We start from the raw sequence: 57,671 nt of genomic DNA, 5'->3' as shown, positions 1-57,671 counted from the left end.
TCTCGCTGGCCGCCTTCACGGGAGGAGTCGTCGGACTCGGGCCCGTTGGGCAGCTCGATCTCGATGATCGGCTTCGGCGCCTGCTCGGCCTCGGGGGTCTTCTCGATCACCGGCAGATCGGGGATGAGCGACTCGACGCCCGTGCCACCGGGGATGTTGAGGTGCTCGCCCGCGGCGACGGTGCCGCTGGACGCGCGACGCGAGCTGCGGCGACGCGGAGCGCGCTCGGCGGGCTCCGCGACCGGCTCCGCGGTGGGGAGCTCGATCTCGACCGGCGCGGCCTCGGCGACGGGCGACGGCGCCTCGTCGACGGTCGGCGCCGCCTGCTCGAGCACGTCGGCCGTGTCGGCCTCGGTGCTCTCGACGGGAACCGGCACCTCGGCCGGGGCCTCGAGCACCGGAGCGGCCTGCTCGGCCACGTCGGCGGGTTCGGCCTCGACGCTGGTCGCGTCGACGATCGGCTCCTCGGACGCCGCGGCGGCGCGGAGGTCCGTGATCGCCTGCACGAGCTCGCCCTTGCGGAGCTTGGAGGCTCCGCCGAGGCCGAGGCTCGTCGCGAGAGCCTGGAGCTCCGCGACGCGGAGTGCCGACAGGTCGGCGTTGAGTTCCACGGTCGAGCCGTGGGTGTTGACATCTGTCACTGGAGAGGGTTCCTTCCCCCCGGGAACGACTGCTCACCGGGAGAGCTCATCGACCGTGCGGTTCCATCACGTGTTCTGATCCACGTGATGCTCTCGGTCGAACGCGCAGTCCCCCTCGGAAAGCGCAGGAGGAGCGCGGACGACCGGACGCCGAACTGCAAGAGAAGCAGTGGACGCCCTTCACACGATGCGATGGCCGTGGTTATCGGGACGATCCTTCGGACAGATTCCGCTCGTTACGCGGTTCCTCAGGATGCGATCCCCACTGTAGCACCCTTGAAGTCGACGGCCAGCATGTGGGCGCGCCACGGCGAGTGCGCCTCCTTCTCGACCAGTTCGGCCGCCGCGAGGCGCTGCGCGGGATCGCTGCAGAGCACCAGGACGCTGGGACCGGCGCCGGAGACGACTGCGGCGTAGCCGTGCGAGCGCAGGAGCGCGATGAGCTCCGACGTCTGCGGCATCGCTGCCGCGCGGTAGTTCTGGTGGAGCTTGTCCTCGGTGGCCGCGAACAGCAGCTCCGGGCTCTGGATGAGCGCCGCGATCAGGAGCGACGAGCGCGAGACGTTGAAGACGGCGTCCTCGTGCGGGACGCTCTGCGGCTGCAGCGAGCGGGCGAGCCGGGTCGACATCTGGTGCTCGGGCACGAAGACGACGGGCGAGACTCCGCGGTGCACCATCAGGCGCTTGGAGCGCGGGCGCAGCGGCGCGTCGTCCGCGCCGGACGGCTCGACCCAGGCGATGGTCAGACCACCGAAGAGGGCGGGCGCCACGTTGTCGGGGTGCCCCTCCATCTCGGTCGCGATGCGCAGCAGGTCGTCGGCGTCGAGCTCGACGATTCCGTCGAGCAGACCCTTGGCGGCCATGATCCCGGACACGATCGCCGCACCGGAGGAGCCCATCCCGCGGCCGTGCGGGATGATGTTGCGCGCCGTCACGTCGATGCCGGGCATCTCCTGGCGCTGGTCCCGGAAGGTGTACGCGATGGCCTGCACGACGAGGTTCGTCTCGTCGGTCGGCACCTCCCCCTCGCCCACGCCGTGCACGGTCACGCGCGCACCGGTCGCCGACACGGCCGTCACGTCGAGCTCGTCGTAGGACGACAGCGCCAGCCCGAGCGTGTCGAAGCCGGGCCCGAGGTTCGCGGAGGTCGCCGGGACCTTCACGTGGACGGTGCGGCCGACGGGAACCGCCGAGGTCATGCGCCGGCCAGCCCCAGCACGTCCGCGATCGCGGCGGTGTCCACCGGCACGACGGTCGGAGTGATGTCGGAGCCGTCGGCGGTGCGGAGGGCCCACTGCGGGTCCTTCAGTCCGTGGCCGGTGACCGTCAGCACGACAGTGGCGTCCTTGGGGATCTGCCCGGCCTCGGCGCGCTCGAGCAGGCCCGCGACGCTGATGGCGGAGGCGGGCTCGACGAACACGCCGACCTCGCCCGCGAGCAGGCGGTAGGCCTCGAGGATCTTCGCGTCGCTGATCGCGCCGAAGTAGCCGTCGCTGACGGTGCGCGCGTTGAGCGCGAGCTCCCATGACGCGGGGTTGCCGATGCGGATGGCGCTGGCGATGGTCTCGGGGTGGCGCACCGGCGCGCCGTGCACGATCGGCGCGGAGCCCTCGGCCTGGAAGCCGAACATGCGCGGCAGCTTCGTCGACTCGCCGCGCTCCAGCTCCTCCGAGTAGCCGCGGAAGTAGGCCGTGTAGTTGCCGGCGTTGCCGACGGGGACGATGTGGAAGTCCGGAGCGTCGCCCAGGACCTCGACGACCTCGAAAGCGGCGGTCTTCTGACCGGCGATGCGGTCGGGGTTCACCGAGTTGACCAGGTGCACCGGGTAGTTCTTCGCCAGGTCTCGGGCGATGTCGAGGCAGTCGTCGAAGTTGCCCTGGACCTGCAGCAGCTGCGCGTTGTGGGCGATCGCCTGGCTGAGCTTGCCCAGCGCGATCTTGCCCTCGGGCACGAGCACTGCGGCGGTGATGCCGGCGTGCGTCGCGTAGGCGGCGGCGGAGGCGGAGGTGTTGCCGGTCGAGGCGCAGATGACGGCCTTGGCGCCGTGCTCGACGGCCTTCGAGATCGCCATGGTCATGCCGCGATCCTTGAAGGAGCCGGTGGGGTTCATCCCCTCGTACTTGACCCAGACCTTCGCACCCGTGCGGGCCGAGAGGGCCGCGGCCGGGATGAGCGGGGTGCCGCCCTCGCCGAGCGTGATGACGGGGGTCGCCTCGGTCACATCGAGGCGGTCCGCGTACTCGTGCAGGACTCCGCGCCACTGCTTCGCCATCTCAGGCTCCTTCAACTCGTAGGACTGACGTCACGGCGCCGACGAACCCGTGGGAGTGCAGCGCGGTGACGGTGGCCGCGAGATCGGACTCTGCCGCCGCGTGCGTGCCGATGACCAGGGTAGCGGTCGGCTCGCGACGCTCCGGACCCGACACCTGCTCCTCGAGCGGGTCGGCCGTCGGCGGGGTCTGCACGAGGGTCTCGACCGAGACCTCGTGGTCGGCGAACACCCCGGCGATCTGAGCGAGCACACCGGGACGGTCCAGGACCTCGAGCGTGACCTGGTACCGCGTGGTGACGTGGCCGATGGGGAGGACGGGGAGCCCCGAGTTCGCGCTCGTGACCAGGCCGGGGCCTCCCACGACGTGCCGACGGGCCGCCGAGACGACGTCGCCGAGGACGGCAGAGGCGGTCTCGATGCCGCCGGCGCCCGCTCCGTAGAACATCAGGCTGCCGGCCGCCTCTGCCTCGACGAAGACCGCGTTGTTGGCGCCGTGCACGGCGGCGAGGGGGTGCGCGCGGTGGACGAGGGCCGGATAGACGCGGGCCGACACGCCCTCCTCACCCGTCTTCGCGTCGACGAGCCGCTCGCAGATCGCGAGCAGCTTGACGACGTAGCCGGAGTCGCGCGCCTGGTCGACCTGCTGCTTCGTGATGCCGGTGATGCCCTCCCTGTGCACCATCGTCACCGGGACGTCGGTGTGGAAGGCGAGGCGGGCGAGGATCGCGGCCTTCTGAGCGGCGTCGTAGCCCTCGATGTCGGCGGTCGGATCGGCCTCGGCGTAGCCGAGCTCGGTCGCGCGGGCCAGCGACTCCTCGAGCGTCGCGTGCTCGGTGTCCATCCGGTCGAGGATGTAGTTGGTCGTGCCGTTGACGATGCCGAGGATGCGGTGGACCCGGTCGCCCGCGAGGCTGTCGCGCAGCGGCCGGATGATCGGGATCGCTCCCCCGACGGCCGCCTCGTAGTTGAGCTGCGCGCCGACCTGGTCGGCGGCCTCGAAGAGCTCGGTGCCGTGGGCCGCGAGCAGCGCCTTGTTCGCGGTGATGACGTCGGCTCCCGACGAGATCGCCTTCAGGATGTAGCTGCGCGCCGGTTCGATGCCGCCCATCAGCTCCACCACGATGTCGGCGCCGAGGATCAGCGCCTCCGCGTCGGTCGTCAGGTACTCGCGGGGGATGTCGGCGGTGCGCGGCGCATCGAGGTCGCGCACGGCGACCCCGGCGAGCTCGAGGGGCGCTCCGACCCGCTGGGCGAGCTCGTCCCCGTGGTCGAGCAGGAGTCGCGCCACCTGGGCACCGACGGACCCGGCGCCCAGGAGGGCGACCCGGAGGCTGCGGTACTCGATCATCGGCTGGTGGCCTTTCGTTCGATGCCGGCATCGCGGCGGAGGAGGTCCTCCTCGGTCTCGCCGCGCACGATGACGCGGGCCTCCCCGTCGCGCACGGCGACGACGGGTGGGCGGCCGAGGTAGTTGTAGTTGCTCGAGAGCGACCAGCAGTAGGCGCCGGTCGCGGCGACGGCGAGCAGATCGCCGGGGTGCACGTCGGCGGGCAGGAACTCGTCGTGCACGACGATGTCGCCCGACTCGCAGTGCTTCCCGGCCACGCGCACGAGCGCGGGCTCGGCGTCCGACACGCGCCCGGCGAGGCGAGCGGAGTAGTCGGCGCCGTAGAGCGCGGGACGGGCGTTGTCGCTCATCCCGCCGTCGACGCTGACGTAGCGGCGGACGCTCGTCGAGCCCGCGCCGCCCACGACGACGTCCTTGATCGTGCCGACCTCGTAGAGAGTGAGGCCCGCGGGACCGATGAGCGAGCGGCCGGGCTCGATCGCGATGTGGGGCACCGGGATCCCGTGGCGCGCGCACTCCGAGGAGACCGCGTCGGCGATGGCCGCAGCGATCTCGTCGATCGGAGTGGGGTCGTCGGAGCTCGTGTAGGCGATGCCGAATCCGCCGCCGAGGTTGAGGTCGGGGACGGGGCCGTCGGCGAGCAGGCCCGCATGGACCTCGAGGAGGCGCGAGGCCGACTCCGCGAACCCGGCGGAGCCGAAGATCTGCGAGCCGATGTGGCAGTGGAGGCCGAGGAAGCGCAGGCTCGCGTGCGAGCGGATGCGCGCGACCGCGGCCGGGCAGTCCGAGAGAGGGAGGCCGAACTTCTGGTCCTCGTGCGCGGTCGCGAGGAACTCGTGGGTGTGCGCGTGCACGCCGCTGTTGACGCGGAGGCGCACGTTCTGCACGCGGCCGTGACGCTCGGCGGCGGAGGCGACGCGCTCGATCTCGATGAGGCTGTCGAGCACGATCGCGCCGATGCCCGCCGCGACGACCCGGTCGATCTCCGCGACCGACTTGTTGTTGCCGTGCAGGCCGACGTGGGCCGGATCGACTCCTGCGGCCTGGGTGACGGCGAACTCGCCGACGCTGCACGCGTCGATGTTGAGGCCCTCCTCGCGCATCCAGCGAGCCACCTCGGTGGAGAGGAACGCCTTGCCCGCGTAGTACACGGTGACGTCGGTGCCGATGCGGCCGAGCTCGCGCTCGAAGGCCTCGCGCGTCTGCACGGCCCGGCGGCGGGCGTCGGCCTCGTCGATCACGTAGACCGGGGTGCCGAACTCCTCGACGAGGCGGGCCACGGGAACGCCCGCAACGGAGAGTGAGCCGTCGGAACCGCGCGCGGCGTTGTCGGACCACACGGCGCGGTCGAGCGCGTTGGCGTCCTCGGGCTGCTCGAGCCAGTCGGGAGCGAGCGGATGACGCGGGGCGCGGGCGTGCGCGTCGTCGTTGTCCACGGGTGAGACCTCACAGGAGAGAGTGGGAGCGTCACTGCGTGGCGAGCGAGTCCGGATTGACCCCTGAAGCCAGCAAGTTCGATGAGTGCTGTCGGTGCCGGGCCCGCCGGTAGCGCGGGCGCAGGCCTCCGATCCTACCGGGCGGGTGCACCCGCCCGAGCGCGCGGGGGTCGCGCGATCAGGGGCAGACGCCGGGCTCCTGCTGCGCGGGGTCGCTGAGGAACGTCGGAGCGAGTGAGAAGGTCGCGTTCAGCGACTCCTCGACGACCTCGACGTCCGTCAGGGTGAGTCCGCGCGCGACAGAGTCCGCGATGCAGAGGGTGCCGGGGCCGAGCAGGCCGTCCGTCAGTCCGCCGAAGCGCTGCTCCGCGTCGTCCGCCGGGAAGGTGGCGCCTGCGACGGTCACCTCGGACGGAGTGAGCTCGATCTGCCCGTCCACGGCGCCGAGCTCGAGTCCGACCCCGGCCGAGAGCGAGAGGCCGAGCACCTCGACCGAGGTGCTGACGCGCACGAGCGGCGGATCGAGCTCCACCGAGTCGATCGGGACGGTGCTGCGCTCCGAGATGAGGTCGGTCACCGAATCGGCGTCGAGCGCCGTCGTCGCGGTGCCCGAGTCGAGGGCGCCGGAGCCGCTCGCGGGGACGCCGCGGAGCACGAGCGAGACGTCGCCGGTCAGCTCGTCGAGGGCGACGTCGTCGGTCCGGATGTCGAGCCGGTCGAACCGTCCGGAGATCAGCTGCGGCAGAACCGCCCACCCCGCGACGTCGACGTCGACGGGGTGGTCCGCCGGCAGGTCGAGCGCCTCGCGGACGCTGGTCGCCGCGGTGTCGGCCACCGCTCGGCGCACGAGCGCGTCGGCGACGACCGCCGCGACGGCGAGCAGCACGAGCACGACGACGAGTACGACCGCGGTTCGGCGCGACCGCGATCGGCGGGGCGCCGGCGCCGACGACGCGCTCACATCCGGTCCGGAGCGGTGACGCCGAGGAGCGAGAGCCCGTTGCGCAGGACCTGACCGGTGGCCTCATTGAGGCGCAGTCGCGTGGAGTGGACCGCCTCGATCGGGTCCTCTCCCTGCGGTACGACGCGGCAGTTGTCGTACCAGCGGTGGTAGAGCCCGGCGATCTCCTCGAGGTAGCGGGCGATGCGGTGCGGCTCGCGCAGCTCGGCGGCGTGCGCGGTGATCCGCGGGAACTCCTGAAGGCCGCCCAGGAGGGCCGACTCGGTCGGGTGGACGAGCGTCTCGGGGGCGAACGGCTCGCGCGGGACGCCCGATGCCTCGGCCTTCGCCGCGACCTGGCGAGTGCGCGCGTGGGCGTACTGCACGTAGTAGACGGGGTTGTCGTTGCTCCGCTTCGTCAGCAGATCGAGGTCGATCTCGAGCGTCGAGTCGGCGGAGGAGCGCACGAGCGAGTAGCGCGCGGCGTCGACGCCGACGGCCTCGACGAGGTCTTCCATGGTGACGACGGTGCCGGCGCGCTTGGACATCCGGACGGCCTGGCCGTCGCGCAGCAGGTTCACCAGCTGACCGATGAGGATCTCGAGGTTGACGCCCGGCGTGTCCCCGAAGGCCGCGCACATCGCCATCATGCGGCCGATGTAGCCGTGGTGGTCGGCGCCCAGCATAATGATCGCCCGGTCGAAGCCGCGCTCGCGCTTGTCGAGGTAGTAGGCGAGGTCGCCCGCGATGTAGGCGGCCTCGCCGTCGCTCTTGATGATGACCCGGTCGCGGTCGTCGCCGAAGTCCGTGGTGCGCAGCCACGTCGCTCCGTCGGCCTCGTAGATGTGGCCGAGGCCGCGCAGCCGCTCGATCGCCCGCTCGACGGCGCGCGACTCGTGCAGGGAGTTCTCGTGGAAGTAGACGTCGAAGTCGACCCCGAACTCGTGCAGGCTCTGCTTGATCTCGCCGAACATGAGCTCGACGCCGATCGAGCGGAACGTCTCGGTCAGCTCCTCCTCGGGCAGGACCGAGAGGTCGCCCGGATACGCGGCGACGACGCGGTCTGCGATGTCGGCGATGTAGGCGCCGCCATAGCCGTCGTCGGGAGTGGGCTGTCCGCGGTGGGCAGCGAGGAGGCTGCGCGTGAAACGGTCGATCTGCGCGCCGTGGTCGTTGAAGTAGTACTCACGGGTGACCTCGGCGCCCTGCGCGAGCAGCACCCGGGCGAGGCTGTCGCCGACGGCCGCCCAGCGGGTGCCGCCGATGTGGATGGGGCCGGTGGGATTGGCGGAGACGAACTCGAGGTTCATCTTCACGCCTGTATAGAGGGAGCCGGAACCGTAGGACTCCCCTGCCTCGACGATCACGCCGGCGAGTGCGCCGGCCGCGGCCGCCTCGAGACGCACGTTGAGGAAGCCGGGACCGGCGACCTCGACGCTGGCGACACCGTCGACCGCCCCGAGCCCCTCGGCGAGCTCGGCCGCGAGCTCGCGCGGGTTCGCTCCGACCTTCTTGGCGAGCTTCATCGCGATGTTGGAGGCCCAGTCGCCGTGGTCGCGGTTCTTGGGCCGCTCGAGCACGACGTCGGCGAGAGCCGGCTCGGCGTCGCTCCCCCGTCGCTGCACGGCGTCGAGGACGAGGGCGTGAAGGGAGGCGGCGAGCTGTTCGGGAGTCACGGGGGACGATTCTACCGGCCGGGTGCGGCTCCGCCGGGGCGCCCTCGACCCCGGACGGGGAGCGCTTGCTAGGGTGCACCGCATGCGACGCCCCGCCGCCCTCCTCCTCGTCGTCGCCCTCAGCGCGCTGACCGGATGCACCGCGGCTCCGGCTCCCGCGCCGACCGCCGCCGGCGCGATCACCGGCACTCCGGTGCCGCTGACCTGCGAGGAACTCGTCCCCGCGTCGGCGCTGACCGGGCTGTGGTCGGCCTTCACTCCCGACGACTCCGTCGAGCGGACGGACGTCTCGGTCGAGATCGCGGGCTACGACGGGCTGGTCTGCGGGTGGTCCGACGACACGGGTGCCGAGTTGCAGATCGCCGTGGCGCACCTCGACACGTCGCTGGTGGAGGCACTCAAGAACGAGTTCTTCCGCACGAGCAACGCCGTTCCGACCTACGGCAAGCCGCCGGCAGTCGAGGGCTACTACGAGGTCGCCTCCGGGCGCGGAGTCGCCGATGTGCTGCTCGACGAGCACTGGATCGAGGCGTCGAGCGCCTCGTTCGTCGAGCCCGGCGATCCCGAGCCGCTCGTGCGCGCCGCCGTCGCCGCGGTCGGCGCCTGACGTCAGCCGAGACGGACGGGCGACACGTGGTCGTCCTCGACGGCCGTGTCGCACTCCGCGTCCACACTCATCCCGGTGAGCGACAGATCGGTGAGGTAGCTGCTGAGGAAGGCCGTGTCCGCGGTGTCGCGTCCCGACGAGATGCGGAGCATCGACCCGCGCGGAGCGAGCCGCGTCGCATCGATCACGTGCCACGCGCCGCCGACCCACGCCTCCGTCACCGCGTGGAAGTCCTTCGGCTCGAGGCCGGGAGCGTAGACGGCACTGACCCGCGCCGGGATGTCGAGCGCGCGCAGCAGCCCTGCGCACGTGTGCGCGAAGTCGCGGCACACTCCTCGACCGCTGTCGATGACCTGCGCCGCTCCCCCGGTGGCGACGGTCGAGCCGTACTCGTAGGAGAGGTGACCGTTGACCCACGCCTCGACGGCGGTGAGCGCATCGAAGCCCCGCGCGCGCCCGAACTCGCGACGGGCGATGCCGCCGAGAACGTCCGCCTCGGCGTACCGGCTCGGTCGGAGGTACTCCACCAGCTCGAGCTCGCTCGGCTCGTCGGGAGCGCCCCGACCCTCGACACGCGCTCGGTACTCGACCCGCATCTCGCCCCGGTTCGCCTCCACGCGGTGGACGCGGGATCCGTGCCGAGCGGGGAACTGCCTGACGGGCAGCACCTCGCCGTCGAGCCGGACCGAGAAGGAGTCCTCGAACGAGTCGCCCGTCTCCGCGGCGGCCACGAGGAAGATCAGGTCGGTCGGCCCGGAGAGACGCAGGTCCAGCGAGGCGGAGACGGTGCGCAGCATGGCTCCATCGTGGCACGCCGCACGGCACGTTCCGGCGTCGGATCGGCCTCCAGCCGGGTGCTAATGTGGTCAGGCACTCCTGGCCCCCATAGCTCAGGGGATAGAGCACTGCCCTCCGGAGGCAGGGGCGTAGGTTCGAATCCTACTGGGGGCACCACGTCGGAAGACTCCGGATTCACGCGGGAACGACGCGTGCCGGGCATGCTCGCCCTCTAATCTCCAGGCCCACCAGAGGTTCCGCTCGAACGTCCACGGTTGTCGAGACCGTCGGCCTGTCGCCATCCCCGCGGCGGGCGCCGATCACCGTCGGAGCTCTGCGGATGACGGCGTGCTCCGCGCGAGGGAAATGAGATCCCGGCCTCGCTCCGGAGCCGAGTCCGTTGAGGCTCGACAAGACGGCCGCCCGGTTTCGACCGGCGGCACATCTCGGCGGCATCGGGAGATCGGATCCCGTCGAGGGTCTCAGGGGTTGAGGTCGAACCGCAGCGCCTGCCTCGCGCATCGGGTCGAGCAGTACGGCTCGAGCGCTTTCGTCGCAACACCGCACTGCTCGCAGGGTCGCCGGACCAGGTAGCCGGCGATCCGAGCGAGGACAGGGCGGTCCTCGGAGATCTTCATGAGCATCGGGGCCTCACATCTTCGCGACATTCGGGTTGTCGCGTTTCGTCGTATCCTATTCCCCCCGTTGGGGGCACCAACAGGTCTCTTCTGCTTCACAACGCCGAACGGGGGGTACCGTCACTCCGCGACAGCGCTCCCACGGTGCAGCTCCTCGCGGAGCCGCCCCGAACATCCCTCGAACGGCTCTCAGGAACGCTCGTTCCTGAGAGCCGCGTCGTAGGGTGATGCCCGTGAAGATCCTTGTCGTGGAAGACGATCCGGCCATGGGCGAAGCTCTCGTGGGGGGCCTCGGTGACGCCGGCTACGAGGCGGTGCTCACCACCAACGGTGTGGACGCGCTGGTCGCGTTCAGCAACGCGGAGTTCTCTGCGGCGATCGTCGACGTGATGCTGCCCGCGATGTCGGGATTCGAGATCTGCCGCCGCATCCGCGAGCTCGGACGCTCCACGCCGATCATGCTCCTCACCGCGCGGGACGCGATCGAGGACCGCGTCTTCGGCCTCGACGCCGGAGCGGACGACTACCTCACCAAGCCGTTCGCCTTCACCGAGCTCAACGCCCGGCTGCGCGCCCTGCTGCGACGCAGCCCCTCGCTCATGTCCACCTCGATCGAGGTCGGACGCATCACGGTCGACGGCTCCAGCATCCGCCGCACCGCCGACGCCAGCCGCATCCACGTCAGCCCGAAGGAGCTCGAGCTCCTGAAGCTCCTCATCACCCCCGTCGGGTCCGTCGTCACCCGGCAGCGGATCCTCTCGGAGATCTGGGGCGGCGGTGAGATCGTCGACAACAACATCGTCGACCAGTACGTCAGCTACCTCCGCAAGAAGCTCCCGACCGACGACACCGGAGTGACCATCGTGACGGTGCGGGGCAAGGGCTACTTCCTCCGCCCGGTCGACTAGCCGTGGCAGCCCCGGCGCAGCCCGAGAGCCGACGGCCCACCGCCCTCTCCATCCGCGCGCGGATCACCATCGGGAGCGTCGCGGTCGCGTCGGTCCTGTTCGCGCTCGCGGCGCTCCTCTTCTACCAGGTCGTCTCCGGGATCGTGGAGCGCAGCGAGCGGACGATCCTCACCTCCATCGAGGACGAGATCCGACGCGACATCTCGGCCGGCAACGTGCCCCGCGCGCCGGCGACCTCGACCGGACAGCTCTACCTCGCACTGGCCCCCGACGGCTCCGTCGGCGCGACGACCATGCCGACGGCCCTCACAGACGTGGTGCTCGAGGACCTCCGGGAGACCGGAGCGGACACCACCGCTCGTTATGAGCAGCTCACCACCGGGAGCACGAGCTACCTGGCACGCGTCGCCGCGATCGACGACGACGGAGCGACGTGGTCGGTCGTGACCGCACGGGACCAGGCCGCGTCGCAGCTGGTCCTCGACGACTTCGCCCACGTGCTGGTCTACGCCGCGATCTTCCTCGTGGTCACGTTCGGGCTGGCGTCGTGGATCCTGACGGGCACCGCGCTCGCTCCGGTCCGGCGGATGCGCGCCAGGGCCGACCAGATCGCCGCCGACCCCGGCCAGGGTGATCAGCTCCCGGTCGTGGGCACCCGCGACGAGATCGACGAGCTCGCCGAGACGCTCAACGCGTTCCTGCAGAAGCAGAGCGCCTCGCTCGCGCGCGAGAAGCAGATGGTGTCGGATGCCAGCCACGAGCTGCGCACTCCCCTGGCCGCGCTGTCGGCGCAGCTCGAGATCGCGCACCACCGGGTGGACGACGCCGCGGCCGTCGACCGCGTGATCCTGGACGCGCGCAAGAGCGTGGACCGCCTGGTGCGCCTCGCCTCCGCGCTGCTGGACATCTCGCGGATCGAGAGCCGGTCGGCGCGCCCCACGTCGCCGTTCGCCGAGCTCGTCGACGAGCTGGTCTCGGCCGTCGACCGCACCCGGCTCCTCGCGGCGGAGTCCGGCGTCGAGATCGACTACGAGATCGACGAGCGCGAGCCCGCGCGCCTCTACGGAGTCGCGGCGCAGGATTTCGGGAGGGTGATCGACAACCTGGTTCGCAACGCGATCCAGGCGCTGGAGCGCGGAGGGACGGTGGTCGCCACGGTCGCCCAGAAGGACGGACGGCTGCTGCTCTCGGTCGCGGACGACGGACCGGGCATGCCGGACGGGTTCATCCCGGTCGCCTTCGACCGCTTCTCGCGGCCGGACGACTCGCGGACCCTCGCCTCGGGCGGGAGCGGTCTCGGACTCGCACTCGTGCACACGACGGTGCTGTCGGCCGGCGGGACGGTCGGGATCGCGAACCGGGAGCCGCACGGGCTCGTGGTCGAGATCGTGCTGCCGCCTGTGGGATCGGCGGCGAAGTAGGGTTCCGCGTCCAAATCGGACGGACTCGCGCAGGCTGGCGTCGAGCGCAGGAGGAGTGGGTCTCGATCCGCCCCTGCGGGGCTACTCGACCAGCAAGCGTGGGGCGCAGACTCCCTCCAGGCGCATGGAAGTTCTCGCAGGCCGTCGGCGGACGACGAACGCCCCCGGCCGGAGCCGGGGGCGTTCGAGGTGGATCAGCGCTGGTCGTCCTCGGGGCGGACGGGCACCGGGTCGCCGACGTTCGCGGGCGGCGGGGCCCAGCTGGTCTGCGGAGCCTCCTCGGTCGCGGACCGCCCGTCGAGGAGGTTCCGCCCGCGGTTCACGACCTCGGGGTCGGCCAGGACGGAGTAGCTCGTGGCGATGACCTGCATCGTCGAGGTGAAGTCGCGTCGACGGCGGTTCACCGCGTACGAGGCGAGTCCGAAGAGCATGCCGAAGCCGGCACCGAGGAGCACGGCCGCCAACAGAAACGAGATCTGCGTGGTCGGCGAGAAGATGATGAGCAGCAGCCCGAGGAAGATCCCGAACCAGGCACCCGACGCGGCTCCGGCCAGGGCGACGCGGCCCCAGGTGAGCTTGCCGGTGACGCGCTCGACGCTCTTCAGCTCGTTCCCGATGATGGCGAGCTGCTTGACCGGGAAATCGGCGCGAGCGAGGACGTCGACGGCGGCCTGCGCCTCCTGGTAGGTGTCGAAGGTCGCGAGGATCTCGCCGCGCGGGATGGTCGGGAAGACCGCCTTGCGGCCGTTGAACGGCGTCTGCTGAGTCACCCGCTCAGAATCGCACGACGGACTTGGAGGTTTCTGGAAGCGGTCGGGGAGCGGGCCGAAGGGCAGCAGGGAACGCTCGGCTCCCGTCCGGGCGCGCGGCACTAGGTTTGTAGCCGTGAGTTCCGCCAGAGTCTTCGTCGCGCGCTTGGTCGGATGCACCGTCTTCGACCCCGCCGGCGACCGCGTCGGCAAGGTCCGCGACGTGCTCCTGGTCTACCGCCAGAACGATCCGCCCCGCGTCGTCGGGCTCGTCGTCGAGATCCCCGGACGCCGCCGCGTGTTCGTCTCGATCGGCCGGGTGACGAGCATCGGCAGCGGCCAGATCATCACCACGGGGCTCATCAACGTGCGGCGCTTCGAGCAGCGCGGCGGCGAGGTCCGCGTGATCGCCGAGCTCCTGGGCCGTCGGATGACCTTCGTCGACGGCTCCGGCGACGCGGTGGTCGAGGATGTCGCCATCGAGGAGGTCGGCCCCGGCGAGTGGCAGCTCGCCCAGCTCTTCGTCCGCCGCCCGAAGACCTCCCCCTCCCCCTTCGCGAAGGGGGCCACGACGTTCGCCGGCTGGCGCGAGGTCCGCGAGACGGGTTCCGGCGAGGCGCAGTCGGCCGAGCAGTACGTCGCGAGCCTCGCCGAGCTGAAGCCGGCCGACCTGGCCAGCACGCTCCTCGACCTGCCGACCCAGCGGATGCTGGAGGTCGCGGGCGAGCTCTCGGACGACCGCCTCGCGGACGTCCTCGAGGAGATGCCCGAGAGCGAGCAGGTCGAGATCCTCGGCCAGCTCGACGACGACCGGGCCGCCGACGTGCTCGACCAGATGCAGCCCGACGACGCCGCCGACCTCATCGCCCAGCTCTCGGACGAGCGCGGCGAGGCACTGCTGGGCCTGATGGAGCCCGAGGAGGCGGACGACGTCCGCATGCTGCTGACCTACGCGCCCGAGTCGGCCGGTGGTCTGATGACGACCGAGCCGATCATCGTGTCGGCGGAGGCCACCGTGGCGGAGGGGCTCGCCCTCATCCGTCGTCACGAGTTGGCACCCGCGCTCGGCGCGGCCGTCTGCGTCACTCTGCCGCCGTACGAGCCTCCGACCGGCCGGTTCCTCGGCATGGTCCACTTCCAGCGGATGCTCCGCTACCCGCCGCACGAGCGCCTCGGCACCCTGCTGGACCAGAGCTTCGACCCGATCACTCCCGACACGTCGGCCGCCGAGGTGGCCCGCATCCTCGCGAGCTACAACCTCGTCTCGGTGCCGGTGGTCGACGAGACGCACCGCCTGGTCGGTGTCGTCACCATCGACGACGTGCTCGACTACCTCCTCCCGGACGACTGGCGCAGCCACGACGGAGACGACGAACCGCGGACACCGGTGAGCACGACCACGCGGGGCATCCCGCTGGTGCCCCCGCCCGCGAAGGCGGCGAGCGGCGGACGACGACGAGGACGGAGGGGCGCGCGTGGCTAAGGACGCGAAGCAGGATCGGCGGCTCGACGCCCCGAAGGGACTGCGCACCCGCGTGCTGCCGTTGCGCAACCGCCAGAGCAGCGATCGATTCGGGCGGCTGACCGAGTCGTTCGCGCGCGGCATGGGAACGCCCTGGTTCCTGTTCGGGATGACGATCTTCTGCGTCTTCTGGCTCGTCTTCAACACCTACGGCCCGCAGGACGCCCGCTTCGACTCGCAGGCGCTCGGCTTCACCGTGCTGACCCTCATCCTGTCCCTGCAGGCCTCGTACGCGGCGCCCCTCCTGCTGCTGGCGCAGAACCGCCAGGACGACCGCGACCGCGTGCAGATCGAGCAGGATCGCCAGCGCGCCGAGCGCAACCTGGCCGACACCGAGTACCTCGCCCGCGAGGTCGTCGCCCTGCGTCTGGCGATCCGCGACATGGCCAGCAAGGACTTCATCCGCTCCGAGCTTCGGAGTCTGGTCGAGGAGCTCGAGAAGGACCGGGCGGAGCGGGACGGCGCCGCCGAGGACGCCGCCGGGCCGCTCGACGGGGCGCGGAACGACGCGGCCCGTGCCGACCGGACCCGCGCGGACACGTTCCGCTTCGAGGAGAGCGGAGCGGAGCCGCTCGGGACCGAGCGCGGCGATGCCTGAGCCGACGCCCCTCGAGTCCGCGGTCCTCGACTCTCTCGCCCGGGTCGTCGACCCCGAGATCCGCAAGCCCATCACGGAGCTCGACATGGTCGAGTCGGTGGTCGCGGCCGCGGACGGCACCGTCGACGTGGCGATCCGCCTCACGATCGTCGGCTGCCCCGCCGCCTCCGCCATCGAGCGCGACGTCACCGAGGCGGTGTCGGGCACGCCCGGTGTCACCGCCGCCCGCGTCTCGGTCGGCGTCATGACTCCCACTCAGCGCACCGCACTGACCGAGCGGCTGCGGGGCGCGAAGCGCACCATGCCCTTCGGCCCGGACTCGCTCACCCGCGTCTACGCGGTGACGAGCGGCAAGGGCGGGGTCGGCAAGTCGACGGTCACCGCGAACCTCGCGGTCGCCCTCGCGCAGCAGGGGCTCTCGGTCGGCCTGGTCGACGCCGATGTGCACGGCTTCTCGATCCCGGGACTCCTCGGGCTCATGCACGAGGGGCGCGTCGCCGGGCCCACCCGGGTGGGCGAGCTGATGCTCCCGCCCGTCGCGCACGGCGTGAAGGTCATCTCGATCGGCATGTTCCTCGAGGGCGACACCCGCGGCGCCGCCGTGTCGTGGCGCGGGCCGATGCTGCACCGCACCATCTCGCAGTTCCTCACGGACGTCTACTTCGGCGATCTCGACGTCCTGCTGCTCGATCTGCCTCCCGGCACAGGAGATGTGGCCATCTCGATCGGGCAGCTGCTGCCGCACGCCGAGGTCCTGATCGTCACGACTCCGCAGCCCGCGGCCGCGGACGTGGCCGAGCGCAGCGGCGCACTGGCTCGCCAGTCGGGCCAGCGGATCGTCGGTGTCGTCGAGAACATGGCGGGGCTGCCTCAGCCCGACGGGACCGTGCTCGACCTCTTCGGGACCGGGGGCGGCGACGAGGTCGCACGACGCCTCAGCGCGTCCGGGGACGAGGTGCAGGTGCTCGCCTCCCTGCCGATCAGCGTCGCGCTGCGCTCCGGTGGTGACGACGGCGTCCCCGTCGTCATCGGATCGCCGGACGACCCGGCTGCACGGGCGATCACCGCTCTCGCTCGGACACTCGCGGCGCGACCGCGCGGTCTGACCGGCCGGCGACTGCCGATGAGCGTGAGCTGAACGATCCCGCCGTCGATCCGTGCTGCCGAGGATCTCGGCGCCGGGCTGCTCGAGAGCTCTGCCGAGCGCGTCAGGTGGCTTCGGAGTCGATCGGAGGAGGGGCGACGGCCGAGAGGCGGCCCTCGCCGGCCGAGCGCTTCATCGTCGTGTAATAGCTGTCCACCGTCGACGTGGACCGGCCGCCCGTCGTGACGGGCGCCGCGACGGCGGTCGGCGGCTTGACGGTGGGGACGGGATCGTCCTCGAGCAGCGCGTCGCGGATGATCCGACGCGGGTCGTACTGGCGCGGATCGAGCTTCCGCCAATCGACCTCGTTGAACTCCTCGCCCATCTCGTCCTTGACCCGTTCGCGCGCCTGAGTGGCGAATCCGCGCACCTTGCGCACGAGCTGACCCAGCTGCGCGGCGTAATGCGGGAGGCGGTCGGGGCCCAGCACGAAGACGGCGATCACTCCGATGATGAGGAGCTTGTCGAACGTCAAACCGAACACGAGACAAGAGTAACCCGCCGCGCCTGCGGCACCGACCCCGCGCGCCACCGTAGCCTTGCCTCGCGCGGACGCGATCCGTCCGCCGCATCGACCAGAGGAGCCCGACCGTGTCCGACAAGGATGCCAACTGGAAGTACGCCGAGGACGCGGTCGTCGAGCCCGAGGCGATCGCCTCCGCCCGCCGGCTCTCGGTCGAGCTGGGCATCGACGCGGTCGCGCCGTCCATCGGAGCGCAGTCCTCGCTCATCGCGGCCGCCGCGCGCGCCTCGCAGATCATCGAGATCGGCACCGGCACCGGAGTGAGCGGTCTGTGGCTCCTCGACGGCGCCCCGGAGGCGATGCTGACGACGATCGACTCCGAGGCGGTGCACCAGCAGCACGCGCGCGCGCAGTTCCACGAGGCCGGCGTCTCGCCGAACCGCCTCCGCCTCATCCCGGGGCGGGCCCTCGAGGTGCTGCCGCGGATGAACGAGAACTCGTACGACATCGTCTTCGTCGACGGCGACCCCCTCCAAGTGATCGAGAACGTCGAGCACGCGCTGCGGCTGGTCCGCCCGGGCGGCACCGTCCTGATCCCCCACGCGCTCTGGCGCGGCCGGGTGTCCAACCCGGCTCAGCGCGACGAGATCGCCTCGGCGTTCCGGACCCTCGTCGCCGAGATCAGCGCGTCGCCGGCGGTGGTGAGCATCCTCTCCCCCATCGGGGACGGACTGCTGCAGGCGAACAAGCGCCGGGCCTGAGCATCGGACGAGCCGGTTCCGGCTCCTGAACGAGGGAACGCCCGCCGCACGGTGTGCGACGGGCGTTCTCGACGAAGCCGGTGGATCCCCGTCAGGCGGGGGTCACCACCGATGCGAGAGCATCGTGCAGCTCTTTCGCCTCTGCATCGTTGACCGAGACGACGAGTCGTCCGCCTCCTTCGAGCGGAACGCGCACGACGATGAGTCGACCCTCCTTAACAGCCTCCATCGGTCCGTCTCCGGTCCTGGGCTTCATGGCCGCCATAGAGTTCCCCTTTCGTGACGTATCCCCCTATTATCGTGCATCCGCGGATTCCGAGAAATCGCGCTCTCCGGCGTGCCCGCGCGGGGTCGATCACGGGGGCGTCCAGTCGTAGCCGTCGACGGCCCAGCAGGCCGAGATCCAGAGGATCTGCCCGCCGATCCCGAGCAGCACCAGCACGACCCGGAAGAGCGGCGAGCGGGGCACGGCCAGCGCTCCGACGAGCGGGAACAGCGGGCCGAGCAGTCGGAACGTGCTCGACTGGGGGAAGAAGAACGCGAAGAGGTAGACGGCGTATCCGGCGATCCACGCACGGCTGAACAGGTCGAGCCTGCGCGTCCACGGCGCGGCCATGATCCCCACGAAGGCGACGACCAGCAGCACCACGAGCACGATCCCGACCGCGGGCGACTCGAACCACCACTGCCCCCACCAGGCGCCGCCCTGGAACCAGGAGGTGAACGGGAGCAGCTCCTGGTAGCCGATGTACGACGAGCGCCACGCCAGCTCGGTGTCGGTGTACGCGGTCATCGAGCCGGTGACGATCCATGCCGCGGCGGGCCAGAGGAAGCCGACCACGAGTCCCCACACGGTCAGCGCCACCGTGGGCAGCCACTCCGCGCGCTCGAAGGGCTCGCGGGAGCGGCGGAGGACGCGGACGAGGACGTAGAGCCCCATCGCCGCGGCGAACGCGAGACCGCTGGGCCGGGTGAGTCCCAGCAGCAGGACGACCGGGAACACGAGCGCGAAGCGGCGGCGGACGAGCAGGAGGAGCACGATCGCGGTCAGCATCATGGCCGCCGACTCGGCGTACGCCAGCTGCAGCAGGGGCGAGGTCGGCGCCACGCAGAAGAGGAGCACGGCGATGAGCGACTGGCTCTCGCTCAGAGAGTTGCGCAGGAGTCGGTACAGGACCAGGCACGCGACGGCTCCGCAGATCACCGAGACGGTGACCGCGGCACTCCCCCAGCCCAGACCCGTGACAAGCATGAGCAGTCGCACCACGGCCGGGTAGAGCGGCATGAACGCCCAGGCGTTCTCTCCGATCTCGCCCTCCGCGGTGACGGGCAGCTCGGAGGGGTAGCCGGCCGTCGCGATGATCTCGTACCAGCGCCCGTCCCAGAGGCTGGCGAACGCGGAGTAGGAGGGCGACGGGCCGGTCCAGGCGTTCGCGGCCTGGTTCGCGGCGAACTGCAGGAGGATCGTCGTGGTGACGAGACGGGTCAGCGCGAAGACGCCCAGGACCCGCGCCCACCAGGGCACGAGGCGGAGGAGGGCCCGTCGGCGGGTGCTCAGCACCGGGGCGACGGCGCTCACGCGGGGGTGCTCAACCAGCGACGCAGGCCCTCGGCGCACGCCGTGATCTCGTGCACGGCGACGCGCTCGTCGTCGGCGTGCGCCTTCAGCGGATCGCCCGGTCCGTAGTTCACCGCGGGGACGCCGAGCGCCGAGAAGCGCGCGACGTCGGTCCAGCCGTACTTCGGCGTGGCCTCGGCGTCGACCGCGGCGAGGAAGGCCCGGGCGAGCGGAGCGTCGAGGCCGGGACGCGCTCCCTCCGCGAGGTCGACCACCTCGACCTCGAAGCCGTCGAAGAGCTCGCGGAGGTGCTGGACGGCCTCCGCCCCGGTGCGGCTCGGGGCGAACCGGTAGTTGACGTGCACCGTGCAGAGGTCGGGGATCACGTTGCCGGCCACGCCTCCGGAGATGCGGACCGCATTGACGCCCTCGCGGTAGAGCAGGCCGTCGACCTCGACGACGCGCGGTTCGTAGGCGGCGAGGCGCTCGAGGATCGGCGCGGCGGCGTGGATCGCGTTCTCGCCGACCCAGCTGCGCGCCGAGTGCGCCCGCCGCCCTCGCGTGACGACGTCGACGCGGAGCGTGCCGTTGCAGCCTCCCTCGACCTCGCTGCTCGTGGGCTCGCCGAGGACGGCGAAGTCGGCGGTGAAGAGATCCGGGCGGTTGCGGGAGAGGCGGCCGAGCCCGTTGAGGTCGGACGCGACCTCCTCGTTGTCGTACCACATCCAGGTGATGTCGACGGCGGGCTCGGTCAGCTCGGCCGCGAGCACCAGCTGGACCGCGACTCCGGCCTTCATGTCGACGGTTCCGCGACCGACCAGGTGGTCGACTCCGTCGATCGTCTCGTCGACGACGGGCAGGTTGTCGTTGATCGGGACGGTGTCGAGGTGGCCCGCGATGACGACCCGCTGAGCCCGGCCGAGCAGGGTCCGCGCGACGACGGTGTCGCCGTCGCGCACGACCTCGAGGTGCGCGAAGTCGGACAGGGCGGACTCGATGGCGTCGGCCAGTGCCGACTCCGACCCGGAGACCGACGGGATGTCGCACAGCACCCGGGTCAGCGCGATCGGATCGGAGCGCAGATCCAGGGGCGCGACGGGCGGAGCGGCGGGGGTCGGAGCGGCCATGGCACCCAGGGTAGCGGCCGGATGCCGCGCGCTACCCTGGGTGCCATGACCCCCGAGCACTCCTCAGACTCCTCCGTGCCCACCTCCGCCTGGGGCTACGGACTCGCCACCATCGCCTCGGACGGCACCGTCCTCGACACCTGGTTCCCGGAGCCGCGCCTGGGCACGATCCCCGCCGGACGCGACCCGTGGATCGTCCCCGCGGAGTTCGAGGCGCTCGCGGGCGAGGACGCGCGGCGCGAGGTCCGGATCGACGTCGTCACGCTGCAGATCGACCTGCAGGCGCCCCCGGCCTCGACATCGGACGCCTACCTCCGTCTGCACCTGCTGTCGCACCTGCTGGTGCAGCCCAACACGATCAACCTCGACGGGATCTTCGCCCACCTGGCGAACGTCGTCTGGACGAACGCGGGCCCGGTCTCTCCGGATGCGTTCACCCGACTGCGTCCCTCGCTCCGCCGCCACGGCATCCAGGCGGCCGGGATCGACAAGTTCCCGCGGCTGACCGACTACGTCACTCCGGCGAAGGTTCGGATCGCCGACACGTCGCGCGTGCGCCTCGGAGCGCACCTCGCTCCCGGCACGACCGTGATGCACGAGGGCTTCGTGAACTTCAACGCCGGGACCCTCGGCAGCTCGATGGTCGAGGGGCGCGTCTCGCAGGGCGTCGTGGTCGGCGACGGCTCGGACATCGGCGGCGGCGCCTCGATCATGGGCACACTCTCGGGCGGAGGGACGCAGCGCGTGTCGATCGGGGCGCGCGCTCTGCTCGGTGCGAACTCGGGGATCGGGATCTCGATCGGGGACGACTCGGTCGTCGAGGCGGGGCTCTACGTGACCGCGGGGACGAAGGTCGTCGTCGTGGGCGGGGCGCCGCGCGCCGACGGGCGTCCGCAGACGGTGAAGGCCGTCGAGCTGTCGGGGGTGCCGAATCTGCTGTTCCGCCGCAACTCGCTCACGGGCGCCGTCGAGGTGCTCCCCCGCACCGGTGCGGGGATCGAGCTCAACACGGCGCTGCACGCCTGAGGGCGGGCTGCGGGGTCTCGACACGCCCGCTCGCGGGCTACTCGACCAGCGAGGGGGCGAACGGACGATGCCGCCTCCGCGGGTGCGGAGACGGCATCGGGACGGCGGGTCAGCTGCCGGTGGGCCAGTGGCGCTCGGGGGCGCCCATGTAGAGCTGCTGAGGGCGGCCGATCTTGGTCTGCTTGTCGATGTTCATCTCGCGCCAGTGCGCGATCCAGCCGGGCAGGCGCCCGATCGCGAAGAGCACAGTGAACATCCGCGTCGGGAAGCCCATCGCCTTGTAGATGACGCCGGTGTAGAAGTCGACGTTCGGGTAGAGGCGGCGCTCCTTGAAGTAGTCGTCCTCGAGCGCGAGGGCCTCGAGCTCCATCGCGATGTCGAGCAGGGGATCCTTCACTCCGAGCGCCTGCAGCACCTCGGAGGCGCTCTCCTTGACGAGCTTGGCGCGCGGGTCGTAGTTCTTGTACACCCGGTGGCCGAAGCCCATCAGGCGCACGCCCTCCTCCTTGTTCTTCACCCGCTCGACGAAGGTCTGGACGCTCTCGCCCGACTCGCGGATGCGGCCGAGCATCGTCAGGACCGCCTCGTTCGCGCCGCCGTGCAGCGGGCCGAAGAGCGCGTTGATGCCGGCGGAGACGGAGGCGTAGAGGTTGGCCTCGGTCGAGCCGACCAGGCGCACGGTCGACGTGGAGGCGTTCTGCTCGTGGTCCTCGTGCAGGATCAGCAGGCGGTCGAGGGCCTTGGAGAGCACCGGGTCGACGTCGTACTTCTCGGCCATGGTGCCGAAGTTGAGGCGGAGGAAGTTGTCGACGAAGCTCAGCGAGTTGTCGGGGTAGAGGAACGCCTGCCCGATGCTCTTCTTGTGCGCGTACGCCGCCATGACGGGCAGCTTCGCGAGCAGGCGGATCGTGGTGAGCTCGACCGCCTCCGGATCCTTCGGGTTCGAGCTGTCCTCGTAGTAGGTCGAGAGCGCCGAGACGCCGGCTGAGAGCACCGACATGGGGTGGGCGCTGTGCGGGAGCGCGTCGAAGAAGCGCTTGAGATCCTCGTGGAGCAGCGTGTGACGGCGGATGCGCTCGTCGAAGCCGGCGAGCTCGTCGGCGGTGGGGAGCTCGCCGTAGATGAGGAGCCACGCGACCTCGAGGTACGTCGCGTTCGTCGCGACCTCCTCGATCGGGTACCCGCGGTAGCGCAGGACGCCCTTGTCGCCGTCGATGTAGGTGATCTGCGACTTGGTCGCCGCGGTGTTCACGAAGCCGTAGTCGAGCGACATGAAGCCGGTCTGCTTCGTCAGCGTCGAGAAGTCGATGCTCGAGGCGCCGTCGACGCTGCGGAGGATCGGGAACTCGGCGGTGCGATCGCCGAAGGTGAGCGTGACCTTCCGGGGCTCGGCCTCGGCCTCGGCCGCCGCCGGCGCGCTCTCCGTGGCGGGCTCCGGTGCCTCCACCGTCGCGGTTCCGTCGCTCTGCGTGCCGGATTCGGTCACAACGCCTCCCAGGTCGTCACGGTCGCTCCCGGCAGCGCGCTCGCACGGAGCGGGCGGCGCCGGGTGTGTGGGCGGTGCAGTCGGCGCCGTTGTGTGGCGACATCGACCGAACCTCCTACAGCCTAAGGGCACAGCAGAGGACCTGCTGCACCGGCCAGTGGTCCCCGGCGCGGGTTGTGGGAGAGCGACAGAAGCGGTCAGCGGCCGCCGCTAGGAGAGGCCCGCGGACAGTCGGGACGCGGCCGCGTCGATCCGCTCGTCGGTCGCAGTCAGCGACAGGCGCACGTGCTCGGTGAAGTGGTCGCCGTAGAAGACCCCGGGGCCGGCGAGCACGCCGATCCGCGCGAGCCGATCGATCGACTCCCACGCGGGCCGCCCCTCGGTGGCCCAGAGGTACAGGCCCGCCTCGCTTCGGTCGATGCGGAAGCCGGCGGATTCGAGGGCGGGGCGCAGCCGGTCGCGGCGCGCTCGGTAGCGCTCCTTCTGCTCCGCCACGTGCGCGTCGTCGCCCAGGGCCGTGATCATCGCCTCCTGGAGCGGGCCCGGCACGATCATGCCGGCGTGCTTGCGGACGGTCACGAGGCGCGCGATGAGGGAGGGGTCTCCCGCGACGAACGCGGCACGGTAGCCGGCGAGGTTCGACTGCTTGCTGAGCGAGTAGACGCCCAGGACGCCCTCGCGGCTCGCTCCGACCACGCGGGGATCGAGGATGCTCGGGATCGGCTCGTCGGCCCAGCGGCCCTCCCAGCCGAGCTCGGCGTAGCACTCGTCACCGGCGATGACGGCGCCCAGCTCGCGGGCCCGCTGCACCGCCCGCGTGAGCGCCGGAACATCGAGGACGGCGCCGTCGGGGTTGCCCGGCGAGTTCAGCCAGACGAGGCGGGTGGAGTCCGGCCACTCGGCCGGATCGTCCGAGGCGAGCACGGAGGCGCCTGCGATCGCCGCGCCCATCGCGTAGGTCGGGTAGGCGGCGCGGGGGTGGACTACCACGTCGCCCTCGCCGAGACCGAGCAGGAAGGGGAGCCAGGCGACGAGCTCCTTCGACCCGATGGTGGGCAGGACCTCGTCGACGCCGATGCCCGGGACTCCGCGGCGGCGGGCGAACCAGGCGGCGATCGCCTCGCGCAGGGCGGGGGTGCCGACCGTCGTTGGGTAGGAGTGCGCGTCCGTCGCCCGCGCGAGCGCCTCGCGGATGAGGGCGGGCGTGGGATCGACGGGAGAGCCGATCGAGAGGTCGACGATGCCGTCGGGATGCGAGGACGCGAGCGCCGTCGCGGGACCCATCAGGTCCCAGGGGTAGTCGGGCAGGGCTCCGAGCGCCACCGGAGGGCCGCTCAGTGGCCCTGGGGCGGCAGCACCGCGATGACCGGGTGGTCCTTCGCGATCACGCCGACCTTGGCGGCTCCGCCCGGGGAGCCGATCTCGTCGAAGAACTCGACGTTCGCCTTGTAGTAGTCGGACCACTCCTCGGGGAGGTCGTCCTCGTAGTAGATCGCCTCGACGGGGCAGACCGGCTCGCAGGCACCGCAGTCGACGCACTCGTCGGGGTGGATGTAGAGCGAGCGCTCGCCTTCGTAGATGCAGTCGACCGGGCATTCGTCGATGCAGGCGCGGTCTTTGACATCGACGCACGGAAGTGCGATCACGTAGGTCACGGTCGTGGCGTCCCTTCGAACAGAGGCTTCTATCGTACGCGGAGCGACGGGGCGTCGAGTCCCGCCGGCTCCGTCGCGCGTGCGGGGACCGGCGGCGCCGTCGGGCGCAGGCGAGGCCAGGCGATCACGACCAGCGCGATCAGGCCGGGGGCGAAGGTCCAGACGACGCCGAGGCCGTTCGCGGGCACGAGGACGGATCCTCCCGCACTCCGCAGCGCCAGCAGGCCGATCACTCCGAGGAGTCCCATCGCCGCGCAGAACGCGACGAAGCGGTCGATCATCACGAGACGGAGGCCCAGGAGCAGGAGGAGCACCGCGGCGAGCGACGCCGCCAGCCCGAGCGGCAGGACGGCGTCGCCGACGACGACCGTGCTCTGGTGGGCGATGGTGGTGATCGCTCCGACGACGGCGCCGACGAGCACCGAGAGCACGCCCGAGACGACGCGGGAACGGAGGTCGGGCCGTTCCTCCGGAACGGGCGTGTGAGGCGACGCGGCGAGGGCGGGCGTCGGACGGAAGCGCTCCACGCGGCCGACGGGGAAGGCCGGGCCGCTGGAGAGCCGGGCCGACTCGCCCTCCACCACGATCTGCGTGGCGTGCGCCTGCAGTGCGGCGCGCTTGCGGGCGTAGTCCTCGTCGCCGAGCTCGATGACGACGTCGCCGTCCTCGGGAGGCGTCCCCTCGGGCAGGACCGCGAGGTAGCGGATCCCGAGCAGTTCGGCGGCTCGGCGCGCGACGCTCGCCGCACGCACGTGATCGGGGTGGCCGTAGCCGCCCCCCGCGTCGTAGGACAGCACGACGCCCGCGCGGGTCTGCTGGAGGACGGCGACGAGATCGGCGATCTCCTCCTCCTCGGGAGCGGCCGTGAAGGCTGCGGGATGCACGGGCTCGAGCGGGACCGGCGCGCGGCCGGGGCCCCACTGCATGCCGGAGTCGCGGTAGACACGCGGAGCGGCGCCCCGCGCGCGGGCGTTCTCGGCTCCGAGGAAGCGGTGATCCGCGACTCCGAGGGCCGTCAGCGCCACGACGAGCTCGGTCGTGCGGTGCGAGGCGAGCTCGTCGGAGCCCTCGAGCGCCGCGAGGTCCTCGGGGATCACCTCGCCGCACTCGCCGCGCGTGGCGGTGACGACGGTGACCGCCGCGCCCTGCGCGACGAGGCGGGCGAGGGTGCCGCCCATGGTCAGGGTCTCGTCGTCGGGGTGCGCGTGGACCGCGACGACCCTCTCGTGCACTCCAGCTGGGCTCGCGTCCACACTCCACCTTCCGTCCGGCACGCGGATGCGCACCCGGCGCGCTTCTGGACAGGCGCTCGGGCGGCGCACTACAGTCGACTCCGGTAAGGCAAGGCTTACCGAAGGATGGGCCCGGGGCGGGGGTCGTCCCACCCCTCCCGCGATCGACCGAGAGAACACGCGTGCTCGCAAATTACCTCATCGGCCTCCGCGAAGGCCTCGAAGCCGGCCTCGTGGTCGGCATCCTCGTCGCGTACCTGACGAAGCTCGGGCGCCGCGACGTGCTGCCGCGACTGTGGACCGGCATGGCCGCGGCCGTCGCGATCTCGCTCGTGATCGGGGCGATCCTGACCTGGGGCCCCTACGGGCTGTCGTTCCAGGCGCAGGAGCTGCTCGGCGGCGGACTGTCGATCCTCGCGGTCGGCCTCGTCACCTGGATGATCTTCTGGATGGGCGCGAACGCCCGGAGCCTCAAGGGCGAGTTGGAGTCGCGGCTCGACGCCGCCGTCGGCGGATCCGCCCTCGGGATCGTCGTGCTCGGCTTCGTGAGCGTCGGCCGCGAGGGGATCGAGACCGCCCTGTTCGTCTGGGCCAGCGTCTCCTCGAGCAGCGCCTCCTCCGGGGCGGAGGCCTGGACCGGCACGATCGGCGCCCTCCTGGGCATCCTCTCGGCGGTCGTCATCGCGTACCTGATCTTCCGCGGCTTCGTCCGGATCGATCTCGGCCGGTTCTTCACCTGGACGGGCGGCTTCCTGATCGTGGTCGCGGCGGGCGTGCTCTCGTACGGCGTGGGAGACCTGCAGGAGGCGTCGCTCCTGCCCGGCTGGAGCGCCCCGCTGTTCAGCCTCGGTGCGGTGCTGCCGGCACCGATCACCGCGATCCTCGGCGGGCTCTTCAACTACACGCCCGAGCCGACCGCGCTGCAGTTCACCGCGTGGCTCGCGTACCTCGTCGTCGTCGGCGCCCTCTTCGTCCGCCAGGTCCGGCTCCGCCGGCCGCGTCGGGGCAGCGCGGCCCCGGTCGCGACTCCCGCTCACACCTCCGTCTGATCCCGGCACCGCCGGCTCCACCCCCTACTCCAGGAGAACCATGCCCTCGCGCGCAGTCCCCCGCCGTTCCCCGCTCCCCCGCCTCGTCTCCGGCCTCGCCGGTGCCGGCGTCCTCGCGTTCGCGCTCGCCGGCTGCGTGCCGAACTCGGCCGCCTCCTCCTCGGCGGCGCTCGACGTCGCCATCAGCGACGAGGCCTGCGACGTCTCGGCCGCGACCGCCTCGGCCGGAGCGGTGACCTTCTCGCTCGCGAACGAGGGCACGGATGTCAACGAGTTCGAGATCCTCGCGGACGACAAGCTGCGGATCGTCGGCGAGAAGGAGAACGTGACGCCCGGGCAGACCGTGTCCTACGTCGCCCAGCTCGAGCCCGGCACGTACTACACGGCCTGCAAGTTCCAGCAGGTCGGCGCTCCCATCGGCCTGTCCGAGTTCACCGTCACCGGTGAGGCCACCGAGCAGTCCGCGGACGAGAAGGCGGCGACGGAGGCGGCCGTGACCAACTACGTCGCCTACGTGAAGTCGCAGGCGGGCGAGCTCCTCCCCGCTGTGCAGGCTTTCAGCGACGCCTACGTGGCCGGCGACGACGAGACGGCGCGCGGCCTCTTCGCGTCGACACGCGTCTTCTACGAGCGCATCGAGCCCACCGCGGAGGCGTTCGGCGACCTCGACCCGAAGATCGACTACCGCGAGGTCGACGCCGTCGCCGAGGGCCTGGACTGGACCGGCTTCCACCGCATCGAGAAGGACCTCTGGGTTCCGGCGCAGGACGCGCTCAACTCCGACGGCACGAGCGCCTACCTCGACTGGGCGCCGTCGACCCCGGAGCAGCGCGCCGAGTTCGGCCAGGGGCTCGTGGACGACGTGCAGAGCCTCTACGACCTCGTGAACGCCGACGACTTCACCGTCTCGGTCGGTGACATCTCGAACGGCGCCATCGGCCTGCTCGACGAGGTCGCCGCGGGCAAGATCACCGGCGAGGAGGACTGGTGGTCGGGCACCGACCTGATGGACTTCGCCGCCAACGTCCAGGGTGCGGAGGTCGCCTTCGGCAACGTCGAGCCGATCGCGACAGCCTCGGGCGACGAGGGCGCCGCCCTGACCGCCGACATCACGGAGCAGTTCACCGCACTCGACACGCTGCTCGCGCAGTACGGCTCGATCGACGCCGGCTTCGCGCCCTACTCCTCGGTCACCGACGAGCAGAAGAAGGAGCTCTCGGACCAGGTGAACGCCCTCTCGGAGCCGCTCTCGCAGCTCACCCACACGGTGCTCGGCGTCGAGGAGCCCGCGGAGTAGATGGACGACGACCAGCAGGACACCGCGGCGGACGTCTCCCCCGACTCCGCCGCCCCCGTCGAGCAGCCCCGCCGCCTCTCGCGGCGCGGGCTGCTCGGCCTCGTCTCGGCGGGCACCGCGGGGATCGCGGCGGGCATCGGAGGGACTGTGGCGGTCGCCTCCGCGACGACCGCCGACGCCTCCGGCGCATCGAACACGGTGCCGTTCTTCGGCACGAACCAGGCCGGGATCACGACCGCGGCGCAGGACCGGCTGCACTTCGCCTCCTTCGACCTCGCGTCGGGCACCACGCGCGAGGACTTGATCGAGCTGCTGCAGGACTGGACGCTCGCCGCGTCGCGACTGACGCGCGGACTCGACGTCAGCGAGGAGGGCGCGGTCGGCGGACCCGACACCGCCCCTCCGGACGACACGGGCGAGGCCCTCGGCCTCGACGCTGCGGCGCTGACCATCACCTTCGGTTTCGGTCCGGGCGTGTTCACCGACGCGGATGGCGCCGACCGCTTCGGGCTCGCGGCCCGTCGTCCGCCCGCGCTCGAGACGCTCCCCCGCTTCCGCGGCGACGCTCTCGTGCCGGCGGCGAGCGGAGGCGACCTCTGCATCCAGGCCTGCGCGAACGACCCGCAGGTCGCGGTGCACGCGATCCGCAACCTCAGCCGCATCGCCTTCGGCCGGGCGTCGCTCCGCTGGTCCCAGCTCGGCTTCGGGCGGACGTCGTCGACGTCGACGGCGCAGGCCACTCCGCGCAACCTCTTCGGCTTCAAGGACGGCACGGCCAACGTGAAGTCGGAGGAGACGGACGCGGTCCAGGAGCACGTCTGGGTGCAGGAGTCGGAGGGCCCGGACTGGCTCGTCGGCGGCAGCTACCTCGTGGCCCGCAAGGTCCGCATGATCATCGAGACCTGGGACCGGAGCCAGCTCGGCGAGCAGGAGCGGGTGATCGGGCGGAGCAAGGGCTCGGGCGCGCCGCTCTCGGGCGGGGACGAGTTCGCCGAGCCGGACTTCACGGCGACCGGAGCGACCGGGGCGCCGCTCGTCGACCAGGCGTCGCACGTGCGGCTCGCGCATCCGTCGGTCAACAACGGCGCGCGGCTGCTGCGCCGCGGATACAACTTCGTCGACGGCAACGACGAGCTCGGGCGCCTGAACGCGGGGCTGTTCTTCCTGTCGTTCCAGCGGTCGCCGGAGCAGTTCATCACGGTGCAGCGCTCGCTCGCGGACGATGCGCTGAACGAGTACATCAAGCACGTGGGGTCGGCGCTGTTCGCGGTGCCGCCCGGAGTGCGGGGCGAGGGCGACTTCGTGGGGTCGGGGCTGTTCGGCTGAGCGGGTCGGTCCGCATCCGAGGCTCCTGGAGGACGGGGGTCTCGATACGCCGCTGCGCGGCTACTCGACCAGCAGGGGGGGGCGCGTCTCCCTGCCTCCCTGCTGATCGGGAAGGGCGCGGAGCGGCCGCATCCGCTGCGCGGCTGCTCGACCAGCAGGGGGAAAGCAGAAGACCGGCCGGAGGCAACCTCCGACCGGTCTCGAGCCGAGCGGGCGCGCGGGGCGCCGGGCGGATCAGCCCTGCTTCTTCAGACGGCTGGTCTGACGAGCGCGCGCGTTGGCGTCGAGCTCGACCTTGCGGATGCGGACGATCTCGGGGGTGACCTCGACGCACTCGTCCTCGCGGGCGAACTCGAGGCACTCCTCGAGCGTCAGCTGACGCGACGGCGTCATCGACTCGAAGGTGTCGGAGGTGGACTGACGCATGTTGGTCAGCTTCTTCTCCTTGGTGATGTTCACGTCCATGTCGTCGTTGCGCGAGTTCTCGCCGATGACCATGCCCTCGTAGACCTCCTCCGTGGGGTTCACGAAGAAGGTCATGCGCTCCTGGAGGGCGATGATGGCGAACGGAGTGACGACACCGGTGCGGTCGGCGACGATCGAGCCGTTGTTGCGGGTGACGATGGCGCCCGCCCACGGCTCGTAGCCGTGCAGGATCGCGTTCGCGATGCCGGTGCCGCGCGTGGTGGTGAGGAACTCGGTGCGGAAGCCGATCAGACCGCGCGAGGGGACGATGAACTCCATGCGGACCCAGCCGGTGCCGTGGTTCGCCATGTTCTCCATGCGGCCCTTGCGCGCGGCGAGGAGCTGGGTGATGGCGCCGAGGTACTCCTCCGGAGCGTCGATGGTCAGGTGCTCGAACGGCTCGTGCGTCTTGCCGTCGACCTGGCGGGTGACCACCTGGGGCTTGCCGACGGTGAGCTCGAAGCCCTCGCGGCGCATCTGCTCGACGAGGATCGCGAGCGCGAGCTCGCCTCGGCCCTGGACCTCCCACGAGTCGGGGCGGCCGATGTCGAGGACCTTGAGCGACACGTTTCCGATGAGCTCGCGGTCGAGGCGGTCCTTGACCATGCGCGCGGTGAGCTTGTGGCCCTTGACCTTGCCGACGAGCGGCGAGGTGTTGGTGCCGATGGTCATCGAGATCGCCGGGTCGTCGACCGTGATGGCCGGCAGCGGACGGATGTCCTCGGGGTCGGCGATGGTCTCGCCGATGGTGATCTCGGGGAAGCCCGCGATCGCGACGATGTCGCCGGGGCCGGCGGACTCGGCCGGGTAGCGGTCGAGCGCCTTGGTGATCAGGAGCTCGGTGATGCGGGCGTTGGTGTGGGTGCCGTCGTGGTGGACCCAGGCGACGGTCTGGCCCTTCTTGATGTTGCCGTTGAAGACGCGCAGCAGCGCGAGGCGGCCGAGGAACGGCGAGGCGTCGAGGTTGGTGACGTGGGCCTGGAGGGGCGCCTCGTCGTCGAAGGTCGGCGCGGGGATGTGCTTGAGGATCGCCTCGAAGAGCGGCTCGAGGTCTTCGGCGTCGGGCAGCGTGCCGTTCTCGGGCTTGTTGGAGGACGCGCGGCCCGCCTTGCCGGACGCGTAGACGACGGGGACGTCGAGGATCGCGTCGAGGTCGAGGTCGGGGACGTCGTCCGCCATGTCGGAGGCGAGGCCGAGGAGGAGGTCCTGGCTCTCGGCGACGACCTCGTCGATGCGCGCATCCGGACGGTCGGTCTTGTTGACCAGGAGGATCACGGGCAGCTTGGCCTCGAGCGCCTTGCGGAGCACGAAGCGGGTCTGCGGGAGGGGGCCCTCGGACGCGTCGACGAGGAGGCAGACGCCGTCCACCATCGAGAGGCCGCGCTCGACCTCGCCGCCGAAGTCGGCGTGGCCCGGGGTGTCGATCACGTTGATCGTGATGGGGCCCTCGGTCGCGTGCTTGCCGCGGTACGAGACCGCGGTGTTCTTCGCGAGGATCGTGATGCCCTTCTCGCGCTCGAGCTCGTTCGAGTCCATCGCGCGCTCGTCCACGTGGGCGTGCGCATCGAAGGAGTTCGTCTGCTTGAGCATGGCGTCGACCAGAGTGGTCTTGCCATGGTCGACGTGGGCGACGATCGCGACGTTGCGCAGGTCGGAGCGGGTGGCACTTGCCATGTGAACGGACTCGTCTCGTGTTCTCGTGCAGTAAGGGGGACCCTCCATCGTACCGCAGGCGCGCTCCGGAACGACGGAGGGCCCCGATCCGGCCCGATCACCCCGCGGTGAGCGGGATTGCCGGGCGCGGAACGGGGCCCTCGCGGCGGCGGATCAGACCGCGAACTCGATCCCGGCGCCGGGGATCGCCGCGAGCAGCTCGCGGGTGTACTCCTGCTCGGGCGAGTCGAACACCGTGTCGGTCGGCGCGTGCTCGACGATGCGGCCCTTCTGCATCACGCAGACGTCGTCCGCGATGACGCGGACCACGGCGAGGTCGTGCGTGATGAACAGGTAGGTCAGTCCGAGTTCGGCCTGCAGATCGGCGAGCAGGCGGAGGATCTGCGCCTGCACGAGCACGTCGAGCGCCGAGACGGCCTCGTCGAGCACGACGATCTCGGGCTTGAGCGCGAGCGCCCGCGCGATGGCGACGCGCTGGCGCTGCCCGCCCGAGAGCTCGTTCGGGTAGCGGCCGGCGATGACGCGCGGGAGCGACACCTGGTCGAGCAGCTCGAAGACGCGCTCGCGCTGCGAGGTGCGATCGCCGACCTTGTGCACCCGGAGGGGCTCCGAGATCGTGTTGCCGATGTTGTGCAGCGGGTCGAGCGAGCCGTACGGGTCCTGGAACACGGGCTGCATCGAGCGGCGCAGCGCCAGCATCTCCTTGCCGCGGAGCTTCTCGGTGCGGCGCCCGTCGATCGAGATGGCGCCCTTGGTGGCGGTCTCGAGGCCGAGCACGAGGCGCGCGATCGTCGACTTGCCGGAGCCCGACTCCCCGACGAGGGCGGTGGTGGTGCCCTTCGGGATCGAGAACGAGACGTCGTCGACGGCCGTGAAGTCCTCGGCCTTCAACCCGCCGCGGCGGATCTTGAAGACCTTGGTGAGGTTCTCGATCTCGATCATCGGCTTCGTCGTCGTGGGGGCTCCCGCATGGGTGCCCGCCGCGCGGACGAGGTCGACCTCGGCGACGGCGGCGGACTCGCCGGGCACCGACTCCTTCGCGGCTCCCGCCGTCGACTGGATGCGGCGCGAGGCGAGGCTCGGGGCCGCGGCGATCAGGCGCTGCGTGTACGGGTGCTGCGGGTTCTGCAGCACCTCGACCGAGGCGCCGGACTCGACGATGCGGCCTTTGTACATCACGATGAGCTTCTCGGCGCGCTCGGCGGCGAGGCCCAGGTCGTGCGTGATGAAGAGCAGCGCGGTTCCGTCGGTCTTCGTCAGCGTCTCGAGGTGGTCGAGGATCCGGCGCTGCACCGTCACGTCGAGGGCCGAGGTCGGCTCGTCGGCGATGAGGAGCTGCGGGGCCGCGGCCAGGCCGATGCCGATCAGCACGCGCTGGCGCATGCCTCCGGAGAACTGGTGCGGGAACTGCTTCAGGCGCTTCTCGGCGTCGGCCAGGCCGGCGTTCTGCAGCACCTCGATCGCCTTGGCGCGCACCTCCTTGCGACCGGTCGCGAGACCGTTCGCGCGGATGGTCTCCTCGACCTGGAAGCCGACCGACCAGACCGGGTTCAGGTTCGACATCGGATCCTGCGGGACGTAGCCGATGCGGCGGCCGCGGATGTCCTCGAGCTCGGGCCGGGTCGCCTTCGCGAGGTCCTTCCCGTCGAAGAGCACGGAGCCGCCGGTCACCTTGCCGGAGCCGGGGAGCAGGCCGATGATCGCCGCGGCGGTCGTCGACTTGCCCGAGCCCGACTCCCCCACGATCGCGACGGTCTGGCCGTGCTCGATCGTGAGGCTGACGCCGCGCAGGGCGGGCACCAGGCCGCTGCCGGTCTGGAAGCCGACCTCGAGGTCGGTGACCTGGAGCAGGGGCCCCTTCGGGGTGGTCGTCGAGTCGGTCATCGGAGGGCCCTCGCCTTCGGGTCGAGCGCGTCGCGCAGGGCCTCGCCCATGAGGATGAAGCTCAGCACCGTGATGGTCAGCGCGGCGGACGGGTAGATCAGCGTCTGCGGGTTGGTCCGCAGGTCGCGCTGGGCCTGGCTGATGTCGTTGCCCCACGACATCACCGAGCCGGGGAGGCCGACGCCGAGGAAGGACAGGGTCGCCTCCGCGGTGATGGCCGCACCGAGCGAGATCGTCGTGACGACGATCACGGGGGCGATGGAGTTGGGCATGACGTGACGGAACAGGATCGCCATGCGGGACAGACCCGTGGCGGTCGCGGCCCCGACGAAGTCCGACTGCTTCACTCTCAGCACTTCGGAGCGGAGGACGCGCGCAGTGGTCGGCCACGCGAACGCGCCGATCGCCAGGGCGATCACGAACACGTTCCGGTGCGCCGAGAAGACCGACATGATGACGACGGCGGCGAGGATGTAGGGGATCGAGAAGAAGATGTCGCCCGCGCGCATGATGACGGTGTCGACCCAGCCGCCGAAGAAGCCGGCGAGCGCTCCTCCGATGACACCCGTGATCGTGGTGATCAGGATGACGATCAGACCGACGGTCAGCGAGGTCGACGTGCCGTGGATGATCCGCGCGTAGACGTCGCAGCCCTGCTTGGTGAAGCCGAGGACGCTGCCGTCGCCGGGGCCCTGGTTGCTGAAGCCGAGATCGCACGCACGCGGGTCGACGGAGGTGAAGAGGTTCGGGAGCAGCGCGACGGCGACGATCAGCACGATCATCGCGCCCGAGATCCAGAACATCGGCCGGCGGCGCAAGTCCTGCCAGGCGTCGGTCCACAGGTTGCTGGGCTTCTCGTCGAGCGAGACGGCGTCGACCGAGGCGATCGGCGTCTCCTCGAGCGGTGCCACGAAGTGATCGATGCGACGGGGGGCGTCGCGGTTCATCTCATTTGGCATAGCGGATCCTCGGGTCGAGTACGGCGTAGAGCAGGTCGACGAGGATGTTCACCACGAGGTAGAACAGCACCATGACCGTGACGAAGGAGACGACGGTCGGCCGCTCCCCTCGGATGATCGCCTGGTAGAGCGTGTTCCCGACTCCGGGAACGTTGAAGATGCCCTCGGTGACCGTCGCGCCGACGATCAGCAGGCCGAAGTCGGCGCCGAACTGGGTCGTCACCGGGATCAGCGAGTTGCGCAGGATGTGCACGGGCACGACGCGCTTGCGCGAGAGGCCCTTGCTGTACGCGGTGCGGACGAAGTCGGAGCCGGCGGTCTCGATGACCGAGCCGCGCGTGAGGCGGATCGCGGAGGCGACCACGAACAGCGCGAGCACGATGGCGGGCAGCAGGAGCCGCTCGAACGTCGGCGACCCGCCGACCGTGGGCGAAAACCAGCCGAGCTGCACGGCGAAGAAGGACTGCGCGATGAAGCACAGGACGAAGATCGGCACCGACACGAGGAGGAGGCTGACGACGAGCGCGCTGGCGTCGAAGAACGAGCCCTTCCGCAGTCCGCTGATGAGGCCGATCGTGAGAGCGACGACGATCTCGATGATGATCGCCATCATGGCGAGGGTGAGCGTGACCGGGAACGTGCGGGCGAGGATGTCGTTCACCGACTGCCCGGAGAAGGAGATGCCGAAGTCGCCGCGGACGACTCCGCCGAGGTAGTAGAGGTACTGCACGATGAACGGCTCGTTCAGGTGGTACTGCTCCTCGAGGCGTGCGAGGAGCGCGGGGTTCGGGGTCTTGTCGCCGAAGAGGGCGAGGAGCGGGTTCCCCGGCATGGCGAAGACCATGAAGTAGATCAGGAAGGTCGTCCCGATCAGGACGGGGACGGCTTGCAGGATGCGTCGGACGATGTAGGCGAGCACGTCAGCCCTGCCTGTTCCGGTGTCGCATGGTGGACCTCATTCGATCGTGACCGAACAAGGCGCTCCGCCCGCGGGAACGGTCGTGCCGTCCCCGCGGGCGAAGCGCCCGTCGTGTCTGATGTCAGCTCTTGGTGATCTGGTAGAACAGCGGAACCGAGTTCCATCCGAACTCTACGTCGGAGACGGTGTCGCTGTAGCCACCGGTCACGTTGGCGTACCAGAGCGGGATCGCGGGCAGGTCCTGGAGCAGGACCTCCTGAGCCTTCTGGTAGTCCTCGTTCGCGGTCGCGAGGTCGGTCTCGGCCGAGCCGTCGGCCAGGAGCTGGTCGAACTCGGGGTTCGAGTAGTCACCGTCGTTCGACGAGGCGTTGGTCGCGTACAGCGGGCCCAGGAAGTTGTACAGACCCGGGTAGTCGGCCTGCCATCCGGTGCGGAACGCGGTCTCGATCGAGCGGTCGACGATCTTGGTGCGCGCCTCGGCGAAGGTCGGGTAGGCCTCGCCCACCGCGTCGATGCCGAGCGTGTTCTTGACCGCGTTCGACACGGCGTCGACCCAGCCCTGGTGGCCGCCGTCGGCGTTGTAGGCGATCGAGAAGGTACCCGTCCACGGGGAGATCGCGTCGGCCTCGGCCCACAGCTTCTTCGCCTCGTCGGGGTTGTACTCGAGCACCTCGGCGCCCTCGAGGGAGTCGCTCCAGCCGTCGATCACCGGGGAGGTGAAGTCGGAGGCGGGGGTGCGGGTGCCCTCGAAGATGACGTCGGTGATCTGCTCGCGGTCGAAGGCCATCGAGATCGCCTGGCGGCGCAGCTTGCCCTCTTCACCGCTGAAGTGCTCGAGGCGCTCCGGGATGGTGAAGGACTGGAAGACGGCGGAGGCCTGGTTGACCGCGCGGTCGCCGAGGTCGCTCTCGAAGGTGCCGAACGCGGAGTCCGGGATCTGGTCGATCACGTCGACGTTGCCCGCGAGCAGGTCGGCGTACGACGCGTCCTGGGTCGCGTAGAACGTGATGGTGATGCCGCCGTTGACCGGGACGCGGGGTCCGTCGTAGTCGGGGTTCACGACCAGGTCGATCTGGACGTCGTGCTGCCACGCGCCCTCGCCGTCGAGCATGTACGGGCCGTTGCCGATCGGGTTCTCACCGAAGGCGTCCATGTCGTCGTAGGCGACGCTGGGCAGCGGGTAGTAGGCCGAGTAGCCCAGGCGCTGCGGGAAGTCCGACTTGGGGGCGGTGAGCGCGACGGTGAACGTCGTGTCGTCGACGACCTTCAGACCGGTCAGCTCGGTGTCCTCGTCGTAGCTGAAGCCCTCGATGTCCTCGAAGAAGTAGCTCTGGAGCTGCTCGTTGGAGTACTTCGCGCCGTAGTTCCACGCGTCCACGAACGACTGGGCCGTGATCTCCTCACCGTTGGTGAAGGTGCGGCCCGACTCGATCGTGATGGTGTAGTTCTGCGCGTCGTCCGACTCGACCGACTCGGCCAGGTCGGGCTGCGCCGCGCCCTCGGCGTCGTAGTAGTAGAGACCGGCGAAGATCTCGTCGAGGATCTTGCCGCCGCCCACCTCGTTGGTGTTGGTCGGAACCAGCGGGTTCTGCGGCTCGGAGCCGTTGGTGAGGATGATCGCGGCGGAGTCTCCGGCCGCATCTCCCCCGCCGTCGTCGTTCGAGCTGCTGCAGCCGGCGAGGACCAGGGTGCTCGCGGCGACGAGCGCCAGAGCTCCGAGGCCGAAACGTCTGATTTTCACTATTCCTCCAGTGGTGTGAGGGCGCACGGGAAGTGATTTCCCGGATGCTGTGGTGGCCGCGCGCGTAGCGACGGCGTCGGCGCACGAGAGACTGTTGGCCCCCGCGCTAGTGCCATCGACGAGACTATGTATCGGCTCGCTATCTGCACAAAAGCATGTGGAAACCGTTACACAGCGGTAACCGGGAGGTGGAATCCTTGCGTCTTTTCGCACGAAACCTGCGTGATGGACCGTCGTCGCGCAACGCATCGATTCAGAGGAGACCCACGCAGTGTCCACTCCGTTGACAGGATCCATGCAGCCACGAGGGCGGATCCAGGCCGAGATCCTGCTCGTCCTGGGGCTGTCGCTCGGCGCCTCCGCGATCTACTCCGTCGTCTCGATCACGAACCGGCTCACGCGCGGCGTCGCGCTGTCGGAGCAGACGGCGACGCTGAACGGAGCGCTCAGCGACCGCCCCGTGTTCGACCTGATCTACCAGCTGCTGGCGCTGTTCTTCGACCTGGTGCCGGTGGCTCTCTGCGCGTTCCTGCTCTGGCAGAGCTCCGGGCGGCCGCTCGGGCGGCTGGGACTGGATCTGCGGCACCCGCTGCGCGACCTCGGCACCGGGAGCGTGCTCGCGATCGCGATCGGCGCCCCGGGCATCGGCCTCTACGCTCTCGGCCGGGCTCTCGGAGTAACGGTGGCGGTCGTCGCGTCTCCCCTGGACGCGCACTGGTGGACCGTTCCCGTGCTGATCCTCTCGGCGATCCGGGCGGGGATCCAGGAGGAGGTGATCGTGGTCGGCTACCTCTTCGCGCGGCTGGGAGACCTCGGCTGGGGGCGGTGGCGGATCCTGTTCGCCAGCGCGCTGCTCCGGGGCAGCTACCACCTGTACCAGGGCATCGGGCCGTTCCTCGGCAACGTGATCATGGGCGTGGTGTTCGGCTTGTTCTACCAGCGATTCGGGCGGACGCTGCCGCTGGTGATCGCGCACTCGATCATCGACATCGTGTCGTTCGTGGGGTACCCGCTCGCGGTGGCGCTCTGGCCGGAGCTGTTCGCGGCGCCGGAGCCCGCTTCCTAGCTGGAGCCAGTACGCAACCGAGGTTCAGAGCGTCGGAGGCAGGGGCCGACCGTCGTCTGCCGCGGATCGACCTCGGTCACCGACGCTCCCCGTGCCGCCGACCGGACCAGAGGTGCTCCTTGCGCCGGACGAGACCCCTGATGACGTTCTCGGTCCGCTCCCACGAAGCGATGATCTGACGGGTCGAGAGCCGGATGCAGAGATACCCCTGAGCCGCCAGCTCGAGGCTCCGCCGGTAGTCCTCCTCGAGCTGATGCGAGCCGGAGTGGAACGCTCGACCGTCGGGCTCGAAAACGAGCCTCTCCCCCAGAACGACGTCGACCCGCCCCACTCTGGGAATGGGCACCTGCGACCTCACGCGGACGCCCAACCGGCGACCGCATCGGCGCACCCTCGTCTCCAGACCGGACTGGGACAAGGGGTCCACCTCGTCGAACACCCACTGCTTGCCGGTGGGCGCGAGACCGCGCAGTGCGAGGAGATCATCGAGAGCGATCGCGCCCGAGTTCACGGCGCTGTCGAACGTCATGAGGGCGTCCTCCCCGTCGACGCAGGCGAGCAGATGGAGAAGGGAGGAGCGGAGGCCGTCGAGCGACGACGTCTCAGGACCGCATCCCTCCCACGCGCGCCAATGCAGCAGCGTGCCGTCGCCTGCTCGGCGCTCTGAGGAGTGGGGCGGGACGGCGACGTGCAGTCGGCTCGTCTCGAGCACCCAGAGGCCGCGAGCGTCCAGGCCCGAAGCGCAGCTGAGAACGCCGCCGGCCGCGACGGCGCGGCGCTGGTCGAGCGGAACGGCGGGAAGCGCGAACCATCCGCGTCTCAGCCGAAGGACGGCTCCGGAGTCGACCGCCGCTCGAAGATCGCGCGCCGTGACTCCGGCGCGCGCGAGCTGCGCCGTCGTCGCGACTCCGTCGAGTCCTGCCAGAACATGCATGAGGCGTTCCACGGCATCACGATCGCCGGATGCGCACTCACTTGAGCACGTTCAGCGACGATCCGTGGACTGCACGCCGCGGCGACCTCGTGGGGAGGACCGTGCGTGTTCGCAACCGAGGGAGGACGAGGCGGAAGACGGGCAGAACGCCCCGCTCCCGCATCTCAGCCTCGGTTGCGAACACGCACCTGCCGGCGGGTCAGGCGAAGGCCTCGATCGGCGGGCAGGCGCAGACCAGGTTGCGGTCGCCGAAGGCCTGGTCGACGCGGCGGACCGGCGGCCAGTACTTGCCGCGCACGAGCGAGCGGACGGGGTAGACCGCCTCCTCGCGCGAGTACGGGTGCGTCCACTCGCCGGTGACGAGGCATTCCGCCGTGTGCGGAGCGTTGCGCAGCGGGTTGTCGTCCACCGGCCACTCCCCCGCACCGACACGGTCGGCCTCGGCCTTGATGCCGATCATCGCGTCGATGAAGCGGTCGATCTCGGCGAGGTCCTCGCTCTCGGTCGGCTCGACCATCAGCGTCCCGGCGACGGGGAAGCTCATGGTCGGGGCGTGGAAGCCGTAGTCGACGAGGCGCTTCGCGACATCGTCCACGGTCACTCCGGTCGCCGCGGTCAGCGGGCGGATGTCGAGGATGCACTCGTGCGCGACGAGGCCGTTCTCGCCCGTGTAGAGCACCGGGAAGTGCTCGCGCAGGCGCGCGGCGACGTAGTTGGCCGAGAGCACGGCCGCACCGGTCGCGGCGCGCAGGCCGTCCTCGCCCATCATCCGGGCGTAGGCCCACGAGATCGGGAGGATGCCCGGGCTGCCGTAGGGCGCGGCCGAGACCGGGACGCCCCCGTGAACGACGGTCTCGCCGTGCTGGCCGATCGCGTGCTCGAGGCGCTGCGCGAGCGGGTGCCCGGGCAGGAACGGAGCGAGGTGCGCCTTTGCCGCGACGGGTCCCACTCCGGGGCCGCCGCCGCCGTGCGGGATGCAGAACGTCTTGTGCAGGTTGAGGTGCGAGACGTCGCCGCCGAAGTCGCCGAACCGGGCGAAGCCCAGCAGTGCGTTGAGGTTGGCCCCGTCGACGTAGACCTGCCCGCCGGCCTCGTGCACGAGTCGGCAGATCTCGGAGACCTCGTGCTCGTAGACGCCGTGCGTCGACGGGTACGTGATCATGAGCGCCGCGAGGTCCGCCGCGTGCAGGGCGATCTTCGCGCGCAGGTCGTCGAGGTCGACGTTGCCCAGCTCGTCGCAGGCGACGACGACGACGCGCATGCCCGCGAGCACCGCGCTGGCGGCGTTCGTGCCGTGCGCGCTCGAGGGGATGAGGCAGACCGTGCGCTCGAGGTCGCCCTGCGCGCGGTGGTAGCCGCGGATCGCGAGCAGGCCCGCGAGCTCGCCCTGCGAGCCCGCGTTGGGCTGCAGCGAGACGGAGTCGTAGCCGGTGAGGTGCGCGAGCCAGCGCTCGAGCTGGTCGATCAGCGCGAGCGAGCCCTGAACGTCGGCCTCTGGGGCGAACGGGTGCAGGTTCGCGAACTCGGGCCAGCTGACCGCCTCCATCTCGGCGGCGGCGTTGAGCTTCATGGTGCACGAGCCGAGCGGGATCATGCCGCGGTCCAGCGCGTAGTCGGCGTCGGCGAGGCGCTTGAGGTAGCGCATCATCGACGTCTCGCTGCGGTGGGTGTTGAAGACCGGGTGCACGAGGAACGGTGTCGCGCGCTCGAGCGCGACGGGGATCGAGCGCGCGGACGCGGCGAGGAACCCGTGCGCCGAGTCGAGGTCGCCGATCGCGACGGCGAGTGCGACGACCTCGGCGGTCGTCACGGTCTCGTCGAGCGCGACGGCCACCGTGTCGGCGTCGACGAGGCGCAGGTCGAAGCCCGCCTCGCGTGCCCGGGCGACCGCCGCCTCCGCGCCCTGCGGCACGACGACCGAGACGGTGTCGAAGAAGTCGGCGTGGCGGAGGGAGTGACCGCGGTCGAGCAGGAGCCGCGCGAGCAGCGCGGCCCGCGCGTGCACCTGCTCCGCGATCCGGGCGAGTCCGTCGGGGCCGTGGTAGACGGCGTACATCGCCGCCATGACGGCCAGGAGGACCTGCGCCGTGCAGATGTTCGAGGTCGCCTTCTCGCGGCGGATGTGCTGCTCGCGAGCCTGCAGGGACAGGCGGTAGGCGGGGTGCCCGTCCGCGTCCTGGCTGACTCCGACGAGACGGCCGGGCAGCTGGCGCTCGAGGCCCTTCCGGACGGCGAGGTAGCCGGCGTGCGGTCCGCCGAAGCCCATCGGGACGCCGAAGCGCTGCGAGGTGCCGACCGCGACGTCCGCCCCGAGCTCGCCCGGCGAGCGGATGAGGGTGAGGGCGAGCAGGTCGGCGGCGACGACTCCGAGGCCGCCGTGGGCCTTCACCGCGGCGAGCACCGCGGAGGGGTCCCAGAGGTGGCCGGAGGCGCCGGGGTACTGCACGAGGGCGCCGAAGCACTCGGGGATGTCGGCGGCCGACGTCCGCGAGAGCGGCAGCTCCACGATGCGGATGCCTACCGCCTCCGCCCGGCCGCGCAGCAGCGCCAGGGTCTGCGGCAGCGCGTCGGAGTCGACGACGAAGACGTCGGAGCGGGCCTTGGAGGCGCGGCGCGTCAGCAGCATCGCCTCGACGACGGCGGTGCCCTCGTCGAGCATCGACGCTCCGGCCGTGTCGAGACCCGTGAGGTCCGAGACCATGGTCTGGAAGTTGATCAGCGCCTCGAGCCGGCCCTGCGAGATCTCGGGCTGGTAGGGCGTGTAGGCCGTGTACCAGCTCGGGTTCTCGAGGACGTTCCGCTTGATGACGGCGGGCGTGAGCGTGCCGTGGTAGCCGAGGCCGATCAACGGGCGGCGCACGGTGTTGCGGGCTGCGAGGGCGCGCAGCTCGGCGAGCGCCTCGGTCTCGGTCGCGGGCTCCGGCAGAACGGGGGCCAGGTCGCGCACGCGGATCGACTCGGGGACGGCGGCGGTGACCAGCGCGTCGACGGAGTCGTAGCCGAGGGCGGCCAGCATCGTGCGCTGGGCGTCGGCGTCGGTCCCGATGTGGCGGGACTCGAACTCGGAGGGGGTGCGGGGGGTCGACATCTACTCTCCGACCAGCTCGCCGTAGGCCGCGGCGTCGAGCAGGCCGTCGGGCAGCGCGTCGAAGCGCACCTTGATCAGCCAGCCCTCGCCGAACGGGTCGGAGTTGACCAGCTCGGGGCTGTCGACGACACCGGAGTTGATCTCGAGGACCTCGCCGTCGACCGGCGCGAACAGCTCGCCCACGGACTTCGTCGACTCGATCTCGCCGACGACGCTGCCGCCCTCGACGCGGGAGCCCGCGTCGGGCAGCTCGACGAAGACGACGTCGCCCAGCTTGTCGGCGGCGTACGCCGTGATGCCCACCGTCGCGACGTCACCGTCGACGGCGATCCACTCGTGATCGGAGGTGTACTGCAGGTCGGAGGGGACGGCCATGTCAGATCTTCTTTCTGGAGTAGAAGGGGAGGGCGGTGACGGTCATGGGGAGGCGGCTGCCGCGGATGTCGACGGAGACGGTGGTCCCGGGCTGCGCCTGCGCGGGGGCGATGTAGGCCATCGCGATGGGGACGCCGAGCGTGGGCGAGAGGACGCCGCTGGTGACGACTCCGATCTCGTCGCCGCTGTCGGAGAAGACGGGGTAGTCGGCGCGGGCGGCCCGGCGGCCCTCGCCGACGAGGCCGACGAGCACGGGAGCGTCCCCGGCGGGGCCCTCCTCGCTGGCGGCGCGGCCGACGAAGTCGATCGGCTTGCCGAAGGCGACGACGCGGCCCAGGCCGGCCTGCGCCGGGAAGATCTCGCGCGAGAGCTCGTGGCCGTAGAGCGGCATGCCCGCCTCGAGGCGCAGCGTGTCGCGTGCGGCGAGTCCGGCCGGCACGAGGCCCGCTCCGGCGCCCGTCTCGGCGAGCGCCTCCCACAGGGCGGGGGCGGTGTCGGGGGCGACGTAGATCTCGAAGCCGTCCTCGCCCGTGTAGCCGGTGCGGGCGATGAGGATCGGATGCGCCTCGAAGGTCGCGGGGACCGCGCGGTAGTAGCGCAGCTCCTCGAGCAGTCGAGCGGCGTCGTCGGTGTCGAGCACCGACTCCGCCCCCCGCTCGGTCTCGACGGCGAGTCCCTGCACGTTCTGCAGGATCTCGAGCGACTTGGGGCCCTGGATGGCGATCAGGGCGACGTCGTCGCTCTCGTCGAACAGCTCGCAGTCGAACATGGCCGTGCGGTCGCGCAGCTGCTCGGCGACCACGTGCCGGTTGGAGGCGTTCGCGACGACCATGAAGCGGTCCTCGCCGGTGCGGTAGACGACGAGGTCGTCGATCACTCCGCCCGTGCGGTCGAGCAGCAGGGTGTACTTCGCGCGGCCGACGGGGACGGCCGACAGGTCGCTCGCGAGCGCGTAGTCCAGCGCGTCCACCGCCTCGGGGCCGACGACCAGGATCTCGCCCATGTGGGAGAGGTCGAAGAGACCGGCGGCGGTGCGCACCGCGTGGTGCTCGGCGAGATCGCCGGAGTAGCGCACCGGCATCCACCAGCCGGCGAAGTCGGTGAAGGAGGCGCCGGCCGCCACGTGCACGTCGTGCAGCGGGGAGCGGCGCGACTCGGGGGTCTCGGCGGGAAGGGTCGTTCGGGTCTCGGACATGAGTTCTCCAGTTCGTCGCAGTGCTGCGCACGCGCCCGCACAGGTCGATGGTGCGAGGCACAGCAGTGCCGTGGGAACTCCCCCTCTGTCGGGATGCCTGAGAGGTTCACGTCGCTCGGAGCGGCGCTTTCACCGTGGGCTGCCTCGTCGGAGTGATCGCACCGCGCAGGCGGCTCGTCGCTCCGCGACGCATTTCCAGAGTGGCCAGTTCGACGCGGTACAAGACCTGAGAGATTGGCGGGGAGGCTTGCTCCTTCGGTGCCGACGGAGTCGGCTCTCCCGCGTCGCGTATGCGGCCCGGTATTCGGTTGTCCGCTCACCCTAGCGGGGCGCCGCGTGCGCTGTCCTCTCCTCCGAGATGCCACTTCGGTACGGCTCCCTCGGCGTGTCCCGTCCCGGAGTGGCATTTCGCGGAGAGCACGAAGGGTTTGGTGTTCTGGTCGGAGTGACACTAAGCTCGCCGCAGCACTTACAGTCAGTGCGACTCTTAGTAGGGATCCGTCATGGACGAAGCACTGCCGCGGCTCGCCGTCTCGACCGTGATCTTCGCGCTGCGCCCGCACCCCGAGACTGGGGCGAGCACGGTCTGGATCCCCGCGGTCCGCCGCATCCGCGAGCCGTTCGAGGGCCTCTGGGCGCTCCCCGGCGGTCCCCTCCGCCCCGAGGAGGACCTCGCCGAGGCCGCCCGTCGCACCCTGCGGGAGACCACCGGACTCGGCCCCCGCTACCTGGAGCAGCTCTACGCCGTGGGCGGGCCCGACCGCTCCCCCGGTGAGCGCCGCGTGGTCTCGATCGTCTACTGGGCGCTCGTGCGCACCTCCGAGGCCGACGAAGCGATCGTGGGCGAGAACGTCACCTGGCTGTGCACCGACCTGCAACTGGACCTGGCCTTCGATCACGGCCTGATCGTCGACTACGCCCTCTGGCGCCTGCGCAACAAGATGGAGTACTCCCGCATCGCGCAGGCCTTCCTCGGCGAGACCTTCACCCTCGCGCAGCTGCGCGAGGTGCACGAGGCCGTCCTGCAGAAGCCCCTCGATCCGGCGAACTTCCGCCGCACGATCGAGGCGTCCAAGACCGTGGTACCCACCGAGCAGCGGCTGGCGGGCACCCGTCACCGCCCTCCGAGGCTGTACCGCTACGACGAGTCCGTGGCACTCGTCGACAACGGGCCGCTGCCGGTCTGAGCGCCTTCCGCGCCCCACCGGCTCCGCCCGTCCGTCCGCACCATCCGAGGAGAGACACGTGACATCCGTCGACAGCACCATCCAGCTCATCGAGCGCGGAGCCCCGGGCGAGACCTGCGCCCCCGAGCTCGCCGACGCGCCCTGGTCGTTCGACCTCGGCTTCCCCGCCTACGGCCCCGGAGCGTCGCAGGCCGATCCGATCCCCGCCGAGGCGCCCGTGCAGGGGCGGCTCCCCGAGGAGTACACCGCGGCGAGCGCCGACGAGCTGCACCGCCGCATCCTGGACGCGAAGCGGACGCTCGGCGACCGGGTCGTCGTGCTCGGCCACTTCTACCAGCGCGACGAGGTGGTGCAGTACGCCGACTTCGTGGGCGACTCCTTCCAGCTCGCGAAGGCGGCGAAGAGTCGTCCGGACGCCGAGGCGATCGTCTTCTGCGGCGTGCACTTCATGGCCGAGACGGCCGACATCCTCTCGCGCCCGGAGCAGGCCGTGATCCTGCCCAACCTCGCCGCCGGCTGCTCGATGGCCGACATGGCCGACATCGACTCGGTCGAGGACGCGTGGGCCGAGCTCACCGAGCTCTACGGCACCGAGCCGGACGCCGACGGCCGCGTGCCGCTGATCCCGGTCACGTACATGAACTCCTCCGCCGCGCTGAAGGCCTTCTGCGGTCGGAACGGCGGAGTGGTCTGCACCTCCTCGAACGCCGCGACCGTCCTCGAGGACGCGTTCGCGCGCGGGCAGCGGGTGCTCTTCTTCCCCGACCAGCACCTGGGGCGCAACACGGCCAAGGCGATGGGTGTGCCGCTGGAGCGCATGCCGATGTGGAACCCGCGGAAGGCGCAGGGCGGCTCCGACGTGCAGACGCTCCTGGACGCGCAGGTGATCCTCTGGCACGGCTTCTGCTCGGTGCACAAGCGCTTCACCGTCGGCCAGATCGAGAAGGCGCGCGCCGAGCACCCCGGCGTCCGCGTGATCGTGCACCCGGAGTGCCCGATGGCGGTCGTCGACGCCGCCGACGAGTACGGATCGACGGACTACATCGTGAAGGCGATCCAGGCCGCCCCGGCGGGCACGACCTTCGCGATCGGCACCGAGATCAACCTGGTGCAGCGCCTCGCCGTGCAGTACCCGCAGCACACGATCTTCTGCCTCGACGACGTCGTCTGCCCGTGCTCGACCATGTACCGCATCCATCCCGGCTACCTCGCCTGGGTGCTCGAGGGCCTGGTCTCCGGCGTCGTCCACAACCGCATCTCGGTGGACGACTCGGTGAAGGCCGAGGCGGAGATCGCGCTCGAGCGTATGCTCGCGGCCGTCCCGCCCACCGGCCCGACGGCTCCGACGGCGGCCTGACGTGTCGCGGGTCGTCGTCGTCGGCAGCGGGATCGCGGGGCTCGTGACCGCGCTGCTCGCCTCGCGCCGCCACGAGGTGGTGCTGGTCACCAAGGGCGCGATCGCCGAGTCGAGCACGCGCTGGGCGCAGGGCGGGATCGCCGCGGTCACGTCCGCGGACGACTCCGTCGCCCTGCACGTCGAGGACACCCTGACCGCCGGAGCCGGGCTCTGCTCGCGCACGGCCGTCGAGGTGCTCTGCTCCGAGGGGCCGGCCGCCGTGGCCGCGCTTCTGGCGTGGGGCGTCGGCTTCGACCGCGACGGCGAGGACCTCGCCCGCGGACTCGAGGCGGCGCACTCGCGCTCGCGCATCCTGCACGCGGGCGGCGACGCGACCGGCTCGGCGATCGAGGAGGCCCTCGTGCGCGCCGTGCGCGCCGCTCCCGTGACCGTGCTCGAGCGCACCGCCCTGGTCGATCTCGTCCGCCCGGGCCTCGCGGTGGTGGGAGTCGACGTCCTCCGGGACGGCTCCGTCGAGCGGATCGACGCCGACGTTGTCGTCCTCGCGACCGGCGGCGCGGGTCGGCTGTTCAGCCACACGACCAACCCCGAGGTCGCCACCGGCGACGGGCTCGCCGCCGCCCTGCGCGCCGGAGCCGAGGCGGCCGACCTGGAGTTCTACCAGTTCCACCCCACGGCGCTCGCGCTGCCCGGCGGGTTCCTCGTCTCGGAGGCGGTCCGCGGCGAGGGAGCGGTGCTCCGCGACGCCGCCGGCGAGCGCTTCATGACCGGCGTCCACCCCGACGCCGAGCTCGCGCCCCGGGACGTCGTCGCCCGGGCGATCGCCGAGCGGATGCGGCGCCAGGGCGGCCTGCCCGTGCACCTCGACGCCCGCCATCTCGACCCCGCGGTGCTCGCGAAACGGTTCCCGAGCATCTCGGCCGCCTGCGGGGCGAACGGCCTCTCGCTCGCCGAGGACCTCGTGCCCGTGACTCCGGCCGCGCACTACTGGATGGGCGGCGTCGCCACCGATCTCGACGGGCGCACCAGCCTCCCCGGACTCTTCGCCGTGGGCGAGGTCGCCTGCACCGGCGTCCACGGCGCGAACAGGCTCGCGTCGAACAGCCTGCTCGAGGGCGTCGTCTTCGCCCGTCGGACGGCGGACGCCCTGGACGCGACCGCCCCGGCGACGGCGCCCGCCGCGGCGGCACGCCCCGTCACTCCGCTCGCCCTCGACCGTTCGACGCTGCAGGCGGCGATGTGGGCGGGAGCCGGGGTGTCGCGCGACGCTCCGGGGCTCGAGAGCGCCCGGGCGGCGCTCCGCGGCGCCGAGGCCCCCCTCTCCCTCCGCACGCTCGAGGACGCGAACCTCGTGGAGTGCGGCCGGGCCCTGATCGACGCGGCCCTCGCCCGATCGGAGTCGCGCGGCGCCCACCACCGCACCGACCACCCCCTCACCGAGGCGACCGCCTACCGCGTCGCCGGAAGAAGAAAGGTCGCCGTGCCGTGCTGACCCGTCAGAGCATCGAACGCCTCGTCACCCTCGCGCTCGAGGAGGACGCCCCCTGGGGCGACATCACCACCGAGACGCTGATCCCGGCCGACGCGACGGCGTCCGCCAGGCTCGTCGCCCGCGAGGCGGGGGTCTTCAGCGGCGGAGCCGTGCTGGTCGGCACGATGCTGCAGGCCGACTCCCGCATCCGCACGAGCGTGCTGATCGAGGACGGCGCATCGTTCACCGCGGGCGCCGTGCTCGCCGAGATCGACGGTCCCGCCGGCGGCGTGCTGCGCGGCGAGCGCGTCGCGCTGAACCTCGTGCAGCGGATGAGCGGCATCGCCACGCTCACCGCCCACTACGTGAAGGCGGTGGAGGGGACGCGCGCGCGCATCGTCGACACGCGGAAGACGACCCCGGGGCTCCGCGCGTTCGAGCGCCACGCGGTGCGCAGCGGCGGCGGACGCAATCACCGCTCCTCGCTGTCGGACGCGATCCTCGCGAAGGACAACCACCTCGCGATCCTCGCCCAGCGCGGGATCGACCTGACGGCAGCGCTGCAGGCGGCGCGGGCCGCCGTGCCGCACACCACGCACATCGAGGTCGAGGTCGACCGCCTCGAGCAGATCGAGCCGGCGCTCGCCGGAGGGGCCGACACGATCATGCTCGACAACTTCACTCCGGAGCAGCTGCGCCAGGGCGTGACGCTGATCGGCGGCCGAGCGGTCGTCGAGGCCAGCGGCGGCGTGAACCTCGAGACGGTGCAGGCCATCGCGGAGGCGGGCGTCGACGTGATCTCGGTCGGCGCGCTCACGCACAGCGTCCGCTCGCTCGACCTCGGGCTCGACATCGACATCGAGGCGCCCGCTCCGTGATCTACCTCGACCACGCGGCGACCTCGCCCGTGCGCCGCGAGGCGCTCGAGGCGATGTGGCCGTTCCTGACGGGCGAGTTCGGGAACCCGTCGAGCAGTCACGCGCTGGGCGGAGCCGCGGCGCGTGCGCTGGAGGAGGCGCGGGGACGCGTCGCCCGGTTCCTGGGCGGGCGCGCCTCCGCGACGCTGTTCACCGCGGGCGGCACCGAGTCGATCAACACGGCGGTCAAGGGCCTCGCGCTCGGGGCACCGCGGGAGCGGCGGATCGTGATCTCGGCGATCGAGCACGAGGCGACGGTCGAGTCGGCCGACTTCCTGCGCCGCGTGCACGGCTTCGAGGTCGCGGTGGCGCCGGTCGACTCCGACGGACGGCTGGACCTCGAGGCGCTGGCCGCTCTGCTGACGCCGGGGACCGCGCTCGTGTCGATCCTGGCCGCCAGCAACGAGATCGGCACGGTGCAGGACGTGCCTGCGGTGGCCGCGCTCTGCCGCGAGCGGCGCATCCCGCTGCACGTCGACGCGGTGCAGGCGGCGGGCTGGCTGGACCTGCCGTCGATGGGGGCCGACGCGGTCTCGATCTCGGGGCACAAGCTCGGCGCTCCGAAGGGGGTCGGCGCGCTGATGCTGCGCAGCCGACTGCCGTTCGAGCCGCTCCTGCACGGGGGCGGTCAGGAGCGGGACCGGCGCTCGGGCACCGAGAACGTGGCGTTCGCCGTCGCGCTCGGCACCGCGGTGTCGCTGGTCGACCCGTCGCGCGCCGCTCGAGTCGCCGCGGTGCGGGACGTCTTCGCCGAGAGGGTCGCCGTGCTCGCGCCCCGGGCGGCCGCGACCGGGTCGGCGGAGCACCGGCTGCCGTCGATCGCCTCCTACGTCGTGCCCGGCCGCAGCGGCGAGTCGATCCTGCTGGCGCTGGAGGAGCGCGGAGTGGTGGTCTCGAGCGGCTCGGCCTGCGCGGCCGGTCGCGACGAGCCCTCCGACGTGCTGCTCGCGCTGGGGATCGACCCGCGCGTCGCCCAGACCGCGGTGCGCTTCAGCTTCGGAGCGGAGTCGACGGCGGAGGACGCCGAGCGCGCCGCGTCGGCCTTCGCGGAGGTCGTCGAGCGGGCCTGATCCCGCGGACGGCGGACGGATCTCGCCGGATCGGGAATGTCGGAGGCACCTGGGAAGGTTCTGACATCTCGAGCCCTGCGCGTCCGGCACCGACGGCGCCGCCGCGATGCGCAGCAGGTCGTCGTCGCCTCCGTGCGGCCTCGCACCCGCCTCACCAGACACCTGCACGACCTCACGACCGGAGACCCAGTGACCGAGCGCACCCTTCCCGAGACGCGGGAGTCCGCCGCACCCCGAGACCGCACGCCGGCGCCGTCGGCCGTGCTCGAGCCGCGCAGCCGCCTCGTCATCAGCCTCCTGCTGGTGTCGGCGTTCGTCGTGATCCTCAACGAGACGATCATGAGCGTGGCGCTGCCCGACCTCATGCGCGACTTCGGCGTCGAGGCGCACGTGGGCCAGTGGCTGTCCACGGCGTTCATGCTGACGATGGCCGTCGTGATCCCGATCACCGGCTATCTCATCCAGCGCCTGCACACCCGTACGCTCTTCGCGGCCGCCATGACCCTGTTCAGCCTCGGCACGCTCAGCGCCGCGCTGGCTCCCACCTTCGAGGTGCTGCTGGCCGCGCGCGTCGTGCAGGCCGGCGGCACGGCCATCATGATGCCGCTGCTGATGACCACGGTGATGACCCTCGTCCCGCCGTCGATCCGCGGCCGGATGATGGGCAACATCTCGATCGTGATCTCGGTCGCCCCCGCCGTCGGTCCGACCATCTCGGGCGTCATCCTCAACTTCCTCAGCTGGCGCTGGATGTTCTGGATCGTGCTGCCGATCGCGGTCGGCGCGCTGCTCCTCGGCCTCCGCAAGGTCGAGAACGTGACGGAGCCGCGAAAGATCCCGATCGACTCCCTGTCGGTCGTGCTCTCGGTCTTCGGCTTCGGCGGCCTGGTCTACGGCCTCAGCTCGCTCGGCGAGGGCGGCGAGGCGGTCGTCGCTCCGTGGGTGCCGTTCGTCGTCGCGGGCCTCGGCCTCGCCGGCTTCATCCTGCGTCAGCTCTCGCTGCAGCGGACCGACCGCGCCCTGCTCGATCTGCGCACCTTCACCTCCGGCGGCTTCACCGTGGCGATCGTGATGATGGCGGTGAGCATGTCGGCGCTCTTCGGCACGCTGATCCTGCTGCCGCTCTACACGCAGAACGTCCTCGGGCTGACGCCGCTCGAGACCGGTCTGCTGCTGCTCCCCGGCGGGCTGCTGATGGGTCTGCTGGCGCCGTTCGTCGGACGCGGCTACGACCGCTTCGGGCCGCGCGTGCTGCTCGTTCCCGGCTCGGTGGTCGTCGCGGCCGCGCTGTGGGGCTTCACCGCCCTCGACGAGAACTCGTCCTCGATGTTCATCCTCTCGCTGCACGTGATGCTGAGCCTCGGGCTGGCGTTCGTCTTCACTCCGCTGTTCACCGCGGGCCTGGGCTCGGTGAAGCCGAAGCTGTACTCGCACGGCAGCGCCATCATCGGCACCGTGCAGCAGCTCGGAGGCGCGGCCGGCACGGCGCTGTTCGTCACCGTGCTCTCGATTCAGTCGGCCGCGCTCGCCCGCGAGGGCGCCGACCAGATCACGGCCTCGGCCGGCGGGATCCACTCGGCCTTCGTCTGGGGAGCGTCCATCGCCTCCCTCGCGATCGTCGCGGCCTTCTTCGTCCGGCGTCCCGCCGAATCCGACGCTCCGCTGCCCGTCGGGCACTGACCCGTCGACCCGCCGTGCCCGGCGGCCCTACCGCTCGCCGGGTCGGCTGCCGGGCACGCCCTGTTCACCCGCCGGACACCCGGTGCTCCTAGCGTGACGCCCCGGTCGTGCCCTCCCCCGCGCGCGGCCGGAACGGAGACCGGACGTGGAGACGACCCTCGTGCAGGACCACCTCGACGCCGGCGCCCTCGCGGCGCCGCCCCGCACCCTCATCGACGTGCTGCGCGAGAGCGCCCGGCTCCACCCCGACGCCTCAGCCCTCGAGGACCCGGCGGGCGCCCTCAGCTACCGAGAGCTCCTCGCCCGCGTCGTCGGAGCGGCAGGCGAGCTGACGGCCGCCGGAGTCCGGCGCGGCGACCGCGTCGGAGTCCGCATGGCGAGCGGGTCGCGCGAGCTCTACCTCGCGATCCTCGCGATCCTCGCCGCCGGTGCCGCCTACGTCCCGGTCGACGCGGACGACCCCGAGGAGCGCGCGCAACTCGTGTTCGGCGAGGCGCGCGTGCGCGGCGTCATCACCGGAGCAGGCCGTTTCGAGCGGACAGCGGAGGAGCCGCCGGCCCTCCTCTTCACCGGCACCGCGCCGCACCCCAGCACCGCGTCGATCCCGCTGCTCCAGCCGCCCGCGCTCGAGGACGACGCCTGGATCATCTTCACCTCCGGCTCCACCGGCACCCCGAAGGGCGTCGCCGTCAGCCACCGCTCCGCCGCGGCCTTCGTCGATGCGGAGGCGCGGCTGTTCCTGCAGCAGGAGCCGCTCGGCCCGGGAGACCGCGTGCTGGCCGGTCTCTCGGTCGCGTTCGACGCCTCCTGCGAGGAGATGTGGCTGGCCTGGCGCCACGGCGCGTGCCTGGTGCCCGCACCGCGCTCCCTCGTGCGCAGCGGCATGGACCTCGGCCCCTGGCTGACGACCCACGGCATCACCGTCGTCTCCACCGTGCCGACCCTCGCCGCCCTCTGGCCCGCGGAGTCGCTCGAGAACGTCCGGCTGCTGATCTTCGGCGGCGAGGCCTGCCCGCCCGAGCTCGCGGAGCGCCTCGCCGTCGAGGGCCGCGAGGTCTGGAACACCTACGGCCCGACCGAGGCCACCGTCGTCGCCTGCGCGGCACCGCTGGGCGGGCCGGGGCCGGTGCGCATCGGCCTCCCGCTCGACGGCTGGCGGCTCGCGGTCGTCGACGCGGAGGGGAACCGGGTGCCCGAGGGCGGGGTCGGCGAGCTCGTCATCGGCGGAGTCGGACTGGCGCGCTACCTCGACGCGGCGAAGGACGCCGAGAAGTACGCCCCCGCTCCTCTGCTCGGCTGGGAGCGCGCGTACCGGTCCGGCGATCTCGTGCGCTACGAGGCCGAGGGCCTCGTCTTCCAGGGCCGCGCCGACGACCAGGTCAAGCTGGGCGGCCGCCGCATCGAGCTCGGCGAGGTCGAGTCCGCCCTGCAGTCGCTGCCGGGGGTGTCCGGAGCCGCGGCCGCGGTCCGCACCACGGCCGCCGGCAATCAGGTCCTCGTCGGCTATCTCGCTCTCGCCGCGGGCCGCGAGTTCGACCGCGACGCCGCCCTCACGCGGCTGCGCGCGGAGCTCCCGGCCGCGCTGGTCCCTCTGCTGGCCGTCGTCGACGAGCTGCCGACCCGCACCTCCGGCAAGGTCGACCGCGCCGCTCTGCCCTGGCCGCTCGCCGAGGCGGCGCCGTCGGACGACGCGCTCGACCCCGAGACCGCCTGGCTCGCCGCCCGCTGGCGCGAGGTCCTGGGCGTCCCCGTCGACGAGCGCGCCGACTTCTTCGACCTGGGCGGCGGTTCGCTCGCCGCCGCGCAGCTCGTCGCCCGGATCCGCGAGCGCGATCCGGAATTCACCGTCGCCGACGTCTACGCGCACCCGCGCCTCGCCGCGATGGCGGCCGAGATCGCGAGCCGCGCGACCGGCCTCGGCCCCGTCTCCGATCACCGCATCGCGCCCGTCCCCCGGCGGATGCAGGTGCTGCAGACCGTGCTGGGCGCTCCTCTCCTGATCCTGGGAGGCGCGCGCTGGCTCGTCGCCCTGCTGACGGTCTGCTCGCTCCTGGATCTGCTGCCGGGCTTCGGATTCCTGCCCACCGTGTGGCCGGCGGTGCTCGTGCCCGCCTTCGTCCTGCTCTGCACGCCGTTCGGGCGCATGGGCCTCACCGTGATCGCCGCGCGCCTCCTGCTGCGCGGAGTTCGCGCGGGTGATCATCCGCGTGGCGGAGGAGTGCACCTGCGGCTCTGGCTCGCCGAGCAGGTCGCCCACCAGCTCGGCGCCGTGAGTCTCGCCGGCGCCCCCTGGGTCTCGTACTACGCTCGGGCCCTCGGTGCCCGGATCGCCGAGGACGTCGACCTGCACTCGCTTCCTCCGCTGACCGGCATGCTGACGCTCGGCCGGGGCGCCGCGATCGAGCCCGAGGTCGACCTCTCGGGCTACTGGATCGACGGCGACGTCGTGCGGGTCGGAGCCGTCCGCGTCGGCGCGGGCAGCACGGTCGGTGCGCGCAGCACCCTCCTCCCCGGCGCCCGCATCGGCAAGCACGCGCAGATCGAACCCGGATCCGCCGTCTTCGGGCGGGTGCCGGCCGGCCAGCGCTGGGGCGGCTCGCCCGCGCAGCGCCTGGGCAAGGCGAACGCCGGGTTCCCGGACGAGCGGCCGCCCAGGGCGACCGCGTGGGTCTGGGCCTACGCCCTCGCAGCGGTGGGCCTCGCCGCCGTGCCGATCCTCTCGTTCGGCGCGGGCGTGGGAGTGATCGCCGTCGCGGTCCAGGGCTCCGGCACCCTCGCCGAGGCCGTCCCGCGCGCGCTCGCGGCACTCGTGCCCGCCGTCGCCGTCACGGGAGCCGCGCTCGCGGGTCTCGTGGTCCTCCTCGTCCGGCTGCTCGGCCTCGGAGTCGAGCCCGGCACCCACCCCGTCCGCGGTCGCATCGGCTGGCAGGTCTGGTCGACCGAGCGCCTGCTGGATCAGGCGCGCACGCTGCTCTTCCCGCTCTACTCCGGCCTCTTCACGCCCGTCTGGCTGCGCCTGCTCGGCGCGCGCGTCGGGCGCGACGTCGAGGCGTCGACCGTGCTCCTGCTGCCGGCCATGACGACGATCCGCGACGGCGCCTTCCTCGCCGACGACACCCTGGTCGCCTCCTACGCCCTCGGCGGCGGCTGGATGCGCCTCGCCCGAGCCGAGATCGGCGAGCGCGCGTTCCTCGGCAACTCCGGCATGGCCGCTCCGGGGCACACCGTCCCGGCCGGCGGACTCGTCGCGGTCCTGTCCTCGGCCCCGCGGAAGTCGAAGGCAGGCTCCTCGTGGCTCGGCTCTCCCCCGGTGCGCCTGCGCCGGACCGTCGTCGAGGCGGAGGCGGAGCGCACGTTCCGCCCGCCGGCGCGGCTCCGCGTCGCCCGCATCGTCTGGGAGCTGTTCCGCTTCGTCCCCGTCGTGGTCTCGGTGGCGATCGGCTCGGGCGTCGTCGTCGCCCTGCTCGCGCTGGTGGAGTCGTTCGGCGCGATCGTCGCGATGCTGCTGAGCGGAGTCGTGCTGCTGGCCGCAGGAGCGGTGGCCGCCGCCGTCAGCACCGCGGCGAAGTGGCTGCTGATCGGGCGCGTCCGCGCGGGCGAGCATCCGCTCTGGTCCTCGTTCATCTGGCGCAGCGAGCTCGCCGACACTTTCACCGAGATGGTCGCCGCCCCGTGGTTCGCCCACGCGGCCGCCGGCACCCCGGCCCTCGTGTGGTGGCTGCGCAGCCTCGGCGCGCGGATCGGGCGGGGCGTCTGGTGCGAGAGCTACTGGCTCCCGGAAGCGGATCTCGTCGTCCTGGGCGACGGAGCGGCCGTCAATCGCGGGTGCGTCGTGCAGACCCACCTGTTCCATGATCGAATCATGAGCATGGATGCCGTGAGCCTGGACACCGGAGCGACCCTCGGACCGCACAGCGTGATCCTCCCCGCGGCGCGGATCGCCGAGCACGGCACCGTCGGCCCCTCGTCGCTCGTGATGCGCGGCGAGCTCGTGCCGGCGGGCAGCCGCTGGAGCGGCAATCCCATCGGACCGTGGCGCGACGTGCGCGTCGCCGACTACCACGCGCCCGTCGCGTGAGCCCCGCGCAGCTCGGACTCGAGACCGCTGGCGACACCTACGTCCCCGGCATCGGCAACACCGGCTACCGCGTCGAGTCGTACGAGCTCGAGCTCGACTACCGCGTCTCGAGCAACCGGCTCGCCGCCCGCGCCTTGATCCACGCTGTCGCCCTGCAGCCGCTGCGGCGGTTCAGCCTCGACCTCAGCCGTCTGCGGGTCGGCCGGGTGCGCGTCGACGGGCGCCGCGCCCAGCACGCGCAGACGCCGCACAAGCTGCGGGTGACCCCCGAGACCCTGCTGCGCACCGGCGAGCCGTTCGTCGTCGAGGTCGAGTACGGCGGTCATCCGGCTCCGCGCGCGAGCCACTGGGGCGTGCTCGGCTGGGAGGAGCTGACCGACGGCGTCCTCGTGGCCTCGCAGCCGACCGGCGCCTCCACCTGGTTCCCCTGCAACGACGACCCCGCCGACAAGGCCGCCTACCGCTTCCGCATCACCGCCGAGGAGGGCTACGCGGTGGTCGCGAACGGCGTGCTGGCCGGCTCGAGCACGCGATCCGGCCGCAGGACCTGGCTCTACGAGCAGCGGGAGCCGACGGCGACCTACCTCGCCTCGGTGCAGATCGGGCGCTACGCCCTGGAGGAGCGCGTGCTCGCGGGGGTGCCCGTCACGATTGCGCGTCCTGCGGCGCTCGCCTCGCGCTGCTCGCGCGACTTCGCTCCGCTCGACGCCATACTCGAGCTCTTCCAGCGCCTGTTCGGACCGTACCCGTTCGCGCGGTACTCGGTCGTCGTGACGGCCGATGTGCTCGAGATCCCGCTCGAGGCGCAGGGCATGGCCGTGTTCGGCGCGAACCACGTCGACGGGCGCGGCGGATCGGAGCGGCTGATCGCCCACGAGCTCGCCCACCAGTGGTTCGGCAACAGCGTCGGCATCGCGCGGTGGCGGCACATCTGGCTCAACGAGGGCTTCGCCTGCTACGCGGAGTGGCTCTGGTCCGAGCAGGCCGGCGGGCCCTCCGCCGACTCCCTCGCCCGCCGCCACCACGCCCTCCTGCGAGCGCAGCCCGAGGATCTCGTGCTCGCGGACCCGGGCGCCGTCTCGCTCTTCGACGATCGCGTCTACAAGCGCGGGGCGCTCACCCTGCACGCCCTGAGGCTGCACGTCGGCGACAAGCCGTTCTTCGCCCTCGTGCAGGAGTGGACGCGCCGGCACGCCCACGGCGCGGTCACCGACGAGGACTTCCGGGAGCTCTGCACCGAGCTGCTGCCGGCCGGGGTGGACGAGCTGCTCGACACCTGGCTCCTCGACGAGGAGCTGCCCGCGCTACCGGCCCGCTGACACCAGCGATTCGGTTAGCGCGTCGGAGTGCTCGCGCCGCCAGCCGATGATCGGACCGGTGCCGCGCCCCTCCACCGGGCCCAGCGCGACGCTGACGCGGAACGCCGGGTCGAGCCTCGGCTCGGCCAGGCGGAACCGCACCCCGTCGATCCGGGCCTCCGCCGCGATCCGCGACTCGTGGATGAGGACGCGGTGCGGATCGACCTCGAGGCCGCGCCCGTCGGCCTTCAGCACCGCTTCGATCCGGGTCCAGTGCAGGATCGGATCGGCCGGCCGGGCCGCCCCGACCCAGAACGGCGCTCCCGCAACCCGGGTGATCTGAGCACCGCGCTCGGCGGACCCGGCCGCCGGCTCGATGTCGACCCCGACGACGCCCGCGCTGCTCGCGGCGACGACCACCGCTCCGGCGCAGTGCGCGACGCTGACCGACAGCGTGGCGAGGAGCGGATCCGCACCCTCGAGCCGCGGGCGTCCGTGCGGTCCCGAGCAGCCCGCGCAGCACGCGACGACGTCGATCCCGGAGGCGCTCCCGCCGGTGAGCTCCGCGGCGAGCATCCGCAGGAGCACCCGTCCGAAGACGAAGCGCTCGGCGACGGAGGCGGCCGCGGTCGCCTCGTAGCGCGCCCGCTCCGCCG

At 71.5% G+C, this 57,671-nt stretch carries 47 protein-coding genes, 1 tRNA gene and 1 riboswitch (2 of these 49 running past the window's edge); of the genes, 21 read left to right on the top strand and 27 right to left on the bottom strand.

Annotated features, from left to right (window positions below):
• The 7 genes from rho to argS form a co-directional block, all read right to left on the bottom strand.
• On the bottom strand, positions 1 to 641 hold the 5' end (the start) of the coding sequence (gene rho / locus ASF46_RS06360) for a transcription termination factor Rho (RefSeq protein ID WP_056866821.1). 1,609 nt of this gene lie to the left of the window's left edge; 641 of the gene's 2,250 nt are visible here — the first part of the coding sequence; it begins with the start codon at positions 639 to 641; its stop codon lies beyond the left edge, outside the window.
• A 248-nt stretch (positions 642 to 889) separates the two neighbouring features.
• Positions 890 to 1,840, bottom strand: a complete 951-nt coding sequence (gene thrB, locus ASF46_RS06355) for a homoserine kinase (protein ID WP_056866820.1) — start codon at positions 1,838 to 1,840, stop codon at positions 890 to 892.
• On the bottom strand, positions 1,837 to 2,913 hold the full coding sequence (gene thrC / locus ASF46_RS06350; protein WP_055788563.1) for a threonine synthase: 1,077 nt from the start codon (positions 2,911 to 2,913) through the stop codon (positions 1,837 to 1,839). The genes thrB and thrC overlap by 4 nt, the downstream gene beginning before the upstream one ends.
• A 1-nt stretch (position 2,914) precedes the next feature.
• Positions 2,915 to 4,261, bottom strand: coding sequence for a homoserine dehydrogenase (locus ASF46_RS06345; protein ID WP_056866819.1), 1,347 nt, complete (start codon positions 4,259 to 4,261; stop codon positions 2,915 to 2,917).
• Positions 4,258 to 5,697 (bottom strand): diaminopimelate decarboxylase, encoded by a 1,440-nt coding sequence (gene lysA / locus ASF46_RS06340; protein WP_056866818.1) that lies wholly within the window; start codon positions 5,695 to 5,697, stop codon positions 4,258 to 4,260. The genes ASF46_RS06345 and lysA overlap by 4 nt, the downstream gene beginning before the upstream one ends.
• A gap of 178 nt (positions 5,698 to 5,875) precedes the next feature.
• Positions 5,876 to 6,658 (bottom strand): DUF2993 domain-containing protein, encoded by a 783-nt coding sequence (locus tag ASF46_RS06335; RefSeq protein WP_056866817.1) that lies wholly within the window; start codon positions 6,656 to 6,658, stop codon positions 5,876 to 5,878.
• Positions 6,655 to 8,313: an arginine--tRNA ligase gene (gene argS / locus ASF46_RS06330; RefSeq protein WP_056866816.1), complete on the bottom strand. Its 1,659-nt coding sequence runs from the start codon at positions 8,311 to 8,313 to the stop codon at positions 6,655 to 6,657. The genes ASF46_RS06335 and argS overlap by 4 nt, the downstream gene beginning before the upstream one ends.
• Before the next feature lie 82 nt (positions 8,314 to 8,395).
• Between argS and ASF46_RS06325 the strand changes: the two genes are divergently transcribed.
• Positions 8,396 to 8,920: a hypothetical protein gene (locus ASF46_RS06325; RefSeq protein WP_157602263.1), complete on the top strand. Its 525-nt coding sequence runs from the start codon at positions 8,396 to 8,398 to the stop codon at positions 8,918 to 8,920.
• 2 nt (positions 8,921 to 8,922) lie between these two features.
• Here the strand turns inward: ASF46_RS06325 and ASF46_RS06320 are convergent, their stop codons facing one another.
• On the bottom strand, positions 8,923 to 9,717 hold the full coding sequence (locus ASF46_RS06320; RefSeq protein WP_056866814.1) for a transglutaminase-like domain-containing protein: 795 nt from the start codon (positions 9,715 to 9,717) through the stop codon (positions 8,923 to 8,925).
• Positions 9,718 to 9,799: 82 nt separating this feature from the next.
• Here ASF46_RS06320 and ASF46_RS06315 point away from each other — a divergent pair.
• The 3 genes from ASF46_RS06315 (at position 9,800) to ASF46_RS06305 (ending at position 12,664) form a co-directional block, all read left to right on the top strand.
• A tRNA-Arg gene (locus ASF46_RS06315) sits at positions 9,800 to 9,874 on the top strand.
• A gap of 727 nt (positions 9,875 to 10,601) precedes the next feature.
• Positions 10,602 to 11,243, top strand: coding sequence for a response regulator transcription factor (locus ASF46_RS06310; RefSeq protein ID WP_157603095.1), 642 nt, complete (start codon positions 10,602 to 10,604; stop codon positions 11,241 to 11,243).
• A gap of 2 nt (positions 11,244 to 11,245) precedes the next feature.
• Positions 11,246 to 12,664 carry a sensor histidine kinase gene (locus ASF46_RS06305; RefSeq protein ID WP_056866812.1) on the top strand — a complete coding sequence of 473 codons (1,419 nt, stop codon included), beginning with the start codon at positions 11,246 to 11,248 and terminating at the stop codon, positions 12,662 to 12,664.
• A gap of 194 nt (positions 12,665 to 12,858) precedes the next feature.
• Here the strand turns inward: ASF46_RS06305 and ASF46_RS06300 are convergent, their stop codons facing one another.
• On the bottom strand, positions 12,859 to 13,434 hold the full coding sequence (locus ASF46_RS06300) for a general stress protein (protein WP_235576867.1): 576 nt from the start codon (positions 13,432 to 13,434) through the stop codon (positions 12,859 to 12,861).
• A gap of 115 nt (positions 13,435 to 13,549) precedes the next feature.
• On the opposite strand from ASF46_RS06300, the gene ASF46_RS06295 reads away from it, so the two are divergent.
• From ASF46_RS06295 to ASF46_RS06285, 3 genes are read left to right on the top strand one after another with little or no spacing between them, the layout of a single operon-like run.
• Positions 13,550 to 14,896 (top strand): magnesium transporter MgtE N-terminal domain-containing protein, encoded by a 1,347-nt coding sequence (locus tag ASF46_RS06295; RefSeq protein WP_055788538.1) that lies wholly within the window; start codon positions 13,550 to 13,552, stop codon positions 14,894 to 14,896.
• On the top strand, positions 14,889 to 15,533 hold the full coding sequence (locus tag ASF46_RS06290; protein WP_082485282.1) for a DUF1003 domain-containing protein: 645 nt from the start codon (positions 14,889 to 14,891) through the stop codon (positions 15,531 to 15,533). Before ASF46_RS06295 ends, ASF46_RS06290 begins: the two co-directional genes overlap by 8 nt.
• Positions 15,526 to 16,671, top strand: coding sequence for an Mrp/NBP35 family ATP-binding protein (locus ASF46_RS06285; RefSeq protein WP_056866811.1), 1,146 nt, complete (start codon positions 15,526 to 15,528; stop codon positions 16,669 to 16,671). The genes ASF46_RS06290 and ASF46_RS06285 overlap by 8 nt, the downstream gene beginning before the upstream one ends.
• A 70-nt stretch (positions 16,672 to 16,741) precedes the next feature.
• On the opposite strand, the gene ASF46_RS18775 is transcribed toward ASF46_RS06285, so the two are convergent.
• The gene (locus ASF46_RS18775) at positions 16,742 to 17,161 is read right to left on the bottom strand and encodes a twin-arginine translocase TatA/TatE family subunit (protein WP_082485281.1); all 420 of its coding nucleotides are present in this window, start codon (positions 17,159 to 17,161) and stop codon (positions 16,742 to 16,744) included.
• Between the two features lie 107 nt (positions 17,162 to 17,268).
• On the opposite strand from ASF46_RS18775, the gene ASF46_RS06275 reads away from it, so the two are divergent.
• On the top strand, positions 17,269 to 17,901 hold the full coding sequence (locus tag ASF46_RS06275) for an O-methyltransferase (protein WP_056866810.1): 633 nt from the start codon (positions 17,269 to 17,271) through the stop codon (positions 17,899 to 17,901).
• A 91-nt stretch (positions 17,902 to 17,992) separates the two neighbouring features.
• On the opposite strand, the gene ASF46_RS18770 is transcribed toward ASF46_RS06275, so the two are convergent.
• The 3 genes from ASF46_RS18770 to dapE all read right to left on the bottom strand — a co-directional run bounded on the left by ASF46_RS18770 (position 17,993) and on the right by dapE (position 20,586).
• Positions 17,993 to 18,166, bottom strand: coding sequence for a DUF3117 domain-containing protein (locus ASF46_RS18770; RefSeq protein WP_077221916.1), 174 nt, complete (start codon positions 18,164 to 18,166; stop codon positions 17,993 to 17,995).
• A 90-nt stretch (positions 18,167 to 18,256) separates the two neighbouring features.
• A complete protein-coding gene (locus tag ASF46_RS06270; protein WP_235576866.1) occupies positions 18,257 to 19,480 on the bottom strand; it encodes a hypothetical protein in 1,224 nt (407 codons plus the stop codon).
• The gene (gene dapE / locus ASF46_RS06265; RefSeq protein WP_056866809.1) at positions 19,477 to 20,586 is read right to left on the bottom strand and encodes a succinyl-diaminopimelate desuccinylase; all 1,110 of its coding nucleotides are present in this window, start codon (positions 20,584 to 20,586) and stop codon (positions 19,477 to 19,479) included. The genes ASF46_RS06270 and dapE overlap by 4 nt, the downstream gene beginning before the upstream one ends.
• A gap of 45 nt (positions 20,587 to 20,631) precedes the next feature.
• Between dapE and dapD the strand changes: the two genes are divergently transcribed.
• Positions 20,632 to 21,612 carry a 2,3,4,5-tetrahydropyridine-2,6-dicarboxylate N-succinyltransferase gene (dapD, locus tag ASF46_RS06260; RefSeq protein WP_056866808.1) on the top strand — a complete coding sequence of 327 codons (981 nt, stop codon included), beginning with the start codon at positions 20,632 to 20,634 and terminating at the stop codon, positions 21,610 to 21,612.
• Between the two features lie 109 nt (positions 21,613 to 21,721).
• Here the strand turns inward: dapD and ASF46_RS06255 are convergent, their stop codons facing one another.
• From ASF46_RS06255 to ASF46_RS06240, 4 genes are all read right to left on the bottom strand, one after another.
• Entirely contained in the window at positions 21,722 to 23,098 is a 1,377-nt protein-coding gene (locus ASF46_RS06255; protein ID WP_416351480.1) for a citrate synthase, read from the bottom strand.
• 210 nt (positions 23,099 to 23,308) lie between these two features.
• Positions 23,309 to 24,421, bottom strand: a complete 1,113-nt coding sequence (dapC, locus tag ASF46_RS06250; protein WP_056866807.1) for a succinyldiaminopimelate transaminase — start codon at positions 24,419 to 24,421, stop codon at positions 23,309 to 23,311.
• An 11-nt stretch (positions 24,422 to 24,432) separates the two neighbouring features.
• On the bottom strand, positions 24,433 to 24,753 hold the full coding sequence (gene fdxA, locus ASF46_RS06245; protein WP_056866806.1) for a ferredoxin: 321 nt from the start codon (positions 24,751 to 24,753) through the stop codon (positions 24,433 to 24,435).
• A 29-nt stretch (positions 24,754 to 24,782) separates the two neighbouring features.
• Positions 24,783 to 25,985 carry a PIG-L family deacetylase gene (locus ASF46_RS06240; protein ID WP_056866805.1) on the bottom strand — a complete coding sequence of 401 codons (1,203 nt, stop codon included), beginning with the start codon at positions 25,983 to 25,985 and terminating at the stop codon, positions 24,783 to 24,785.
• Positions 25,986 to 26,167: 182 nt separating this feature from the next.
• Here ASF46_RS06240 and efeU point away from each other — a divergent pair, with 182 nt between their 5' ends.
• Genes efeU through efeB form a run of 3 tightly spaced genes read left to right on the top strand, consistent with a single transcriptional unit; the run spans position 26,168 to position 29,657 of the window.
• On the top strand, positions 26,168 to 27,034 hold the full coding sequence (efeU, locus tag ASF46_RS06235) for an iron uptake transporter permease EfeU (protein WP_056866804.1): 867 nt from the start codon (positions 26,168 to 26,170) through the stop codon (positions 27,032 to 27,034).
• A gap of 40 nt (positions 27,035 to 27,074) precedes the next feature.
• The gene (gene efeO / locus ASF46_RS06230) at positions 27,075 to 28,331 is read left to right on the top strand and encodes an iron uptake system protein EfeO (RefSeq protein WP_056866803.1); all 1,257 of its coding nucleotides are present in this window, start codon (positions 27,075 to 27,077) and stop codon (positions 28,329 to 28,331) included.
• The gene (efeB, locus tag ASF46_RS06225) at positions 28,332 to 29,657 is read left to right on the top strand and encodes an iron uptake transporter deferrochelatase/peroxidase subunit (RefSeq protein ID WP_056866802.1); all 1,326 of its coding nucleotides are present in this window, start codon (positions 28,332 to 28,334) and stop codon (positions 29,655 to 29,657) included. It abuts the gene before it with no gap.
• Between the two features lie 234 nt (positions 29,658 to 29,891).
• On the opposite strand, the gene typA is transcribed toward efeB, so the two are convergent.
• The 5 genes from typA to ASF46_RS06200 all read right to left on the bottom strand — a co-directional run bounded on the left by typA (position 29,892) and on the right by ASF46_RS06200 (position 37,299).
• Entirely contained in the window at positions 29,892 to 31,796 is a 1,905-nt protein-coding gene (gene typA / locus ASF46_RS06220) for a translational GTPase TypA (RefSeq protein ID WP_055788504.1), read from the bottom strand.
• A 153-nt stretch (positions 31,797 to 31,949) separates the two neighbouring features.
• On the bottom strand, positions 31,950 to 33,680 hold the full coding sequence (locus tag ASF46_RS06215) for a dipeptide ABC transporter ATP-binding protein (RefSeq protein ID WP_056866801.1): 1,731 nt from the start codon (positions 33,678 to 33,680) through the stop codon (positions 31,950 to 31,952).
• The gene (locus tag ASF46_RS06210; protein WP_056866800.1) at positions 33,677 to 34,639 is read right to left on the bottom strand and encodes an ABC transporter permease; all 963 of its coding nucleotides are present in this window, start codon (positions 34,637 to 34,639) and stop codon (positions 33,677 to 33,679) included. Before ASF46_RS06210 ends, ASF46_RS06215 begins: the two co-directional genes overlap by 4 nt.
• On the bottom strand, positions 34,629 to 35,558 hold the full coding sequence (locus ASF46_RS06205; RefSeq protein ID WP_056866799.1) for an ABC transporter permease: 930 nt from the start codon (positions 35,556 to 35,558) through the stop codon (positions 34,629 to 34,631). The genes ASF46_RS06210 and ASF46_RS06205 overlap by 11 nt, the downstream gene beginning before the upstream one ends.
• A 121-nt stretch (positions 35,559 to 35,679) precedes the next feature.
• Positions 35,680 to 37,299 carry a peptide ABC transporter substrate-binding protein gene (locus tag ASF46_RS06200; RefSeq protein WP_056866798.1) on the bottom strand — a complete coding sequence of 540 codons (1,620 nt, stop codon included), beginning with the start codon at positions 37,297 to 37,299 and terminating at the stop codon, positions 35,680 to 35,682.
• Positions 37,300 to 37,594: 295 nt separating this feature from the next.
• On the opposite strand from ASF46_RS06200, the gene ASF46_RS06195 reads away from it, so the two are divergent.
• Positions 37,595 to 38,365, top strand: a complete 771-nt coding sequence (locus ASF46_RS06195) for a CPBP family intramembrane glutamic endopeptidase (RefSeq protein WP_056866797.1) — start codon at positions 37,595 to 37,597, stop codon at positions 38,363 to 38,365.
• 76 nt (positions 38,366 to 38,441) lie between these two features.
• On the opposite strand, the gene ASF46_RS06190 is transcribed toward ASF46_RS06195, so the two are convergent.
• The 4 genes from ASF46_RS06190 to gcvT all read right to left on the bottom strand — a co-directional run bounded on the left by ASF46_RS06190 (position 38,442) and on the right by gcvT (position 43,957).
• Positions 38,442 to 39,299, bottom strand: coding sequence for a type IV toxin-antitoxin system AbiEi family antitoxin domain-containing protein (locus tag ASF46_RS06190; protein ID WP_056866796.1), 858 nt, complete (start codon positions 39,297 to 39,299; stop codon positions 38,442 to 38,444).
• Between the two features lie 199 nt (positions 39,300 to 39,498).
• Positions 39,499 to 42,387 (bottom strand): aminomethyl-transferring glycine dehydrogenase, encoded by a 2,889-nt coding sequence (gene gcvP, locus ASF46_RS06185; protein WP_056866795.1) that lies wholly within the window; start codon positions 42,385 to 42,387, stop codon positions 39,499 to 39,501.
• Complete coding sequence (gene gcvH, locus ASF46_RS06180) at positions 42,388 to 42,762, bottom strand: glycine cleavage system protein GcvH (RefSeq protein ID WP_056866794.1); 375 nt, start codon at positions 42,760 to 42,762, stop codon at positions 42,388 to 42,390.
• A gap of 1 nt (position 42,763) precedes the next feature.
• Positions 42,764 to 43,957 carry a glycine cleavage system aminomethyltransferase GcvT gene (gene gcvT / locus ASF46_RS06175; RefSeq protein WP_056866793.1) on the bottom strand — a complete coding sequence of 398 codons (1,194 nt, stop codon included), beginning with the start codon at positions 43,955 to 43,957 and terminating at the stop codon, positions 42,764 to 42,766.
• Between the two features lie 205 nt (positions 43,958 to 44,162).
• Positions 44,163 to 44,249: riboswitch (glycine riboswitch) on the bottom strand.
• Between the two features lie 211 nt (positions 44,250 to 44,460).
• Between gcvT and ASF46_RS06170 the strand changes: the two genes are divergently transcribed.
• From ASF46_RS06170 to ASF46_RS06135, 8 genes are all read left to right on the top strand, one after another.
• On the top strand, positions 44,461 to 45,144 hold the full coding sequence (locus tag ASF46_RS06170) for an NUDIX hydrolase (protein WP_056866792.1): 684 nt from the start codon (positions 44,461 to 44,463) through the stop codon (positions 45,142 to 45,144).
• Between the two features lie 58 nt (positions 45,145 to 45,202).
• Positions 45,203 to 46,501, top strand: coding sequence for a quinolinate synthase NadA (gene nadA, locus ASF46_RS06165; protein WP_055788466.1), 1,299 nt, complete (start codon positions 45,203 to 45,205; stop codon positions 46,499 to 46,501).
• A gap of 1 nt (position 46,502) precedes the next feature.
• Entirely contained in the window at positions 46,503 to 47,993 is a 1,491-nt protein-coding gene (gene nadB / locus ASF46_RS06160) for an L-aspartate oxidase (RefSeq protein WP_056866791.1), read from the top strand.
• Positions 47,987 to 48,850, top strand: coding sequence for a carboxylating nicotinate-nucleotide diphosphorylase (gene nadC, locus ASF46_RS06155; RefSeq protein WP_056866790.1), 864 nt, complete (start codon positions 47,987 to 47,989; stop codon positions 48,848 to 48,850). Before nadB ends, nadC begins: the two co-directional genes overlap by 7 nt.
• On the top strand, positions 48,847 to 49,959 hold the full coding sequence (locus ASF46_RS06150; RefSeq protein ID WP_056866789.1) for a cysteine desulfurase family protein: 1,113 nt from the start codon (positions 48,847 to 48,849) through the stop codon (positions 49,957 to 49,959). The genes nadC and ASF46_RS06150 overlap by 4 nt, the downstream gene beginning before the upstream one ends.
• Positions 49,960 to 50,148: 189 nt before the next feature.
• On the top strand, positions 50,149 to 51,639 hold the full coding sequence (locus ASF46_RS06145; RefSeq protein ID WP_056866788.1) for a DHA2 family efflux MFS transporter permease subunit: 1,491 nt from the start codon (positions 50,149 to 50,151) through the stop codon (positions 51,637 to 51,639).
• Positions 51,640 to 51,784: 145 nt separating this feature from the next.
• Entirely contained in the window at positions 51,785 to 55,717 is a 3,933-nt protein-coding gene (locus tag ASF46_RS06140) for a Pls/PosA family non-ribosomal peptide synthetase (RefSeq protein WP_235576865.1), read from the top strand.
• Positions 55,714 to 57,036 (top strand): M1 family metallopeptidase, encoded by a 1,323-nt coding sequence (locus tag ASF46_RS06135; RefSeq protein WP_056866787.1) that lies wholly within the window; start codon positions 55,714 to 55,716, stop codon positions 57,034 to 57,036. Before ASF46_RS06140 ends, ASF46_RS06135 begins: the two co-directional genes overlap by 4 nt.
• Here ASF46_RS06135 and ASF46_RS06130 read toward each other — a convergent pair.
• Positions 57,022 to 57,671 carry the 3' portion of a 4'-phosphopantetheinyl transferase family protein gene (locus tag ASF46_RS06130; protein WP_056866786.1) on the bottom strand. 142 nt of this gene lie beyond the right edge of the window, so only the last 650 of its 792 coding nucleotides appear in the window; its start codon lies beyond the right edge, outside the window; it ends in the stop codon at positions 57,022 to 57,024. The two genes, ASF46_RS06135 and ASF46_RS06130, sit on opposite strands and share 15 nt — an antisense overlap.

It is taken from the genome of Rathayibacter sp. Leaf296, assembly GCF_001423045.1.
Lineage (GTDB): Bacteria > Actinomycetota > Actinomycetes > Actinomycetales > Microbacteriaceae > Rathayibacter > Rathayibacter caricis.
The sequence above is the reverse complement of the archived record's forward strand: the minus strand, read 5'-3'. Positions and strand labels throughout refer to the sequence as shown.

Coding starts and splice junctions, on each gene's coding strand:
- thrB (WP_056866820.1), bottom strand. CDS start 1,840: ATGACCTCGGCGGTTCCCGTCGGCCGCACCGTCCACGTGAAGGTCCCG.
- thrC (WP_055788563.1), bottom strand. CDS start 2,913: ATGGCGAAGCAGTGGCGCGGAGTCCTGCACGAGTACGCGGACCGCCTC.
- ASF46_RS06345 (WP_056866819.1), bottom strand. CDS start 4,261: ATGATCGAGTACCGCAGCCTCCGGGTCGCCCTCCTGGGCGCCGGGTCC.
- ASF46_RS06325 (WP_157602263.1), top strand. CDS start 8,396: ATGCGACGCCCCGCCGCCCTCCTCCTCGTCGTCGCCCTCAGCGCGCTG.
- ASF46_RS06320 (WP_056866814.1), bottom strand. CDS start 9,717: ATGCTGCGCACCGTCTCCGCCTCGCTGGACCTGCGTCTCTCCGGGCCG.
- ASF46_RS06310 (WP_157603095.1), top strand. CDS start 10,602: ATGGGCGAAGCTCTCGTGGGGGGCCTCGGTGACGCCGGCTACGAGGCG.
- ASF46_RS06285 (WP_056866811.1), top strand. CDS start 15,526: ATGCCTGAGCCGACGCCCCTCGAGTCCGCGGTCCTCGACTCTCTCGCC.
- ASF46_RS18770 (WP_077221916.1), bottom strand. CDS start 18,166: ATGGCGGCCATGAAGCCCAGGACCGGAGACGGACCGATGGAGGCTGTT.
- dapE (WP_056866809.1), bottom strand. CDS start 20,586: ATGGCCGCTCCGACCCCCGCCGCTCCGCCCGTCGCGCCCCTGGATCTG.
- dapD (WP_056866808.1), top strand. CDS start 20,632: ATGACCCCCGAGCACTCCTCAGACTCCTCCGTGCCCACCTCCGCCTGG.
- efeO (WP_056866803.1), top strand. CDS start 27,075: ATGCCCTCGCGCGCAGTCCCCCGCCGTTCCCCGCTCCCCCGCCTCGTC.
- efeB (WP_056866802.1), top strand. CDS start 28,332: ATGGACGACGACCAGCAGGACACCGCGGCGGACGTCTCCCCCGACTCC.
- typA (WP_055788504.1), bottom strand. CDS start 31,796: ATGGCAAGTGCCACCCGCTCCGACCTGCGCAACGTCGCGATCGTCGCC.
- ASF46_RS06215 (WP_056866801.1), bottom strand. CDS start 33,680: ATGACCGACTCGACGACCACCCCGAAGGGGCCCCTGCTCCAGGTCACC.
- ASF46_RS06210 (WP_056866800.1), bottom strand. CDS start 34,639: ATGCCAAATGAGATGAACCGCGACGCCCCCCGTCGCATCGATCACTTC.
- ASF46_RS06195 (WP_056866797.1), top strand. CDS start 37,595: ATGCAGCCACGAGGGCGGATCCAGGCCGAGATCCTGCTCGTCCTGGGG.
- ASF46_RS06190 (WP_056866796.1), bottom strand. CDS start 39,299: ATGCATGTTCTGGCAGGACTCGACGGAGTCGCGACGACGGCGCAGCTC.
- gcvP (WP_056866795.1), bottom strand. CDS start 42,387: ATGTCGACCCCCCGCACCCCCTCCGAGTTCGAGTCCCGCCACATCGGG.
- gcvH (WP_056866794.1), bottom strand. CDS start 42,762: ATGGCCGTCCCCTCCGACCTGCAGTACACCTCCGATCACGAGTGGATC.
- gcvT (WP_056866793.1), bottom strand. CDS start 43,957: ATGTCCGAGACCCGAACGACCCTTCCCGCCGAGACCCCCGAGTCGCGC.
- ASF46_RS06170 (WP_056866792.1), top strand. CDS start 44,461: ATGGACGAAGCACTGCCGCGGCTCGCCGTCTCGACCGTGATCTTCGCG.